Annotated in this window: 54 protein-coding genes and 9 tRNA genes (2 of these 63 cut by a window edge); 22 read left to right on the forward strand and 41 right to left on the reverse strand. The window is 49.9% G+C overall.

Annotation, left to right across the window (positions count from 1 at the left end):
• Both ACY2RQ_RS13735 and ACY2RQ_RS13740 read right to left on the reverse strand, forming a co-directional pair.
• Positions 1–842, reverse strand: the 5' portion of a protein-coding gene (locus ACY2RQ_RS13735; RefSeq protein WP_490113558.1) for a DUF6160 family protein. The gene continues 535 nt to the left of window position 1, outside the view; only the first 842 of its 1,377 coding nucleotides appear in the window; it begins with the start codon at positions 840–842; its stop codon lies off the left edge, out of view.
• Between the two features lie 54 nt (positions 843–896).
• Positions 897–1,712, reverse strand: a complete 816-nt coding sequence (locus ACY2RQ_RS13740; RefSeq protein WP_490113559.1) for a DUF6160 family protein — start codon at positions 1,710–1,712, stop codon at positions 897–899.
• Positions 1,713–2,227: 515 nt separating this feature from the next.
• On the opposite strand from ACY2RQ_RS13740, the gene pabB reads away from it, so the two are divergent.
• Positions 2,228–3,667, forward strand: coding sequence for an aminodeoxychorismate synthase component I (gene pabB, locus ACY2RQ_RS13745; protein ID WP_490113560.1), 1,440 nt, complete (start codon positions 2,228–2,230; stop codon positions 3,665–3,667).
• Between the two features lie 176 nt (positions 3,668–3,843).
• Here the strand turns inward: pabB and ACY2RQ_RS13750 are convergent, their stop codons facing one another.
• From ACY2RQ_RS13750 to ACY2RQ_RS13765, 4 genes are all read right to left on the reverse strand, one after another.
• Positions 3,844–4,050, reverse strand: a complete 207-nt coding sequence (locus ACY2RQ_RS13750) for a cold-shock protein (protein WP_490113561.1) — start codon at positions 4,048–4,050, stop codon at positions 3,844–3,846.
• Positions 4,051–4,390: 340 nt separating this feature from the next.
• On the reverse strand, positions 4,391–4,597 hold the full coding sequence (locus tag ACY2RQ_RS13755) for a cold-shock protein (protein WP_490113562.1): 207 nt from the start codon (positions 4,595–4,597) through the stop codon (positions 4,391–4,393).
• 684 nt (positions 4,598–5,281) lie between these two features.
• Positions 5,282–5,488 carry a cold-shock protein gene (locus ACY2RQ_RS13760; RefSeq protein WP_490113563.1) on the reverse strand — a complete coding sequence of 69 codons (207 nt, stop codon included), beginning with the start codon at positions 5,486–5,488 and terminating at the stop codon, positions 5,282–5,284.
• 613 nt (positions 5,489–6,101) lie between these two features.
• A tRNA-Ser gene (locus ACY2RQ_RS13765) sits at positions 6,102–6,192 on the reverse strand.
• 161 nt (positions 6,193–6,353) lie between these two features.
• On the opposite strand from ACY2RQ_RS13765, the gene ACY2RQ_RS13770 reads away from it, so the two are divergent.
• The 7 genes from ACY2RQ_RS13770 to ACY2RQ_RS13800 all read left to right on the forward strand — a co-directional run bounded on the left by ACY2RQ_RS13770 (position 6,354) and on the right by ACY2RQ_RS13800 (position 9,898).
• On the forward strand, positions 6,354–7,031 hold the full coding sequence (locus ACY2RQ_RS13770) for a Bax inhibitor-1/YccA family protein (protein ID WP_490113564.1): 678 nt from the start codon (positions 6,354–6,356) through the stop codon (positions 7,029–7,031).
• 116 nt (positions 7,032–7,147) lie between these two features.
• On the forward strand, positions 7,148–7,540 hold the full coding sequence (tusD, locus tag ACY2RQ_RS13775) for a sulfurtransferase complex subunit TusD (RefSeq protein WP_490113565.1): 393 nt from the start codon (positions 7,148–7,150) through the stop codon (positions 7,538–7,540).
• Positions 7,541–7,545: 5 nt separating this feature from the next.
• Positions 7,546–7,902 carry a sulfurtransferase complex subunit TusC gene (gene tusC / locus ACY2RQ_RS13780; protein ID WP_490113566.1) on the forward strand — a complete coding sequence of 119 codons (357 nt, stop codon included), beginning with the start codon at positions 7,546–7,548 and terminating at the stop codon, positions 7,900–7,902.
• Positions 7,902–8,207, forward strand: coding sequence for a sulfurtransferase complex subunit TusB (tusB, locus tag ACY2RQ_RS13785; protein ID WP_490113567.1), 306 nt, complete (start codon positions 7,902–7,904; stop codon positions 8,205–8,207). The genes tusC and tusB overlap by 1 nt, the downstream gene beginning before the upstream one ends.
• A gap of 32 nt (positions 8,208–8,239) precedes the next feature.
• Positions 8,240–8,560, forward strand: coding sequence for a TusE/DsrC/DsvC family sulfur relay protein (locus tag ACY2RQ_RS13790; protein ID WP_490113568.1), 321 nt, complete (start codon positions 8,240–8,242; stop codon positions 8,558–8,560).
• Between the two features lie 142 nt (positions 8,561–8,702).
• On the forward strand, positions 8,703–9,245 hold the full coding sequence (locus ACY2RQ_RS13795) for a thymidine kinase (protein ID WP_490113569.1): 543 nt from the start codon (positions 8,703–8,705) through the stop codon (positions 9,243–9,245).
• Positions 9,242–9,898: a deoxynucleoside kinase gene (locus ACY2RQ_RS13800; protein ID WP_490113570.1), complete on the forward strand. Its 657-nt coding sequence runs from the start codon at positions 9,242–9,244 to the stop codon at positions 9,896–9,898. The genes ACY2RQ_RS13795 and ACY2RQ_RS13800 overlap by 4 nt, the downstream gene beginning before the upstream one ends.
• On the opposite strand, the gene cysG is transcribed toward ACY2RQ_RS13800, so the two are convergent.
• Both cysG and ACY2RQ_RS13810 read right to left on the reverse strand, forming a co-directional pair.
• A complete protein-coding gene (gene cysG, locus ACY2RQ_RS13805) occupies positions 9,874–11,298 on the reverse strand; it encodes a siroheme synthase CysG (RefSeq protein ID WP_490113571.1) in 1,425 nt (474 codons plus the stop codon). The two genes, ACY2RQ_RS13800 and cysG, sit on opposite strands and share 25 nt — an antisense overlap.
• A gap of 87 nt (positions 11,299–11,385) precedes the next feature.
• Positions 11,386–13,404, reverse strand: coding sequence for a hypothetical protein (locus tag ACY2RQ_RS13810; RefSeq protein ID WP_490113572.1), 2,019 nt, complete (start codon positions 13,402–13,404; stop codon positions 11,386–11,388).
• A 256-nt stretch (positions 13,405–13,660) separates the two neighbouring features.
• On the opposite strand from ACY2RQ_RS13810, the gene ACY2RQ_RS13815 reads away from it, so the two are divergent.
• Positions 13,661–15,883, forward strand: a complete 2,223-nt coding sequence (locus tag ACY2RQ_RS13815; RefSeq protein ID WP_490113573.1) for a protein-tyrosine phosphatase family protein — start codon at positions 13,661–13,663, stop codon at positions 15,881–15,883.
• A gap of 71 nt (positions 15,884–15,954) precedes the next feature.
• Here the strand turns inward: ACY2RQ_RS13815 and serS are convergent, their stop codons facing one another.
• Positions 15,955–17,247 carry a serine--tRNA ligase gene (gene serS / locus ACY2RQ_RS13820; protein ID WP_490113574.1) on the reverse strand — a complete coding sequence of 431 codons (1,293 nt, stop codon included), beginning with the start codon at positions 17,245–17,247 and terminating at the stop codon, positions 15,955–15,957.
• A gap of 331 nt (positions 17,248–17,578) precedes the next feature.
• Between serS and crcB the strand changes: the two genes are divergently transcribed.
• From crcB to ACY2RQ_RS13835, 3 genes are all read left to right on the forward strand, one after another.
• Positions 17,579–17,971, forward strand: a complete 393-nt coding sequence (crcB, locus tag ACY2RQ_RS13825) for a fluoride efflux transporter CrcB (protein WP_490113575.1) — start codon at positions 17,579–17,581, stop codon at positions 17,969–17,971.
• A gap of 10 nt (positions 17,972–17,981) precedes the next feature.
• Positions 17,982–18,296: a DUF190 domain-containing protein gene (locus ACY2RQ_RS13830; RefSeq protein ID WP_490113576.1), complete on the forward strand. Its 315-nt coding sequence runs from the start codon at positions 17,982–17,984 to the stop codon at positions 18,294–18,296.
• A gap of 340 nt (positions 18,297–18,636) precedes the next feature.
• Entirely contained in the window at positions 18,637–19,017 is a 381-nt protein-coding gene (locus tag ACY2RQ_RS13835) for a hypothetical protein (RefSeq protein ID WP_490113577.1), read from the forward strand.
• 29 nt (positions 19,018–19,046) lie between these two features.
• Here the strand turns inward: ACY2RQ_RS13835 and ACY2RQ_RS13840 are convergent, their stop codons facing one another.
• The 6 genes from ACY2RQ_RS13840 to ACY2RQ_RS13865 form a co-directional block, all read right to left on the reverse strand.
• Positions 19,047–20,390, reverse strand: coding sequence for a replication-associated recombination protein A (locus ACY2RQ_RS13840; RefSeq protein WP_490113578.1), 1,344 nt, complete (start codon positions 20,388–20,390; stop codon positions 19,047–19,049).
• Complete coding sequence (gene lolA, locus ACY2RQ_RS13845; RefSeq protein WP_490113579.1) at positions 20,390–21,139, reverse strand: outer membrane lipoprotein periplasmic chaperone LolA; 750 nt, start codon at positions 21,137–21,139, stop codon at positions 20,390–20,392. Before lolA ends, ACY2RQ_RS13840 begins: the two co-directional genes overlap by 1 nt.
• Positions 21,140–21,163: 24 nt before the next feature.
• Positions 21,164–23,554 (reverse strand): DNA translocase FtsK, encoded by a 2,391-nt coding sequence (locus tag ACY2RQ_RS13850; RefSeq protein ID WP_490113580.1) that lies wholly within the window; start codon positions 23,552–23,554, stop codon positions 21,164–21,166.
• 191 nt (positions 23,555–23,745) lie between these two features.
• Positions 23,746–24,450, reverse strand: a complete 705-nt coding sequence (locus ACY2RQ_RS13855; RefSeq protein WP_490113581.1) for a hypothetical protein — start codon at positions 24,448–24,450, stop codon at positions 23,746–23,748.
• Between the two features lie 115 nt (positions 24,451–24,565).
• Positions 24,566–25,375 (reverse strand): ABC transporter permease, encoded by an 810-nt coding sequence (locus ACY2RQ_RS13860; protein ID WP_490113582.1) that lies wholly within the window; start codon positions 25,373–25,375, stop codon positions 24,566–24,568.
• On the reverse strand, positions 25,359–26,015 hold the full coding sequence (locus ACY2RQ_RS13865) for an ABC transporter ATP-binding protein (RefSeq protein WP_490113583.1): 657 nt from the start codon (positions 26,013–26,015) through the stop codon (positions 25,359–25,361). Before ACY2RQ_RS13865 ends, ACY2RQ_RS13860 begins: the two co-directional genes overlap by 17 nt.
• 101 nt (positions 26,016–26,116) lie before the next feature.
• Between ACY2RQ_RS13865 and ACY2RQ_RS13870 the strand changes: the two genes are divergently transcribed.
• Both ACY2RQ_RS13870 and ACY2RQ_RS13875 read left to right on the forward strand, forming a co-directional pair.
• On the forward strand, positions 26,117–26,431 hold the full coding sequence (locus ACY2RQ_RS13870) for a PadR family transcriptional regulator (protein WP_490113584.1): 315 nt from the start codon (positions 26,117–26,119) through the stop codon (positions 26,429–26,431).
• A gap of 110 nt (positions 26,432–26,541) precedes the next feature.
• Entirely contained in the window at positions 26,542–27,486 is a 945-nt protein-coding gene (locus ACY2RQ_RS13875; protein ID WP_490113585.1) for a response regulator, read from the forward strand.
• 403 nt (positions 27,487–27,889) lie between these two features.
• Here the strand turns inward: ACY2RQ_RS13875 and ACY2RQ_RS13880 are convergent, their stop codons facing one another.
• Entirely contained in the window at positions 27,890–28,411 is a 522-nt protein-coding gene (locus tag ACY2RQ_RS13880; RefSeq protein ID WP_490113586.1) for a hypothetical protein, read from the reverse strand.
• A 239-nt stretch (positions 28,412–28,650) separates the two neighbouring features.
• On the opposite strand from ACY2RQ_RS13880, the gene ACY2RQ_RS13885 reads away from it, so the two are divergent.
• Positions 28,651–29,121 carry a hypothetical protein gene (locus tag ACY2RQ_RS13885; protein ID WP_490113587.1) on the forward strand — a complete coding sequence of 157 codons (471 nt, stop codon included), beginning with the start codon at positions 28,651–28,653 and terminating at the stop codon, positions 29,119–29,121.
• A 178-nt stretch (positions 29,122–29,299) separates the two neighbouring features.
• On the opposite strand, the gene ACY2RQ_RS13890 is transcribed toward ACY2RQ_RS13885, so the two are convergent.
• Positions 29,300–29,437, reverse strand: coding sequence for a hypothetical protein (locus ACY2RQ_RS13890; RefSeq protein WP_490113588.1), 138 nt, complete (start codon positions 29,435–29,437; stop codon positions 29,300–29,302).
• Between the two features lie 214 nt (positions 29,438–29,651).
• Between ACY2RQ_RS13890 and ACY2RQ_RS13895 the strand changes: the two genes are divergently transcribed.
• Together ACY2RQ_RS13895 and ACY2RQ_RS13900 are read left to right on the forward strand one after the other, a co-directional pair.
• The gene (locus ACY2RQ_RS13895; protein ID WP_490113589.1) at positions 29,652–29,984 is read left to right on the forward strand and encodes a hypothetical protein; all 333 of its coding nucleotides are present in this window, start codon (positions 29,652–29,654) and stop codon (positions 29,982–29,984) included.
• Positions 29,985–30,338: 354 nt separating this feature from the next.
• Complete coding sequence (locus ACY2RQ_RS13900; protein WP_490113590.1) at positions 30,339–31,040, forward strand: hypothetical protein; 702 nt, start codon at positions 30,339–30,341, stop codon at positions 31,038–31,040.
• A 245-nt stretch (positions 31,041–31,285) separates the two neighbouring features.
• On the opposite strand, the gene ACY2RQ_RS13905 is transcribed toward ACY2RQ_RS13900, so the two are convergent.
• From ACY2RQ_RS13905 to ACY2RQ_RS13960, 12 genes are all read right to left on the reverse strand, one after another.
• A complete protein-coding gene (locus ACY2RQ_RS13905; protein ID WP_490113591.1) occupies positions 31,286–32,236 on the reverse strand; it encodes an SET domain-containing protein-lysine N-methyltransferase in 951 nt (316 codons plus the stop codon).
• 182 nt (positions 32,237–32,418) lie between these two features.
• The gene (locus ACY2RQ_RS13910; protein WP_490113592.1) at positions 32,419–34,434 is read right to left on the reverse strand and encodes a SurA N-terminal domain-containing protein; all 2,016 of its coding nucleotides are present in this window, start codon (positions 34,432–34,434) and stop codon (positions 32,419–32,421) included.
• A gap of 159 nt (positions 34,435–34,593) precedes the next feature.
• Positions 34,594–34,866: an HU family DNA-binding protein gene (locus ACY2RQ_RS13915; protein WP_490113593.1), complete on the reverse strand. Its 273-nt coding sequence runs from the start codon at positions 34,864–34,866 to the stop codon at positions 34,594–34,596.
• Positions 34,867–35,123: 257 nt separating this feature from the next.
• Positions 35,124–37,529 (reverse strand): endopeptidase La, encoded by a 2,406-nt coding sequence (lon, locus tag ACY2RQ_RS13920; RefSeq protein ID WP_490113594.1) that lies wholly within the window; start codon positions 37,527–37,529, stop codon positions 35,124–35,126.
• A gap of 282 nt (positions 37,530–37,811) precedes the next feature.
• Positions 37,812–39,101 carry an ATP-dependent Clp protease ATP-binding subunit ClpX gene (clpX, locus tag ACY2RQ_RS13925; protein ID WP_490113595.1) on the reverse strand — a complete coding sequence of 430 codons (1,290 nt, stop codon included), beginning with the start codon at positions 39,099–39,101 and terminating at the stop codon, positions 37,812–37,814.
• A gap of 333 nt (positions 39,102–39,434) precedes the next feature.
• On the reverse strand, positions 39,435–40,082 hold the full coding sequence (gene clpP / locus ACY2RQ_RS13930) for an ATP-dependent Clp endopeptidase proteolytic subunit ClpP (protein WP_490113596.1): 648 nt from the start codon (positions 40,080–40,082) through the stop codon (positions 39,435–39,437).
• Positions 40,083–40,164: 82 nt separating this feature from the next.
• Entirely contained in the window at positions 40,165–41,520 is a 1,356-nt protein-coding gene (gene tig, locus ACY2RQ_RS13935) for a trigger factor (protein ID WP_490113597.1), read from the reverse strand.
• Between the two features lie 293 nt (positions 41,521–41,813).
• Positions 41,814–41,898 (reverse strand) — tRNA-Leu (locus ACY2RQ_RS13940).
• Positions 41,899–41,945: 47 nt separating this feature from the next.
• Positions 41,946–42,021, reverse strand: a tRNA-His gene (locus ACY2RQ_RS13945).
• A 44-nt stretch (positions 42,022–42,065) separates the two neighbouring features.
• A tRNA-His gene (locus ACY2RQ_RS13950) sits at positions 42,066–42,141 on the reverse strand.
• 163 nt (positions 42,142–42,304) lie between these two features.
• Positions 42,305–42,381, reverse strand: a tRNA-Arg gene (locus ACY2RQ_RS13955).
• 26 nt (positions 42,382–42,407) lie between these two features.
• Positions 42,408–42,484 (reverse strand) — tRNA-Pro (locus ACY2RQ_RS13960).
• Positions 42,485–42,830: 346 nt separating this feature from the next.
• Here ACY2RQ_RS13960 and ACY2RQ_RS13965 point away from each other — a divergent pair.
• On the forward strand, positions 42,831–44,618 hold the full coding sequence (locus ACY2RQ_RS13965) for a serine/threonine-protein kinase (protein WP_490113598.1): 1,788 nt from the start codon (positions 42,831–42,833) through the stop codon (positions 44,616–44,618).
• Positions 44,619–44,708: 90 nt separating this feature from the next.
• The gene (locus ACY2RQ_RS13970) at positions 44,709–46,415 is read left to right on the forward strand and encodes a serine/threonine-protein kinase (protein WP_490113599.1); all 1,707 of its coding nucleotides are present in this window, start codon (positions 44,709–44,711) and stop codon (positions 46,413–46,415) included.
• A 47-nt stretch (positions 46,416–46,462) separates the two neighbouring features.
• Here the strand turns inward: ACY2RQ_RS13970 and cysS are convergent, their stop codons facing one another.
• The 3 genes from cysS to ACY2RQ_RS13985 all read right to left on the reverse strand — a co-directional run bounded on the left by cysS (position 46,463) and on the right by ACY2RQ_RS13985 (position 49,822).
• Positions 46,463–47,845, reverse strand: coding sequence for a cysteine--tRNA ligase (gene cysS, locus ACY2RQ_RS13975; protein WP_490113600.1), 1,383 nt, complete (start codon positions 47,843–47,845; stop codon positions 46,463–46,465).
• 44 nt (positions 47,846–47,889) lie between these two features.
• Positions 47,890–49,599: a glutamine--tRNA ligase/YqeY domain fusion protein gene (locus tag ACY2RQ_RS13980; protein ID WP_490113601.1), complete on the reverse strand. Its 1,710-nt coding sequence runs from the start codon at positions 49,597–49,599 to the stop codon at positions 47,890–47,892.
• Positions 49,600–49,699: 100 nt separating this feature from the next.
• Positions 49,700–49,822: a hypothetical protein gene (locus ACY2RQ_RS13985; protein ID WP_490113602.1), complete on the reverse strand. Its 123-nt coding sequence runs from the start codon at positions 49,820–49,822 to the stop codon at positions 49,700–49,702.
• A gap of 198 nt (positions 49,823–50,020) precedes the next feature.
• Between ACY2RQ_RS13985 and yjjX the strand changes: the two genes are divergently transcribed.
• Positions 50,021–50,551 (forward strand): inosine/xanthosine triphosphatase, encoded by a 531-nt coding sequence (gene yjjX / locus ACY2RQ_RS13990; protein ID WP_490113603.1) that lies wholly within the window; start codon positions 50,021–50,023, stop codon positions 50,549–50,551.
• 244 nt (positions 50,552–50,795) lie between these two features.
• Positions 50,796–51,269, forward strand: coding sequence for a hypothetical protein (locus ACY2RQ_RS13995; RefSeq protein ID WP_490113604.1), 474 nt, complete (start codon positions 50,796–50,798; stop codon positions 51,267–51,269).
• Positions 51,270–51,284: 15 nt separating this feature from the next.
• Here ACY2RQ_RS13995 and ACY2RQ_RS14000 read toward each other — a convergent pair.
• The 7 genes from ACY2RQ_RS14000 to bamJ form a co-directional block, all read right to left on the reverse strand.
• Positions 51,285–51,371, reverse strand: a tRNA-Leu gene (locus ACY2RQ_RS14000).
• 38 nt (positions 51,372–51,409) lie between these two features.
• Positions 51,410–51,483: transfer RNA gene (locus ACY2RQ_RS14005), tRNA-Cys, on the reverse strand.
• A 39-nt stretch (positions 51,484–51,522) separates the two neighbouring features.
• Positions 51,523–51,598 (reverse strand) — tRNA-Gly (locus ACY2RQ_RS14010).
• 111 nt (positions 51,599–51,709) lie between these two features.
• Positions 51,710–52,282 carry a CDP-diacylglycerol--glycerol-3-phosphate 3-phosphatidyltransferase gene (gene pgsA, locus ACY2RQ_RS14015; RefSeq protein ID WP_490113605.1) on the reverse strand — a complete coding sequence of 191 codons (573 nt, stop codon included), beginning with the start codon at positions 52,280–52,282 and terminating at the stop codon, positions 51,710–51,712.
• Between the two features lie 183 nt (positions 52,283–52,465).
• Positions 52,466–54,301 (reverse strand): excinuclease ABC subunit UvrC, encoded by a 1,836-nt coding sequence (uvrC, locus tag ACY2RQ_RS14020; RefSeq protein WP_490113606.1) that lies wholly within the window; start codon positions 54,299–54,301, stop codon positions 52,466–52,468.
• Positions 54,302–54,492: 191 nt separating this feature from the next.
• On the reverse strand, positions 54,493–55,143 hold the full coding sequence (locus ACY2RQ_RS14025; protein ID WP_490113607.1) for a response regulator: 651 nt from the start codon (positions 55,141–55,143) through the stop codon (positions 54,493–54,495).
• A 216-nt stretch (positions 55,144–55,359) separates the two neighbouring features.
• Entirely contained in the window at positions 55,360–55,974 is a 615-nt protein-coding gene (gene bamJ / locus ACY2RQ_RS14030) for a BamJ family beta-barrel-assembly machinery protein (RefSeq protein ID WP_490113608.1), read from the reverse strand.
• Positions 55,975–56,270: 296 nt separating this feature from the next.
• On the opposite strand from bamJ, the gene ACY2RQ_RS14035 reads away from it, so the two are divergent.
• Entirely contained in the window at positions 56,271–56,555 is a 285-nt protein-coding gene (locus ACY2RQ_RS14035) for a hypothetical protein (protein WP_490113609.1), read from the forward strand.
• A 27-nt stretch (positions 56,556–56,582) separates the two neighbouring features.
• Here ACY2RQ_RS14035 and ACY2RQ_RS14040 read toward each other — a convergent pair whose 3' ends face one another.
• Both ACY2RQ_RS14040 and ACY2RQ_RS14045 read right to left on the reverse strand, forming a co-directional pair.
• A complete protein-coding gene (locus ACY2RQ_RS14040) occupies positions 56,583–57,461 on the reverse strand; it encodes a cation diffusion facilitator family transporter (RefSeq protein WP_490113610.1) in 879 nt (292 codons plus the stop codon).
• A gap of 37 nt (positions 57,462–57,498) precedes the next feature.
• Positions 57,499–57,671, reverse strand: the end of a protein-coding gene (locus tag ACY2RQ_RS14045; RefSeq protein ID WP_490113611.1) for a cobalamin-binding protein. The gene runs 700 nt beyond the window's last position; 173 of the gene's 873 nt are visible here — the last part of the coding sequence; the start codon falls outside the window, past its right edge; it ends in the stop codon at positions 57,499–57,501.

Genomic DNA, 57,671 nt, shown 5'->3' on the forward strand with positions numbered 1-57,671 from the left:
GCAATACGGATACCACTGGAAATATCAGGAGTAAAAAGATAAAGAGGGGAAGATCCCACATTAACGCCCTGTATGGCCAGCCCACCAAGGCGACCGGTGTCAATTTCTCCATTCCCCAGAAGAATACCGCCAATAGTGATGCTGCCACCGGAAATATCCGGCAACTGCAGTGCAATAGCAGACGCTTGTCCAAAGGGGTTATTTTCACCACTGACAGTGTCTATCGTCATACCTGTCAGGTTCAGTGATGAGATATCAATATTGTTGAAACTCAGAGTGCCGCCATCACTGTCTGTGTCGCGGTAAGCAAAACGCTTCAAGGCAATATCAAGGGAACCATCAATACCCAGGCTGCTATTGTCTGCACGGTTATAAAGATAAAAGTCGGTGCTTTTAACAGAGAAATCATCCAGCTCCAGAGCGCCAAGGCTTGGTGCATCAGGGCTACCCAGGCTGATAGAGCCGACAGAAAGATCCAGCAAAGTATCACTGACAGAAACTTTCAGAATATTCCCTTCTGCGTTTGCAGCAAAAGGTGTTCCCACTACAGCAGCAGGCGTGATCTCTTCCAGTTCAACGGTCTGTTTCAGGCGTCCACCATCATGGCCAATCAGCCAGTTACTGGTCCACAGGGTACCGCCACCAACATCAGCGGGATCAGCAGGATTTTTTATATCGGTATAGGAAACACTGTTAATTGTGGCACGCAGCTCCAGATCAATAGCAATATCGGCCTGGGCTGAAATTGTACGGGCTTCATCGTCAGACAAGCGCTGCATATCAGCAGAAGCGGCAAGTGATAATGAAGAGATCGCAAGAGCACAGCTGACTTGAAATTTCATCCGCCCTCCCAGAATTCAAAAAGGGCATTCCTTTGAATGCCCTTACGGAGGCGCTTAGTGCGCAGAGAGAGTAATGGTGGTACCCGCCATATTAATACCGCTAATGCCGACACCGCCAATACTGGTCAGAGCACCGGAGGCATTACCCATTCTAACTTCCGCAATATTCAGGTTGCCTTGGATGCTGGGCAGTCCAATTACAGCCTGGTTATTAGCGTTCACGGAAACAGATGTACCATTCAGGCTAACGGCTTTGTTGCCAGAGGGATTGCCATTGTCAAATGTCACATTACCCAGCTGGAGTTGTCCGCCGTTAGTGGCACCATTGGTATCAACCGTGATGCTGCTGGCTTTAAATTCCAGTGCTGTATCAATCACCAGACCGCCGCCGCTCTTGGCATAAATAAAGGTGTCAGATGTACCGCTTGCGCCCAGTGAGTCATTAAGAACAACACCGCTCATGGTCACTCCAGCCAGTGTATCCGTGCCGAGTTTGATGGTACCGGGAGCCAGAGTGGTGAAGGTTGTTTTGCCTTTATTCTGTACACGGATAGCTGAGACACCACTCCCCCCTGAAGCACTGCCACCGGCATAGTTGCCGAGTACATCAACAGCAATATTCAGAGCTCCGTCCGTGTCAATGGCCAGCCCCTCAATACTTAAAGAGCCTGCGGTACTGCTGCCGCCTATACCATCAGTATCGGTATACACAACTTTGCCAACAGTAACATTCAGGTCCATACCGATATCGACACCAGCCTGGCCGGTATAGCCAGACATCTCTTCAGAACCCAGTTCTTCCATCGCCATAGCGCCGGAAGTCATTGCCGCCAGCGCAATGGCCAGTGGCAGTTTTTGAATAGCTTTCATTATTATTATCTCCACTTGTTCAGGCTTGCGCCCTTCCCAAAGGTTTTCGTCCGCTACGCGGTGTTAGACCGGAACAGCAGAGATACTGCTACTCCAGCTTTCAACCGGTTGTTAAATTCCCTTCCCCAACAACCGGAATGAAACGGGTGACCAGAAAGTCTTACCAGAGCGTCCAGGCGAAGAGACCAACCAGGGCTATGGCAAGAATGGGATTAAAGCTGCCTGACAGTGGGGCAGAATGCTCTGAAGCAGTTGGGTGACCAGAAATGTAATGGGGCATTGCGTTTTCCGCTTATTGTTATTATTTATCGGCCTGCTTTATTTGCGGGCTTCACTTCTTTCTGCAAGGCTCTCAAATTGTGCCGAACAGGTTTTTATTATGCCCGTTTTTCGGGAATCTTGTCTATATCCCCACATATGCACGGAGCAACCGTCTATTTTTGTATCCGTGCACTTTTCCCGGAGCACAACGACCAGTACAATTCCGCCAGACTTTTTATACGGCGTGTCTGTCTGTGCCACACCTACCTTACTTACCTAATCCCTGTGACTGGCTTGAGCGCCTGCGCCCCCTGGGTTATGCCCTGTTACTGGACAGCTCGGCAAACATTCACACCCATTCCGGGCAGGACAAGCCTCTTTCCGGCTCCGGACGCTACGATATCATTACCGCGGCACCAGAACTTGTCACTATCGTCCGTGACTGCACCACAATCGTCTATGACCCAGATGACAACACCACTATAGAATCTGGCCAGTCTCCGTTCAGTACTCTGGAGTCCCAGCTAGAAGGGCTGGAGTGCAGCCATATGACTCATCTTCCCTTTTCCGGGGGGCTGGCCGGTTACTGGGGGTATGAGTTGAACAGCCTGCTGGAGCCTGGCCGAATCTCACATCGCAGCCATTCTGTAAACGATAATAAAGATAAACAGCTGCCGGATATGGTGGTCGGCCTCTATCTCTGGGCGATTATCACCGATCACCATAAGCAGGACTGTGAGATTTTCTTTCACCCTTCCCTGCCGGAGAAAAAGAAAAAGGCCATTCACCAGCAACTCAATCAGGCTTTGGCGGAGAAAGAGAACAGTTTCCGGCTTGAACAGAACTTCAAGCCCGTCCTTTCCCGCAAGGGCTATAATCATGCTTTTGAGCAGATCCAGAACTGGATTCTGTCCGGCGATTGCTATCAGGTTAACCTGACCCAACGACTCTCCGCCGATTACCAGGGTGATCCCTGGCAGGCATATCAGCAATTAAGGGAGTTGAGCCCAACGCCCTTCTCTGCGTATCTGGACTTTCCCCAGCTGAAAATCCTCAGCCACTCTCCTGAGCGTTTATTGAGTTCTGAGCACGGCCAGATAGAAACCAAACCCATTAAAGGCACACGCCCCCGGGGTAAAACGCCGGCGGAAGACCGTATACTGGCCCATGAACTGTTATCCAGCCCTAAAGACCGGGCGGAAAACCTGATGATTGTGGACCTGCTCCGTAATGATCTGGGCCGCAACAGTCAGCCGGGGAGTATTCGCGTGCCGGTATTATTTGGGCTGGAGAGTTACGCCAATGTGCACCATATGGTCAGCACTATTACTGGCACCCTGGCGGAAGGTCGAACGAATATTGATTTGTTAAGAGATGCCTTCCCCGGTGGCTCAGTAACCGGTGCCCCGAAAATCCGTGCGATGGAAATTATTCGGGAACTGGAGCCTGTGGCGAGAACGGTTTACTGTGGTTCTATCGGTTATATCAGCACCAATGGCCGAATGGATACCAATATTCCCATTCGTACGCTGGTGGCCGATGGTAAACAAATCCATACCTGGGGTGGCGGCGCGATTGTTGCGGACTCTGACTGTGATAGTGAATATGAGGAATCACTGACCAAGGTTCTCAATCTGGTGAATGGACTTGAGCAACAGTTTCTTGAAAGAAAAAAAACCGAAACCCCGGTCTAAACCAGACTAACCCGGATGCTTCATAAACATACTTCTACCCTATTTATATCAAGCGCCTGGGCGGAACCGGCCTTGTTCCATGAAATATCCGGGTTAGGATTTTCGGCACAAAAAAGGCGATTCCCAAGAGGAATCGCCTTTTTGTCCAGATCATGAGACCCGAAGTTCAGTCTGACTCAGATAACTTCGATATCTTCAGCCTGGGGACCTTTCTGGCCCTGGGTCACAGTGAAGCGAACCTGCTGACCTTCAGCCAGGGAACGGAAACCGTCACCTTTGATCTGACGGAAGTGGGCAAAGACATCAGGACCGCTCTCCTGTGCAATGAAGCCGAAACCTTTCTCGTCGTTAAACCACTTAACTGTACCGGTAGTAGTAGACATAGTGTCACCCTGTTTCTAAAAAATAATGAAGCCTCGCAAGAGGCAGTTTTGCTAAAAGTTCCGTTATTTTTTATGAAGAACAAAACGAGCTACTACACCCGAAACATGAAATCTGTACATAAAGAATAAAACACACTTATAACATGTCGACATTGTATAGCAGTCGTACACTCAGGTCATGAATATTTTGCTTGAAACCGTAGAAAATCCGTAAATATGATTATTTTTTCCACCTAAAGCAAACTTAAGGGGAAAAACATAGAGAAAAGCGGCACCCTACCCTTGGTAAGGTGCTGCCTTTCTTCTTCTATCAACTTCCTGCGAAAGCAGAGAGCCTGCTTTAGATAATTTCGATATCTTCAGCCTGGGGGCCTTTCTGGCCCTGGGTCACAGTGAAGCGAACCTGCTGGCCTTCAACCAGGGAACGGAAACCATCACCCTTGATCTGACGGAAGTGGGCAAAAACGTCAGGACCGTTGTCCTGAGCGATAAAACCAAAGCCTTTCTCGTCGTTAAACCACTTAACTGTACCGGTAGTAGAAGACATAATGTCACCCTGCTTTTCAAAAATAATGAAGCCTTATAAAGGCGGTTATGCTAGAAGTTTCGTTATTTTTTATGAAGAACAGAACGAGCTTATACGCCCGATACATGTCAATTTATACATAAAGAATAAAACACACTTTTAACGGAGCTGAATTGTATAGCAGTAAATCTCCAAGGTCACCGCAATTTATTCATTTTCTGTAACTGATCCACCATATAAGGCAGGATTTAATACGATAAGAGAGGGATCTTCAAAGTTTAATAGAAAATAAAAGGTAATGGGCGGTTGCATCACCCACACAAGCTATAATGCACTATACGAACCTAGCGCTACTGAAAGCGCTACCAAAGAACCTGTCCGTCAAATAACTTCAATCTCTTCTGCCTGTGGACCTTTCTGACCCTGGATCAAAAAAGCAATCAAACCCGGAACGCAGGATCTTCGCATAAACATCAAACATACTTTTCACGAGCCGCCGCAATCAATAAAGCCTTTGCAGGCCAGCTGATTTTAACCAGAGTTTTTTGAAAGTACCGGTACAGTCATCGGGAAATCTGGAAAAACTGTCACGCCCCGTTTCCTTTTCAGGCAAGAAAAAAGGTGACACTCGCAGGTATCACCTTATCTGCATCTATCTTTACAGGGAGAACCTGCAAAGAAAAGGCGTTATCAAAGCCAAAAGCCTTAGATAATTTCGATATCTTCAGCCTGGGGGCCTTTCTGGCCCTGGGTCACAGTGAAGCGAACCTGCTGACCTTCAGTCAGGGAACGGAAACCTTCACCCTTGATCTGACGAAAATGGGCAAAGACGTCAGGACCGTTGTCCTGAGCGATGAAACCAAAGCCTTTTTCGTCGTTGAACCACTTAACGGTACCGGTAGTAGTAGACATATTGCCACCCTTATCTGTCAAAAATAATGAAGCCTTGCAGGCAAGACGGTTGGGTAAAAAGAGACGCTATTATTTATGAAGAGCAGGACGAGCTACTACGCCCGAAACACACAATCTTTGCATAAACATCAAACACACTTTTAACGTGCCGCCACTCTATATCATTAGCCCTTACAGGCCTTGAATATTTTACCCGGAACTTCCGGAAAATACTCTATAAAAAAGATCTGAAAATTTCCACAAAGTTCACTGAACCGGCACGGCTTTAACATTTCTATCCATACCATCATGCCTTGATTCCCTCCCAGCCAAATCAGCCCATTCACCTTATAACAATAACCAACAGTCACCATTTCCCTGAAAAAGTAGACTTATCAGACCATTTTTAGATAGAAATCAAAATTTTGAGAAAGAAAAGAAATAATCAGAATCAGAAAAGAAAACTCTTCAGGAATGCAATCAGCCCGGAGCGGATACAAAAAAACAACAAGACAAAGTGAGATAAAGTGAGACAAAAAGGGACACTTATCCCATGGAATTATCGAGAAAACATACATAAAAAAGCCCCGAAACCTTGCAGTATCGGGGCCTTCATGCTGTCAAACAGCTTATGTGGCGGAGGGATAGGGATTTGAACCCTAGGTAGGCTATTAACCTACGCCGGTTTTCAAGACCGGTGCTTTCAACCACTCAGCCATCCCTCCGTGGGTACCTGGCGAGGCGCTTGCCCATGTGCCGAGGACGATGTGCATAATACTGAAATTTTCCTTTCAGTCAACGTTGTGTGGCTTGATTTGCGTTTTTAGCTCAGTATGCTTAACAGATAACCAATTCTTAGTAGGAAAGCCCTCAGGGAGAATATCACATGGCTCAATCACCCTCACCCTATGTACGCGAACAGGCGGCTCAGCCTGGACTGAGCGTCAGCACCCATAAAATACTTCGCAACACCTATGCCCTCTTGGGCATGACCCTGGTATTCAGCGCCGCAATGGCTGCTGTCACTATGGCACTGGGTATCAGCCAGATGGCAGCCTTGGGCATGAGCCTGGGTGGTCTGGTGATGCTTTTTGTAGTCAATCGCCTGGCAGACAGTGCCAAAGGATTAATAGCAGTTTTCATTTTCACAGGCCTTTTGGGCGGAGCCCTCGGGCCTATGCTCAACTTCTATATGCAGCTGTCTAATGGTCCTGCCCTTATTATGCAGGCATTAGGTGGTACGGCATTAGTGTTCTTCTCCCTCTCTGCCTATGTACTGACCACCAAGAAGGACTTCTCCTTTATGGGTGGTTTCCTGATGGTAGGTATGATTGTTGCGATCATTGCCAGCATTGCTCTGCTCTTCTTCCATGCCCCTGCTGCACAGATGGCCCTCTCTGCAGGTATCGTATTGCTGATGTCCGGCTTTATTCTGTTTGACACCAGCCGCATCATCCATGGTGGTGAAACCAATTATATTCGTGCCACTGTGTCCCTGTATCTGGATATTTATAATTTATTTATCCATCTTCTAGCCCTTCTTGGTATGGGTGGTGACGACTGATCGACAAGAAATTTTCTTCTCGTCTGAAAAAACCCGCTCCGGCGGGTTTTTTCATGGCCGTTTTTCCACCGCCCCCGCCATGCTAAGATTCCCCCACATTAATAAACACCCCTGTTATGAACTACACACTGGTTATTCATGGCGCGCCGGCTTCCAGCCAGTCCTGCCAGACAGCTCTTAATTTTGCCCGGGCGGCTATCAGCCGCGGGCACACCATTGGCCGTACATTCTTCTTTCGGGATGCTGTTCATACAGGCTCCAGCCTGACCGTTGCCCCCCAGGGTGAAGTAGACCTGCATAAAGACTGGAAAGAGTTGGGGGAACAACATGATATCGATCTGGTTCTCTGCATCTCCGCAGCCCTTAAACGCGGCCTTCTGGATACAGCAGAAGCCAAACGTTACGACAAACCTGCCCACAATATTAGCAGCCCTTTTACTGTCTCCGGCCTGGGCCAGCTCGTAGATGGCACCGTATCCGCTGATCGAGTAATCACCTTTGGAGACTGAGATTAATGACCAAATTTTGCATTATCAGCACCCATCCCCCCTTTGGTGGCACTACAGTACGGGATGGTCTGGAAACCCTGATGGTTGCTGCCACCTATAATATGGACGGCACTTTACTTACCCTTGGAGATGGCATCCTGCAACTTCTGAGCAATCAGGAACCAGAGGACCTGCCCCAGAAAAACACCGGCTCAATGATGCAGGCTCTGGAAATGTATGGCATTGAAAATATTGTTGTCTGCCGGGAAGATATGGAAGAACGTGGGCTGACAGAACAGGATTTCCTGCTCCCCCCCAAGATTATCTCCCATAAAGATGTGCCAGTCCTGCTGCAGGCACAGGATCGGGTTCTGAATTTCTGATGAGTACAACACTGCATACCGTAAACAAAACCGCCAGCCACCCAGCTGCAACCATGGCCCGCATAGCCCTTGGGGATGGTGACGCTCTGCTTTTTATAGAAGACGGCGTTAATCTGTTGATAATCAACAGCCAGAGCGCAGAACAGCTGGCCAGCCTCTGTAGCAGCCATAACATTTTTTGTCTGGAAGCGGATGCCAAGGCCCGGGGCTTGTTCAACCGACTGCCGGAGTGGGTCAACCTGGTGAACGACGCAGGTTTTGTTGAACTCACTGAACAGCATGACAGAGTGCTCAGCTGGTTCTGATCACCTTCTATAAAAACATGAAGCATATTCACGTGAACAATAGCGACATTTCCCTTGATAACAACGGTTATCTTATCAATCTGGACGACTGGAACCAGCAAACAGCCAAAACCCTCGCCCAAAATGAAAACATCACCCTGACCGAGAGTCACTGGGAAATCATCAACCTGGCCCGGGAGTTCTATCAAACCTATGAACTCGCTCCCAGCCAGAGGCCGTTGGTCAAATACGTCAAACAGAAACTCGGTGAAGACAAGGGTCGCAGCATTTACCTGATGAAACTGTTTCCCGGCAGTCCCGCCAAAATCATCGCACGTATCGCCGGCCTGCCACGGCCAACCAATTGTTTTTAATCAACGGGTTCAGGTCGACAACGCTAAATATCCGTCGTCTATTGAATTGCAAGAGTTTATCTACTTATTGTCGGAAAAAGGCCGTCCCCCTATAGTGCGCGCCTTTCCCGAGCCGACGCAGCCGCCAGGAAAAAATTATTTGATGAGCCCTGTCACTTTTATTTACGGCCCTATGAAATCCGGCAAGACCGCCCGTCTTATCGGCGATTTCTATGCTCTTTCCGAAAACCATGACGTTCTGGTTATCCGCCCGGCCCTGGATACCCGTTCACCCGATGATAAAGTAAAAAGTCGGAATGGTAGTGAGCTGCCCTGCTTTGTCTTTGATTCAGCCGATATTCTGCTGAATAAGGTTAACAAACAGAAGCCTCATTATATTTTGGTGGATGAAGCCCAGTTTCTGCCTGAAGACACCATCCTTCAGCTGATCAGACTCTCCCTCTCCGGCGCTCATATACGGTTTTACGGGCTGATGACAGACTTCCGTGGCACCACTTTTTCCGCATCGGAAACCATTGCCCGCTATGCCCAGAAACTGGACCCGATTTTCGCCGATTGCGTCTGCGGCCAGCCAGCTCAGTTCACCCGTTTCACCGGGCAGAGCCATGGCCGTACCATTATTGTTGGCCACGAAGATCACTATTTTCCTGTATGCACCGCCTGCTTCCTGGAGACACACCCATGAACAAAACACAAACAAATCATTTTGTGGCCGTGGAAGCCAATATCGCTGCGGGGAAATCTACTCTTCTGCCTCAGCTGGCCAGAGAGATGAATTGGGAAGCTTTGAAAGAACCGGTTGACGACCCTCGTTTCACAGAGCTGCTGGAAGACTTCACTAGCCATCCCCACGACTCCAACCGTCGTATCCGTTTCCAGAAGTACATTACCGCCCGCCGGGCCGAGCTGGTAAAGGGGCTGGATACCAGCAAGAACTACCTGATTGAACGGTCTCTCTACTCTGACCTGATCTTCTCCCAGGCCAACTTCCTTTCCATGGAACAACCCAACGGCATGTACATGGATTATTACTACGATATCAAGCGCCGTCTACAGGATTATCCCCGCATAAGCGCTGTCGTATATCTGCGGACAACCCCGGAAGTCGCCTTTAACCGCTTAACATCCCGGGCTCGCAAGGCGGAAGACGGTACGCCCCTGTCTTATATCCAGGATCTGCATCACTTCCATGAAGCCTGTCTGCCCCAGATCTGCCGGGAAATGGAAACTCCTCTGCTGACCCTGGAATGGGATAACTTCGGCTGCCAGAAAGCTGTTGCCTGTCAGATTGAAGACATCATCTCCCGGAAAACTCAGGACGATCGTTCCGCTGCCTGATCCCCTTCTTCAGAATTTTGCTGAGGTTGGAACCAGTTCAACTGGCTTCGCAATGACACCACGCTGCCGACAATAATCAATGTCGGCGGCTTAATCTCTTCGTTCTTTACCAGTTCAGCCATGGTTTCCAGAGTGCCACTCCAGACTTTCTGGTTCTGGGTTGTGCCCTGTTGGACCAGAGCAATTGGCGTATTCGCCGCACGGCCATGCTCAATGAGTTTCTGGCAGATCACCGGTAAGCCCATCAGGCCCATGTAAAACACCAGAGTCTGGGTGCTGTTGGCCATATCCTGCCAGCTCAGGTTGATGGAACCATCTTTCAAGTGGCCGGCAACAAAGCGCACAGACTGGGCATGATCCCGGTGGGTCAGGGGAATACCAGCATAACTGGCGCAACCGGAAGCGGCGGTAATACCGGGTACAACCTGGAACGGAATACCCTCTGCTGCCAGGGTTTCGATCTCCTCCCCTCCCCGGCCAAAAATAAACGGATCGCCCCCTTTCAGGCGCACAACCCGTCGCCCTTCTTTGGCTAAACGGGCCAACAGCTGGTTAATTTCATCCTGGGGAATCGCATGATTGTTACGACGCTTACCTACATAGATTCTGTCCGCGTCTCTGCGACAGAGTTCCAGTACTTCAGGGGAAACCAGGCGATCATACAGCACCACATCCGCCTGTTGCATAAGTCTCAAAGCCTTGAAAGTCAGCAAATCAGGATCACCGGGGCCACCACCGACAAGATAGACCTCCCCAACCCCCTGCTCCTGGTGGCTCTCCAGAGTTTGCTCAAAAATTTTCTGGGCCTGTTCCATATTGCCACTTAAAGCCGCTTCGGCAGCTGAGCCACACAGAGCCTTTTCCCAAAAATAACGCCTGTCATTCATACTCTGGAAACGACTTTTTACCCGGTCACGAAACTTCCCGGCCAGTTCCGCCAGACGCCCATAACCCTGGGGAATATGACTCTCCAGGCGGGTACGCAATAACCGGACAAGAACAGGGGCTGCTCCTCCACTGGAGAGGGCAATAACAATCGGGGAACGATCAATGATGGCCGGCATCACCGCGCTGCCAAGGCGGGCATTATCAACAACATTGATAAACAGATTGCGCTGACGGGCATCATCAGCGACTGCGGTATTCATACTCTCCCTGTCTGTAGCCGCTATAACAAGCTGAACATCGTTACAGTCTTCAGCCTGATATTCCCTGCGTACAACATCATACTCCTGTCCTGCAAGCAACTCCGCAAGCTCCTGCTTAATCTCCGGGGCTACCAGCCGGATATGGGCTCCTGCGGCTAAAAGCAGGCGAACTTTGCGCAGGGCGACATCACCACCACCAACAACCAGAACATTCTTCTTCTTTAAATCCAGAAACAGGGGTAAGTAGTCCATACAACGCCACAGACATATGTGAATTCCGGCTACTCTACCCTTGCGCCCCGATCAAAACCAGCCTCACAAGCAGTATCAAGACAGGTATCAGTTCTTCAGCCACTCCCTGAGCCTCTGCCAGAGTCCCATATCAGCAACAGAAACAGGCCCATTGACGTCTTTTATAGAGGCACTTTCATAAGCAGAACTTTCCACCGCCGTTTCATCGGTATATCCGGTCTGATAACCTTTCCCTGAAAAAAGTTTAAACAAGCCATCCCCTTTTTCCTGCTCTTTTGACAACCTCTTCTCTGGGCCACCATCAGCCGGTATTTTATCCGCTTTATAGACAATATCAGGGTCAATATATTTACCTGTGCCAAGAACACGCCCCGGAGTCTGGAAGAGCTTAAACTCATCCAGTTTTACATTCACGGGGCTATCCTTCAGCTTCTGCCAGGCCTTGGGACAGTTGAAGTACACAGGTACATTAACACCGTAGGTATAGGCTGCCCCTGGCGGACTCAAATTCTCAATCTGAAAGGCAAAAGGCTGGTCACCATCCCTGACTCTTACCACCTCACCCTGGTGGAGTATCGGGTAACGGGCATTAACAGCAGCCTGCATAAGCTCCGCAAGCTGATCCTGATCCCTGGGCACGCCCTGCAACACCTTCAAAACCAGATTCTGGGTTGGTCTTAACCGCACCGGTTGCAGGCTGATATTCTGGTCAGCCTTTATATTCAACCTGTTCATCACATGACGGGGCAGCAGAATTCTGTTTCCTTCAATATCTGCGGCTTCCTGTGAAGCCACCCAGGCTTTGCGACCATCTTTTCCAGTCAGTTCAAACTGCCAGGGCAGACTAACCCCCTCCCGTACAAGTTCCTCAAACAGTTTCTCCGAAATCACGACACGATTACTGTCCCGAAGACGCTTGCGCAGTCCCCGCTCATTGGGCACTTCTCCAGCCAGCAGGGTTCTGGGAGTTCCCCTGATTTCCCGAGAGGTCATAGCTGCCAGCCCCAGGGCACCGGCCTTGCCTGAAAGAATCAACCTCAGGCGCCGGGCTTCCGGGGTCCTGGCCGTCAGGTACTCCGGCCGGAAATCAACAAGTATTGAACCCAGGTTAACAAGGGATTGGGCCAAAGCCGTCCAGAACCGGGGAATCCTGTAAAGAGTACCATCCACTGCAGGGGACTCACCGGCACGGTACAGTTTCAGATTTCTCAGTCCACCAGCATCAGATTTCCCTTCAAAAATTACCGAAGCCTTTTCTTTCGCCACAACCGTCGACCAGGAGCCATCATCGGTACGGTCAATTACCAAAGGTTTGAGAGCCAGAGCATCCGGCAGTTCAACACTTCGTCCGGATCGGAGTATAGACAGCAAATAATCCAGCACTTCAGGCTGAAACAGACTGATGGAGTCTATTGAGCTGGAGTCACCCGGCAACTCCAGCCACCCCCCCTGCTGCCGGGAAATAAACCGTCCTCCCGGATTTATCCAGAACCACTGCCCCTGCCGGTTACGACGTCCAAACTTCAGCCCTGCGCCACCATGATCTCGGAAAGGAACCACTTCCACTCTTTCAACAGACTGGGCTTCCATCTCCTTATGAATAGCCAGCAGAGTACGGGTGATAGGCTCATCTCCTGAGATCAGAGGTTCAGAGGCCGCAATGGGGTTGCGAAGAATTGACAGCACAGTTCCAGAAGCCACTTCGCTAAGGGTGAACAACAGTCGATGATCAACACCGGGAAGCCCCGTGACAACAAAAACCGGCTTAACCTGACCGGGCAAAAGCCCCAGACTGTCAATAGCCGATGACAGGTACCAGGCGCTGCCCAGCCCTCCAACAGCCCGTCCCAGCCAATGCCAACCATCTGGAGCGTGTTCCATCAGCCAGCCACTTCCAGGAAGACGTTGGTAATAGATGCCCGGCACTCGGCTCATCATCTTGGCACCTGCGATCATTCCCAGGTTCAAGGCAAGGAAAGCAGGAGAAAAACCTTCAAGAAACACAGAGTACCGGCCGCCCCTCAGCCAGCTGCCTTCTGGAGTGGTGGCCACCCAGTCTGCGTGAAGCGCAGGGGAAAACCCAATTACCCCCCACAGACAGATCATAATTGTTATTTTTCTGAATACAGCCATCATTGTTGTAAACGCAGCCCTAGATCCCCCTCATAAGGGGAAAGTAGTTTAGAACAGAAAATGATATATGCCCGTCCACGTGTCAGATCTTTGCCTTTTTGACCTGCCATCCACAACCTCTGCCAACGCCTGCCGCAATCACAGCTCCCCGAAACCTTGAAATAAAGGCCCTCCCTCCATCTCTACCTAAACTTTGAAAGGTCAGGAAGCGAGGTAAAAGGGAAGAATTATGGGCAGGGTCAACAGTGAAAATCTTCAGCTGAATGCTCAGATTCGGGAGCAGTTTGAGAAGTCCCTCACTGACTCCAGGGACGGCGACGGAAAGGTTGTCCGCCTCAAAGTTCATGATGGCCAATTCCAGGTTTTGGTGGACAAAGGAGCCACCGGTGGTTTTAAAGGCCGCATAGTCAACAAAGCGGAAGTCCAGCAAAAAGGAGCCCATAATCAGGCCACAGCAGCTGTATGGCTGAAAGCGTTCTCTGAGCAGGGAACATCGGGTCAGGGTATCTCAAACGAATTTGTTGACAAGGCCCTGAGCGACAGAACAGTCGTGAGTAGAGAGGACGCTCTGGGCATGCTGATGAAAGGCAAGCAGATAGATGTTACCCGATCTCTTCCCCACAGCAGCCTCACTGATATCACCAGACATGCTTCCCACTATCAAAAAGCCGGGTCTGCCGGTGTTGAGATTCTCAAACAGCACCTCAATGAGGTGAAAGCGGCAGGCGAACTCAACGATGATGGTCTGGCAGCTCTTGCCAAAGCCAGCAGTGATGGTTCCCTTGATGACGTCCCCGGCGTACGTGATGCCATTGCTGAAGCTTGGAAGCAAGGTGTTTCCGAAAAGGTACAGGCCGGCAATACATCTGCGACACAGACACTAATGGAAGCCTCCTCATCTCTGCAGGACATCGCAGATTTACGGCGCACCCTTCGAGCTGGAGGTATAAAGGCACATGCCACGGACGCATATAACGCGATCCTGGCCCGAGAAGCGTCTCTCACGGGCATTCAAACAGCTCAGGCGGCTTTTGAAAGCGGTAATCCCCAGAGCCTGGAGGCAATAGGCCGATCGATTGATCAGCAGAAGTTTTCCAGTCGACCGCAACAGGACAAAGCCCTGAAATCCATGGCCCACCAAGCCGCAAATGATTTTTTGAGTTCCAAAAGAGAGGCACTGTCCCGGCAGGCAACCCAAACAGGTCAAAAGATCGCCCAGGCAGCCCTGGATACCGGAAAACCTAATACTCTCGGCATGATTCCAAAACTCGTATCCCAGCAAACATTCTCAGCAAATCCTGAACTGAATGCCGCTCTGCAGAATGAAGCCTCTCAAGTTGCCAAACAGTACCTTGATGCTCGTCTGCCAAAAGCAGAATCAGCACCTCAGGTGCAAGCAGCCCCTCAGGCAAAACCTATTGAAGATATCAACCTGCTCGCTGATTACTATGCTATGGGAAAACAGTCGCCAGCCGACAGTGACCGTTTTCATCAGCAGTTCTCTGAGGGAGTTTTACAGCTTATTCAGGATCGTATCGTTTCACGGAAAGATCTGGAAGACGCAATTCGTGATATCAATAAATATGGGGACCCTGTAGGGGATCCAGCCGGGCTTAATGAGCTGGCAACAAAATTACTGCTCGGGGCAAAACCCGGATCTGATAATGAAACTCGCTTTGCGAAACTGAAGCAACAAACGGCAGAGAGGAAAGGTCAGTGGCCTGATATCAAGGTTAAACATGCCCGATTCTCAAATATCCCCTGCCCATCTGCCAGTAATGTCCCGGTACAAACCTCTACAGAAGGTGCAGAAAAAGGCCAGATACACGCGAACTATGTTCCTGTTTCCATCACCGGAAAAACATCCATTGCTACCCAGTATCCCCTCAGCTCAGAAGCCTCAAGGGGCATGTTCTGGCGCATGGCTATTCAACAGCAGACAGATACCATCGTTGACCTGACACAACGGGGAGAAAATAAAATTGAGAATTACTATCCAACCGAACTGAATGCCCCTGTCACCTACGACGGTGTTAAAGTCACCCTGACCAGTACAGAGGGGGAGTACAACAGCTATATGGTAGAGGACACCCGCACCGGGGAGACAAAAGGTGTTCTCAGAAAACACGTCCAGAACTGGGTTGATCACAAGGCACCAGATGTTCAGGTTTTGTCCGATATCGCATCATTCCTCTGTTACCCCCAGTATTCTAGCCAGTCCGTGCACTGCAGAGCCGGTCTGGGACGGACAATGACTGCCTATGTTGCGGCAGAGCTTTTAAATATTATGCGCACCCAGGGCATTCCCGAATCTCAGATAGACGATACCATTGATGCCCTTATTCTAAAGATGCGTGAAGCCAGGGGGCCTGCCGCCGTTCAGGAACCCAGCCAACGCAAAGTTCTGGTAGACCTGGTTCAATACTGGAATAAAGAAGGCGTACCAACTTAACAAGGTGGAGTATGAAATCAAAAAAAAGCCCTGCTTGTCTTCAAAAGCAGGGCTTTTTTACAGATATTCGATTATTCGATAATCGTCAGACCACCCATATAGGTCTGTAGAACCTCCGGGATATGAATCCGGCCCAGCTCATCCTGATAATTCTCTATAACAGCAACCATCGCACGACCCACAGCCAGACCAGAACCATTCAGAGTGTGTACCAGTTCCGGCCTGCCGGTTTCCGGATTACGGAAACGAGCATGCATACGACGGGCCTGGAAATCCAGGCAGTTGGAGATAGAGGAAATCTCACGGAACGTCTGCTGCCCTGGTAGCCACACTTCCAGGTCATAGGTTTTAGTTGCCCCAAAGCCCAGATCGCCGCCGCACAGCTGTACAACACGGTATGGCAGTTCCAGCTTCTGCAGAATGGCTTCCGCATTGGCGGTCATCTCTTCCAGAGCCTCGAAGGAGGTATCCGGGTGAACAATACGCACCATTTCCACCTTGTCGAACTGATGTTGACGGATCATACCCTTGGTATCACGGCCATAGCTGCCCGCTTCACTGCGGAAGCAGGGAGTATGTCCGGTCAATTTTACTGGCAGCTGCTCTGCATCCAAAATAGACTCCCGCACCAGATTAGTCAGAGTTACCTCGGAGGTGGGAATCAGGTAATGAGCCTGTTCCTGCTCTTTCGCTGTGGTTTTGAACAGGTCTTCCTCAAACTTGGGCAGCTGGCCGGTACCCTGGAGTACATGGCCATGAACCAGATAAGGGGTGTAACACTCCTGGTAACCGTGTTCACCGGTCTGTATATCCAGCATAAACTGCGCCAGGGCCCGGTGCAGGCGGGCCATTTTGTTGCGCATCACCACAAAACGGGAACCGGACAGCTTAGCGCCGGCATCAAAGTCCAGGCCATACTGCTCCCCAAGATCGACATGGTCTTTCGGTTCAAAGCTGAACTGCTTCGGCGTGCCCCATGTGCGCATTTCCAGATTATCTTCATCGCTGTCACCTTCCGGCACAGAGGCATCGGGAAGGTTGGGCAGGCCCAGCATAATGTCGTTCAGAGAGCCCAGAATGGTCTGCTCCCGGCCTTCGAATTCAACCAACTGACTGTCGATAGAGGACAATTGTTCAGCGACCTTTGCCTTGGCTTCATCAACGGACATGCCCTGACCAATCAACTGGCCAACCTTCTTGGATGCTTTTTTCTTCTCAGCCCGCAGTTCCTGCGCGCGGGTCTGAACGGATTTACGCTCTGCCTCCAGGGATTTGATCTGTTCAACATCGAGTTCAAACTTCTTCTTTTTCAGAAGTTCCGCAACCGCTTCCGGGTTTTCTCGAACGTATTTGGGGTCCAGCATAGGAATCCGTAAACCTTAACTATTAACAATCACCGGTAATCACAACCATAGGATTTTCAGACGATGGTTGATTCTACGGGTAACCGGGAATGGTAACGCTCATTCCCTTGTACACAAACTGACCGGGAAAAAGCATGAATGGCGCCATAATAAAAGACAGAACGATATTGGCAATATACAGCGGCTATCTTTCTTCCTTTTATTTCCTGCCTTGTCCCTTCAGGAAATAACCATTTTCAGGGTGCCTTGATGCCCATTGTACAAAGCGTTATCTTTGTAAACATCTGTTTTTTTGCTGTGAATTCAGTTTTTTATACCTGCCGGGTCTATCATGCTTTCTTCTTTTCTCGCAATTAGTGCCGGTGCTGCTCTGGGTGCCAATGCCCGCTGGCTGCTGGGACTGGCGCTCAACCCCATGTTTGTGTCGGTCCCCTTTGGCACACTGGCTGCTAACTGGCTGGGCAGCTATCTGACAGGGCTGGCGCTGGCCATCTTTAATATCTCGGGACTGGTCAGCCCGGAATTACGCCTGTTTATTATCACCGGTTTTCTCGGGGCGCTGACAACCTTCTCCAGTTTTTCTGCGGAAATGATCAGTCTGTTACAGGAGGGGCGCTTTGGTTGGGCGACAGCCGGTATTCTTCTCCATGTTCTTGGCTCATTGTTAATGACAATTCTAGGCATGCTGACAATTCACCTTCTGCGCCAGTGGGGCGCACAGTAACGGAGTCTTTATGAACGGTTTTCAGCTCACATTCTACACCCGGGAAAATGAACAGCACGGTCGCCAGCCTGTGTACCAGTGGTTGCTGGAAACGGCCAGAAAACACAATATGCATGGCGCGACTGTCAGTAAAGCCTGCGAAGGTTTTGGCGCTGACCATAAAATCCATGCCGCACACTTTTTTGACCTGGCTGACGAACCAGTGATTGTTACCATGATTCTCACAAACGAGGAAAAGGACACGCTGTTTCAGCTTATTGAGAAAGAAAAACTTCACATTTTTTACAGCGAATGCCCTGTTTACTTTGGCGTAACCGGAAAATAATCAGCCCCAAAATGGGTATTTCACAACAGGGGACACTGCAAATAAAGCGCCCCCTATCCAGCTGGTTTCCTTCTGTACCGCCTCCACCTCTTGGACAACCCAAAGCATCCGGCTTATAGCCGCCTATAAGGAGAACAGAACGACAGACTTCAAATATTGGCCTGAGTCAAACAGATGAACTCAATGGAAAGTTTATGTTAGTACAATAATTAAAAGAGAAAGAGGCTGGGAAGGGGGAATCAGTCCGCTGCTACAGGGCTAAAAAACAAACATAAAAAACAGTAACAACTACAATGGGACTATCTTTCACTGACCTTTCACTGACTCAGTCCGAGGCATTATGTTTGATCATAACGGCCATGCCGGGAAAAATACTGTGCCCCTTGCTCTTCTGTTTGGTCTTATGGCTTGCTTATCCGACGGAGCTATAGCCCAGTTCACAGGCGCATGTTGTTACTGCTATACCGGTACAGTAGAATACAATGGAGCCTATGCCTGCTGCTCTAAGGATGGATGGTCAAAGCCACTCTGGGTGCAGGAAGCCGACATTATGAGAGATCCTGACCGTCAGACATGTTCCAAATACGCCAATGGAGCCTGGCTGAGCGGGGGCTGTCCCTTCGGAAAAGCCGCTGCCAGCAATTTTTACCGGCCCAGCGAGTGGGACAAAGATACCTGTGTCACGATGGTTGCTCCCAACCAGCGCTGTCAATGCCCATAATCCGGGGCAATATTTCTCGTGTAATCAAATTATCGACGACGATTGTCTGAGGCTATATCAAGTGACTCAAGCCACCGTAGTTTTTCCCCGATTTTCCGCTCCAGTCCACGGTCAGAAGGCTGATAGTACTTTCCCTGCTCCATAGCATCGGGAAAATAACATTCACCGGCCGCATAGGCATTTTCTTCATCATGGGCATATCGATACCCTGCACTATACCCAAGATTCTCCATCAATTTGGTGGGGGCATTTCGAAGATGCATGGGCACTTCATGGGAAGGATGGCTGCGTACATCATTAAAGGCGGCTTTCATAGCCCGATAGACGGCATTGCTCTTGGGGGCGCTGGCGCAGTAAACCGTAGCATGGGCAATAGCGAGATAACCTTCCGGCGCGCCCAAACGCTCAAAAGCCTGCCAGGCATTCAGGGCGATTTCCAGGGCGCGTGGATCGGCATTACCTATATCTTCACTGGCAATAGCCACCAGACGACGGACAACATATAAAGGATCAGCCCCACCATCAATAATCCGGGCCATCCAGTACAGGGCACCATCTGGGCTGGAGCCTCGGACAGACTTATGGAAAGCGGATATCTGGTCGTACCATGTTTCACCATGGTTATCGAAACGACGCAGGTTTTCTACCAGTACCCCTTCAAGAATATCCTTGGTAATGCAGCTATCCGAAGCCAGGTCAGATGCCACTTCCAGAAGATTGAGTACCCGGCGGGCATCACCATCAGCGGCCTGAACAATAATATTCCGAACATCGTCACCCACCTTAAGATTCAGCTCCCCCAAACCACTCTCTTTATCCGTTAAGGCATGGTCGAGTACATTTCTTAAAGTGGCATTGTCGAGGGACTTCAGCACATACACCCTGGCCCGGGACAAGAGAGCGTTGTTTAACTCAAAGCTGGGGTTTTCCGTGGTCGCTCCCACAAAGATCACAGTGCCATCTTCAATATGGGGGAGGAACGCATCCTGCTGGGCTTTATTAAACCTGTGCACCTCATCGATAAACAGGATTGTGCGGCGACCGGACTGTTCCCGATCCATCTTTGCCCGCTCAACCGCTGCACGAATATCCTTTACCCCGGCAAGTACTGCAGACAGACTTTCAAAACGGGCATCACAGACATTAGCTACCAGCCGTGCCAGGGTTGTTTTCCCAACCCCGGGCGGCCCCCACAGAATCATGGAGTGAGGTGTTCCCTGGGCCAGGGCAACCCGCAGAGGCTTGCCTTCACCCAGAATATGTTCCTGACCGAGATAATCATTCAGAGTTCGTGGCCGCATACGGGCCGCGAGAGGCTCATAGGCCTCCTGGTGTTTTCCAAGAGAAGCTCCGAACAGGGAATCAGTGGTCATCAGCGTACAGACTTCATCGCGGCGGATGTCTGATTAATAACATCCACACCGGGGGGAACATAGAGTTCAAAGGCTTTGTCTTTCACCGGGCCATTGGTTTTTACTTTGGTAAAGGTGATCCGGGTGCGGGAACCCAGAGCATCCACCATCACCATCTCCCGCAGAACCTTCTTACGGAAAGCCAGTTGTAACTCCAGGAATGGGCTGTCTTTGCCTTTTGGCACCAGGGTGAAAAAGTGTCCACCATCCACTTTCGACATGGTTACGGTAAAATCCTGCAGAACCCGGGTGGTATCCCCACTGAGCAGCAAGGCTGGTGTTGCGCTGGTGCGCACATCCAGATCCTGCAGGGTTACCTGTTCCATATCTTTATCGTAATAACTGACCCTGCTGCCGTCGGAGACAACATCCTGGGGAAAGGGTTCAATAACATGCCACCGAAACAGATTCGGGCGCTTCAGCACCATATCACCACGGCTTGCCTGAAGTTTGCGCCCGCTGTCGTCTAGCGTCACTTGTTCAAAATCGGCACTCAGGGTATTAATACCCTTGAACAGGCTGGACAGTTCCCGGGCGGCCTCCCGCTCTTTTAAACCGGTAACCTGAACTGAGGATTTCTGTGTACTCTTTTCTTTAGTCACTGCCACTGTAGTTGCCTCCGCTACAGCGGCTACACAGGTCAAACCGAGGTTACAGGCAAGCAGGCCCGCAAGCAGTGTTGTGTGTCTGTAAGCTGGTTTCTTTACCATTCTGTCTGTCTTTCAATATATCGGTTATCGAATCGGTGCAGGGGCTATGACTTCCCGGTTACCATTGCTGCCTGCCGGGCTGATAACACCAGCACGTTCCATGGCCTCAATGATATTGGCCGAACGGTTATAGCCAATCTTCAGCTTACGCTGCACAGAGGAAATAGAGGCTTTACGGGTTTCAGTTACAAAAGCGACAGCTTCATCGTACAAAGGATCCTGCTCAGCATCGCCACTCTCGCCAGCCTCACCGCCACCCTCTTCAGAGCCACCGCTGAGAACCTCCTCAATATAATTGGGTTCTCCCCGTTTCTTCCAGTCCGCCACAACCCGGTGAACTTCATCATCACTGACAAAAGCGCCGTGCACGCGCACCGGCAGGCTGGTACCCGGAGGCAGATAGAGCATATCACCATGGCCCAGCAACTGTTCCGCCCCCCCCTGATCCAGGATGGTACGAGAATCAATTTTTGAAGAAACCTGGAAACTGATACGGGTAGGCACGTTAGCTTTGATCAGGCCGGTAATCACGTCCACAGAAGGACGCTGGGTCGCAAGAATCAGGTGAATGCCCGCCGCCCTTGCCTTCTGGGCAATCCGGGCAATCAGTTCCTCTACTTTTTTGCCGACGATCATCATCATGTCAGCAAACTCATCTATCACCACCACGATAAACGGCAGTGTTTCAAGCTCTGGTGGCGTATCTTCCGGAGAGACGGGCTGATAGAGCGGGTCGAGGACAGGCTCTCCCGCTTTTCCCGCATCCTTAATCTTTCGGTTAAATCCGGCCACATTCCGCACCCCCATGGCCGCCATCAGCTTGTAGCGGCGCTCCATCTCCGCCACACACCAGCGCAGACCGTTAGCCGCTTCCTTCATGTCAGTAATCACCGGACACAGCAGATGGGGAATGCCGTCATACACCGACAGTTCCAGCATCTTGGGGTCAACCATAATCAGCCGCACATCTTCCGGGGAAGCCTTGTACAGCATGCTGAGAATCATGGCATTCACGCCTACAGACTTACCGGAACCAGTAGTACCGGCCACTAGCAGATGGGGCATCCTGGCCAGGTTGGCCACAACCGGCTGACCGGCAATATCATGGCCCAGGGCCAGAGTCAGGGCTGAGTCCGCCCCATCAAAGGTCTGGGAAGCAATCAGCTCACTGAAATAGACTGTTTCCCGGTCTTCATTGGGAATTTCAACACCTACAACAGATTTCCCGGGAATCACTTCCACCACCCGCACACTGATCACCGCCAGTGAGCGGGCCAGGTCTTTAGCCAGATTGGTAATTTTGCTGACCTTCACCCCGGCCGCAGGCTGTATCTCAAAACGGGTAATCACCGGCCCCGGATGCACAGCGACAACTTCGGCTTCCACACCAAAGTCTTTCAGCTTAAATTCCAGCAGCCGGGACATTCCCTCCAGAGATTCCGGTGAAAAGCCTTTCTTCCGGGATTTATCCGGCAAATCCAAAAGCCCCAGTGCAGGTTTTTCACCCTCAGGAATATCTGAACCAAACAGGGGCTGCTGTTTTTCCTTAATAACCCGTGAACTGACTGGAGGGGCTTTAGGAGGCGGAGCAATTTTCGGCGGTTCCCGGCGTTGCTGCCGCTCTTTCTCCTGTTTCAGCATTAACTCGCGGTCTTTGCGCTCTTTCCTCTCAGCCTTCAGCTCCCGACGTTTCTCCTGCCAGGCCGTGAAATCCAAACGTTGTTCTTTGATGATTTCAATGGCTCTTAACACCAGATAACCGGTGCCATCCATCAGAGCGAACCAGGACAGATCGGTAAACAGAGTGATACCAAACAACAGCAGGGCCAGAAGTACCAGGGTAGAACCATGGAAGCTAAGCAAAGGCTCCAGAAGCTCTACGGTCTGAAGACCAATAATACCGCCCTCAGTGAAAGGCATATCCGAAATATTGGAACCATGTAAAGTGATCAGTGCGCCACCACAGACCAGACAGAGAATCAGTCCGGTAAAACGAAGGGTAACCAGGGCACCGCTCCAGGGTTGGGGGTCATAACGTTCCCGGAACACTTTCCAGCCCTGGAAACAGAACAAAAAAGGAAAAAGAAAAGCGAGAAAGCCAAACAAATTCAGGAAAACATCGGCAAACCAGGCACCGGCACGACCACCCATGTTATTAATATCCGTCACCGGGCCAATATGGGTCCAGCCGGGATCACCGGGGTTATAACTGACCAGGGACATGGCGAGATACAGCCCCAGCACAAGAAAAACCATCATCAGGCCTTCCCTCAGGCGTAAAGCCAATGCGCTCTGGATATCCTCCTGGACACTCTCGTTAGAACCCGTTCTGGCTGTGCTTTTGTTTGCGCTTCTGGAACCCTTTGCAGAACTGTTCTTCGGGCTGTCCCCGGACTGTGCTTTCCTTTTGATCACCCTGCCCTGCCGCATCCATGAATGTTTACCATAGGTAACTGTATTGTATGGCTTTTCCGCTGCGAGTACATACTTTCCGTTATACGAATCTTGTGATCAGCGCTTTCTGCATATCTCTTCAGGTGCCAGAAAAGAGTTAGGGCAAGTCAGTCGGGCACTGGACTTCAGAGCAGGTTAAACTGCCCACACGATCAGAAGAAGAACCCTGAAAGGAAGTCCTCGACGCTCGCCGTTGGATTATTATTCAGCCATTCATCTACAGCACCTGGGTCTTCGAAACAGTATACCTTTAACTCGGCAGCAACTTTCTGCCTACGAAACTCACTCTCAGTGAGCGTTATAATATTTCTGTCGTCAAGACGACAATGAGGGCAGTTTTTTTTCTGATTCAGACACATTTTCAAACAGTGCTCATGAATGGGCTGTTTGCAGCAGCTTAGCCTTCTAACTTCGCCTTCATCTGTACCGAGGCAGATCAAACAGTCTTCTCCTGATACAGCAGTGTTTCCTGTACATTCTGCTTGAGTAAAATGGGATATATCAGCAGAAATATAATCTGATGAAACTGTTGTTTGATGAGCACAGACACAGTGGCTTTTATCTTCACAACATGTTGTGCACATTAAGTCTTCGAGTGATTGCCAGCACTTCAGACAATCACCTTTAACTGGTAATCTTTTGCGGGTGTCAAGCAGGCTTGCTACCGTACATTTCCTGCAAAGCAAATGACCACAAGGTCTGGGACAATCATTTCTGACCCAGTCTTCAAAACAATATATGCACTTAACTATACGAACTTCTTTCTGTTGAAACTGGGCTTGATTCTGGCCTGCCAAGCCCTGTTGGCTGGAACTCACATAACGTGGGTTCATAGCTACGTTCAAAGACGCATCCATAACAATGATCCATGGTTTCTGATACTTCAATAGAAAACAAGCGAGCCATAAAGTTTCATTCTGGACAGAATCAATGACAAGTCAGTCAATATTAACAACACTGATCGCAAATGAGTCACCGGGAATATTGGGCTTCTGCGAAAATCCGCTGATCCAGCACGCCAAAGCGATTAAAAGCCACTTTAAGGCTGAGCTTAAGATTCAGGGAGATAGCCATCATCATGGAGAGGAAAATACCCACCATAATGGCGATCTGGTATTTGGCCGCCGTTAACGGCACTGCCCCCCCAAGAATCTGGCCTGTCATCATCCCCGGCAGGGAGACAATTCCCACCGTGGCTATACTGCCCAGCACGGGAGACAGAGATGAACGCATGGCTTTATGGAAGAAAGGCTGGACAGCCTCCCAAACCGTAGCCCCCAGCAACAAATCAGAGAGATAGACCTGCTCACGGCTTTTCAGATTGGAATAGAACGTATCCAGAGCCCGGATATTTCCCTGAAGGCAGTTGCCCAGCAACATCCCCCCCAAAGGAATAAGGTAGCGTGCATCGTAAAACGGCTCAGGTTGAATAAGCATCAACAGGAATAACCCGACAACCAGCACCATGGCCAGCATCAGGCTGATCTGTGTCACCAGAAACAGACGCTTGACCGACAGCCCGGCCCTGCGCACAACACTGACATTGGCCACAGTAATCATCACAACCAGCCATGTAAGATTCAGCCAGAGGTTGTTCAAATCAAAAAGAAATTTCAGATAGAGGCCAACCAGCAGCATCTGCACAGTCATACGAACGACGCTGGTGACCATATCCTTACCAATATCCATCAAACCCCAGCGCCAGAGGCAATAACCGGGCACGGCCAGCAGGCTGATAAAGCCCAGTAACCGAAACAGTTCAATATCAACCACACCGGACATAAGGTGTCTCCCTGATTATCTGACCTTTGTTCATGGAAATCACCCGGTCGCAGTGTTGAATCCAGCGCTGGTCATGGGAGACAGATACCACTGTCAGCCCACGGTTCAGTATTTCATTAACAACAGCTTTGGCAGACTTATCATCCAGCGCCGATGTAGGCTCATCCACAAAAATCACTTTATGCTGTAACAGAAGCACCCGGATAATATTCATCCGCTGTCGCTGGCCGCCGGACAGAACGTCCGGATCAGAAGAGAGTAAATTCTCTTCCAGCCCCAGCCTGTCCACTAATTCCAACATCTTATGTTCAGGAAAGGGCCTGCTCTTAAAAGCGGAAAATTGAAATGGTCTTTCCAGGCTTTCCCGTACAGTACTGCCCTCCATCTCTGCTTCCTGGCCGATAAATCCTGATTGCGTCCTTATACTCTGCACCGATTGTGCAGTGACCGACTGCCCAGAAAACTTATATTCACCTTTCTGCCAGGAAACAGCGCCCAGCAGCAGCTTCAACAGTGTGCTTTTCCCACACCCTGAAGGACCTGTCAGAACCACAGATTCCTCTTTCCTGATAGTCAGGGAAATATCCTTCAAGACATCGGTATTACTTATGCGGGCACTCACATGTTCAAGGGAAATCATCACGTTCCACCCTGCTCGTTTCTGATTGACACACAACCATTACGTCAATAACCTTTTATATTATCGCAATCCAATATCGAAATACGATAACGACAGAAAGAGTGAAAGACAAGATTATTAACCGCCTGTATTCAGGCTTCATCCAGATTCATATCCTGCGCCACGCCAGCAGGGGAACGCTGTATGGTTCATGGCTGATAGAGCACCTGAAAAACCACGGCTACAACCTCAGCCCGGGAACTCTGTACCCCATGCTCAGGCGTATGACAGAAGATCAGCTACTCACTGTGCATGAAAAAAACGTAAATGGCCGTATTCGCAAAATCTATCAGTCGACTCCGCTGGGGCAAGAGGTTCTGGAAGCTGCAGAACTCAAACTCAAAGAGCTGACAAAGAATCGTTTTTATAAGAACTGATGCGATTAATCCCCACATCGTGTTCTTCTTCACATTTTTTAATAGACGGCATTTCCCTGTTATTCCCATCCCGTTATAACAGTAGCAACCCCTTTAACCTGACTTTTTCTATGACCACGATTACCCAGGCCCTTGTTGTTGATGACTCTAAATCCGCACGTTACTCCCTGAAGAAAACCCTTCAGAAACAAGGTATCAAGTCCTACTTTGCCGAATCCGCCGGCGACGCCCTGAACATGCTGGAAACCCGGACGCCAGACGTAATTTTTATGGATCATCTAATGCCGGGCATGGACGGTTTTGAAGCCACACGGGTGATTAAAGCCAACCCTGCTACTTCCCATATACCAGTGGTTATGTGCACTTCCCAGGAAGGCTCCACCTATGAAGATGAAGCCAGGGCTAATGGCGCTGTCGCCATATTGTCAAAACCAACTCCGGAAGAGCAGCTAAACAGTGTTCTGACCCGGCTTTCCAACCTGGACCCTGATGAAAAAAAAGCATTAGAAACAACACCAATACTTTCAGAACATCAGTTTAAAACCCTTCTGGACAAATATCGGCCAGAGCTGCTCGCAGACCTTCAAGTATCGGCAAAAAAAAACCTTGACCAATCTCTGTCATTACAGGCTGAAAAATTAAAGCAGGAACTGGAAGCTGGCTTTGGTACAACAGCAAAAGAGCAGGCCGACCAAACTGAGTCACAACTGAACAACCACATCACTAAATTAAGACAGGAGTTGATTACAACCCTTACGGGGCAGCTGACCACGCTGCTCGGCAAACAAATTAAAATCACTTTGCAGGATGAACTGGCAGGCAAAGACGACTCTGACCGTGAACACCCCCTGTTTGAACGCATAAACAGACAGATCAAAGAAAATGTTAATCATCTGCTAAACCGCGAAATCCAGGGAATTATGGCCCGCCATGAGCAACAGCTGATTGATTCCTGCCGCCGGGAAATCGCCAAAGAGGGTACCAGATCCCAGGTTATTTCCATCGCATCTCTTGCTATCGGGCTGGTTGCCCTGACTCTCAGCATTATGTCCTGACATAATACTGAGAGTAACTGTAATAGCGCCCTTCTCGGTAAGATTAGCGCCGTCAACAAAGGCTTGAAGAAAAAACCGGGACAGATCTATTTAAGCTACAAATGGGTCTGTCCTGGCTTCTACAGGCTGGCTCTGTTCGCAATAAATATTGGTAGCATGAGCTACACTTCTGTTCATCGGTTTCTGTCGTATATGGAACCATCGTCGTGCAGCAGACACAATTTGAAGCGTTTCTGAAATCTCTCAACACATTATCCCCTGAACAGCTGACCTGTTTGCACAACACCTTGCCGCCATGCCCGAAGGGGCCAGAAAGTGCGAGCCAGTTAGATCAGGAGGCATCGCATTGGCTTAACCCACATTTATTGTGAACAGAGCCCCTGCATCAGGTGCGCAGAAGGCGTCAACTGGATTTACTTGTATGTCTTTCTATTAGATGTTTGTATCTTTCTTTTTCTTCTTCTATTGATCTTTCCAACTCTGATATTTTCTCTCTAAGTATTGATGCTTCGGCCTTTAAATTTAATATTTCTGACTCCATCTGTATTTTTTTAATTGCTTCAGCTTCTCTTATATAAGTTTGGTTGGATTTATTTTTCATTTTTCTTCGGTATTCTTTAATAGCAACCAACTCATTTTCTGTTAATTTTTTTTCCCGGCATATCATCTTTAATTTTTCAAATCGCATTAATTCAATGTCTGAATCTGATATGTCAAGCTTTTCAATAAAAGCAGGGCGAAATGTAAGAGTTTGAGGCGACGTATGCTTGTGAACTGTTCTCTCTTTATTACTCCCGGATGGAGAAGAGACTGGAGATTCAGATTTGTCAGAGGTTCTTTTTATTACTATTACTGTCTCTACTCCAGGTGTAGCATGAGTTGTTACTTCTGTACCTTTAATTGGTAACACTGGATTTAAATTCATTTGTTAATGTCCATAATATTGTTGCCTAGCTTAAAATTGAAATTATTATAACAATAATAATTATTATTGTCTTTATAACAACTAAGTTAGCAAGGCGGACATAACTGGTGATATAACGCCTGCATCAGGTGCGCCGCAGGCGTCACCTGGATTATTATGCCTACTTGCTTATTCGTTAGTTGACTGTTGTGTTCAGATAGTAACCTATTGGAAATTCTTAAAGTATGCAGGTTCAATCTATGAATCAAGTTGGATTTTCTTATGGGCATGCCTTTTCATATTATCCGGAACAAATAACTTATTTTACTAGTGTTAAGTTTTTGGGGGTAAGACTTATAGATGAGAACAAAATACTATTAACAGTTTATGGAGGCTCAAGCTCTATTCCTGTGAGTTTGTATGATAGAGTTATCAATAAATATGAACCTGACTATGAACTTTGTCTTCACCGGCAAGAAAATGCCGATTATATCCATAATCATTTTCAAATAAAAAACTCCCATTTTGGGCGATCTCTTCAGTCAATTTTTAATGAAACAGCATGGGCGATTTCACACAAGCATCAACTTTTAGGTGCTCTTAATTATTTATCCTGCAATAATGAGCCTGGCCTTTATTTTTATGATGGCAGTTTAATTAAAAGAGAATCACCTGAAGGAAATAACTCTATACATGGCCCTTTGGACATTTATGAACGGGCTGTGAGTTAATTTCTGGGCCTAACAGTTCATATGTATGAACTATATGTCGTCTAACCTGCTACACGAGATATTGAAGTTCAACAATCCCCCCTTTCAAAAAAAATTTTTATAGCGCACATAATATTTTCTGTAGTCGAATTTATCTCTATCTCAATCGCTCTTCAAGAGCGCTGTTCAAGAGCGCTGTTCAGCAGCCTTCGACGACCATATCCTGCCAGGCGAAGGTGGGATTCAGACCTTTGTTCAGAAAGTGTTTGATGGCATCAAGAGGAGCCAGATCAAATACGGCGCTGGCTTCAAAGAAATTGTGGATTCTGGTCAGCATGGTTTTTTCCACCGGCACCGGCCTGTGCGGTGCGTCTTTTTCTATATGGCTTGTCTGGCACCACTAACAGGCTGGTCAGCCTGGATGACATCAACGGAACCCTCGCCTTCTGGATGACTCAAAACTGTGTAAGATGCCGCCCCTGTTTTGTTGGTCATTGTTTGTTCAGTCAGTGCGGGGAGGCTTGACCAGAATCCAAACAGGAACCCCGCTTATGCAGCGCAAGAATGGTTTGTTTTTTATGAAAGGGCTTTCATGTGTCCGGCAATGTTGTGTCGCTTTGTTGCTGGCGGTTTATAGCTGGGCAGCGGTGGGGCAAACTCCTGAGCCGCCTTTTACGGCCTATCCGCAGAATGTGACTGTTCCATGTTGTGAGCCGGGGGTATTCACGTGTAATGGCTCATTTGCAGTTAGCGTGGGGTGGGAATTTACATTTAATAATAACACGCAATTTGTAACCGCAGATAATAACCCTCTCAGCACAAATCTGAATATCAATGATAATTTAGGTACTAGCGCTTCCAGTACATTAACCGTAACTCAATAACGTGATGATTTTCAGGGGGGTAAGGTTCGATGTGCATTTCTGCCGGACGTCACACAGGGTTTTTTTTATAGCTCCTTTGCTTTTCTGACAATTCTTCCGGGTATTGGCAGAGTACAGAATCTTCGGTTTAACACAGGTTTCCAACGTCTATTATGGGATAAGCCACAAACCTTTAACATCACGTCTAACGGGGTTCACTACGATGTCTTTATAAAAGATACCTTTGATAATCGAACAATTTCGAAGATCCAAGCCACGTCAGAACAATCTACTGCCGTGACCAATGTTCCAGGCTGCCGGAATTACCTTGCACAAGTCAATGCGACCGCTACGCAAAACGGCGAGTTCGTTAACATGTCGTCACCCGCTGAGGTTACAACAAGAAGTCCCGGAGTTTACTACACCCTGGAGGACCTGAAAGCCCCTGATGCCGGAGACAATACCTTCATCGTGCCTCTGCGTTTGGATGGATCGGATCGTGCCTGCCCCCAACGGCTCACCGTCGATTATGAAACGGGCAATTATAGTCTGGGTTTCGATGAATTTGCCGAGGACGTGGTTGGCGGCAACCTCCAGCCGATGGGGAGTGTCGAGCTGCCGGTGAACATTACCCTGCAGGCCGGGAAAACAATATATAACGTGAGAGCCAGCATTCTGAATGAAGCGGATGGTGTGGAGGACTCGACATTCGCGGTCTTTACCATTGAACCCCAGCCTTCCCCAACGGTGTCGTCTTCTGATGGGGCCTTATCCACTGGCACAGAGCAGACAACTACCACAGAGACCACAGAGACCGGGGACAACACCGTTACCATCACGGTGTCCCGCAGCCAAGGCAGAGGCACCCACACGCGGACGATTACCCTCACCCCCACCAGCACACCGACAGCAGAGGAACCTGTGGATAACGCAGGGGCAATAGCCGGTGGCGTGATTGGCAGCGTAGCCACCGGGGTTATATTTGCAGGCATAACATTCGCGGTTGGCTATGCCTACTATAAGCACAAGCGCCGTACCTCCGGTTCTGGGGATATCGAGATGCAGGCCACCCACTGATGAGCAGGGATAGCACTGAGCAGGAATAGTTAAGCGAGAAACGGGCGACTGTGGGCCGGGGTTATTTCAACAAATACCCCGGCCTTTTTTGTTTGAACGGCTCTCTGGCCTTTCAATAAACCCATCAGTCTTCCGAACAGCGTCGCTTTCTGCACGGTTTCGACGGCCTGCTGGTCGGGGATGTCTAACGCTTATGTGTGGCTATTCGTGAGCAGGTGCACGAATAGCCATTTACCAAGATTTAATTAATAACCCAGCCAGTAGAAACGCCCGTAATCAACCAACACCTCCTCCCCTTTAGCAATTGACCTATGATTGACCACAAAGATATAGGGCCAGCTGTTGTAGGTCATCAGAACAAAAAAGGCATTTGCTGAACGCCCTGGCTCCCCGGGGCGATAGGTAGTATTGGCATTAATACATACAGTCACATTGCCATAGCCATAACCACACAGATCAAGGCGAATATTTTCCAGTGAGCAATCTACGGCGTAACGACCCACATTACTGCCATGGATGTTCTGTTCTTCTGTCAGATCATGCCCATGGCAATACTTCCCCACATAAGGTCCCAACACGGTGAAAGGCTCAATGTCCCGGGCCGCAGCTACGCCACTTTGCCCCCGTAACCCTTCCCGGGGGTCACTTTCAGACAAAAAAATATGGGACAGGCTCTTTTCCAGAGCCTTAGCTCTTTCACTCGGAGACATAGTGAGCCAGTATTCAACAATGCCAGCCCAGGTAGAGGTATTGGCCAGTGCCCGGTACACACCTGGCAATCGAATACCCGCCGGCAACTCCACCTTATCCTGATAGTGTCCGGACGGCTTCAGGCGTTTATAAAGCCATTTCGCCTCTTCACCAAACTGATGCAGGGCTGCCCTGTTATCCCAGTAGCGGTTTAAAATCCTAACAGCCGACGCTTTACGCTTGCGCAGCCCGGATTCTTGCTCTTTCAATGGGGGCTTCAGTACAGGCTCAAAAGAGCCAGGAACGGGAACCACGGGAACTCCATAAAGACATATACGCTGTTCCCAATTCGGCTGTTCTTTCTGCCCAGAGCGGTTCTGTTCAAGGTGGGAACGGACATTCTGTAACTTACGGTTATCAGACTTCCCACCGGCTTCAGTGAACACAGAAGATGGCATACTTGAGGATGTAGCGCCCGTGCCGGGAATTTTGGAACTCCCTGTCATAATTTTCTTCCCTGCCTGCACTCTTTTGATAACACCATCTATCAACAATAGTTCTCTATCCGTTGAGATAGAAAGATCCCCCCGGCAGCATCGGTGCCCCTCGAAAGAATCAGTTATTCAACAGGCATAAAAAAACCGCCAAATGGCGGTTTTTTTATGGGGCGATTTACAATGGCAATCGATTAGCTTTTGTCCTTGGCCGGGAAGGTGATTTCGGCTTTCTCACGTAGATTCCTCAGATATTCTTGATAAAGCTGGCGACCGGCACGCATGGCTATGGTCGCACCCATCATACGGGCCTGATCACCTCCAACAGTTTCCGTGCCCTGGGTGACCTTGCTGATCATAATCACAGCCTGATCGCCATTGGGCAGAACAGCAGTACCAAAGCTGGCTTTGCCATCAACCGGGTGTGGCATACGGAAAGCTTCCGCCAGCACCTGGGTCGGAGTTTCCCGGGAATAGCGCAGAGCAGCTTTCTGTTCAAACCAGGCCACCTTGTTGTCAGTGGCGACAGTTGCAGCATCAGCGCCTCCAGACAGCTCACTGACCAACTTGTCGGCACGCTCTTTCAGCACTTCTGCGCCCTGCTTGTTGCGCAGAGTCATTTCGATTTCACCAGTCACATCAGCCAGCGCCTCACGTGCGGGCTTCCTGTGCTCCTTAACGTGAAGAACCAGAACCCGGTCTTCATCCAGCTCAACCAGGTCACTGTTGGCACCAAGGTTAATCACATCATCACTAAAAGCCGCGGCAATCACACCAGCATTAGCGGTAACACCCTCACCGCCATTGCGACCAAACAGGCCGGTTTCCTGAATCTCCAGCCCAATCTCTTCAGCGGGCTGGGTCAGGTCAGAAGCTTCAAAGCTGATATCCGCCAGCTTCTGAGACTTATCAACAAATATAGGATCAACAGCCTGCTCACGCAGTTCGCGGATAATGGTGGGACGCATCTGTTCCAGGGTTGGGATACGGGCTTCCGCAGCACCATCACGGCGAATCAGCACAACACCGAACTCGGTCTTAACCGGAACGGAAATTTCACCAGGCCCCAGGGAGACCAGGGTGTCATCAAATTCATCGCCGAAGAAACCGGTCTCAACAACCCCCAGGCTACCGCCCTTCTGGGCAGACTCAGAATCATCGGAGAATTCCTTGGCAAGGGTTGCGAAGTCAGCGCCCTCATCCAGCTGTTTGCGCAGTTTCACCGCTTCCGCCAGCGTCGCGGCCTGATCACGGGAATCGGAAGTTTCCAGCAGGATCATGGACGCTGAAGTCTGGTCAGCGGCCTGGGCCTTAAGTTCAGCCACATTGGCGTCATAACGGGCCAGAATATCGTCTTCACTGACATCAACATCTTCACGTAACCTGGCCTTATCCAGCACAATGTAACGAACACTCACCTGCTCTGGCCGCATAAAACGAGTTGCTTCAGCATCATAGTAGGCCTGAATATCCGCCTCGGTAACAACGGCGGCTTTGCGGGCTTCTTCTGCATTGAGCAGCACCCAGGATACATCACGGGTCTGGCTCTGCAGATTGATCAGGGCCTGCAGTTCATGAGCAGTGGCAAATTCAGACGCAGCGATACCAGCCTGCAGCTGGGTAGCTACCATCTGCTGGCGCAGCACATTACGGAATTGGGACGGTGTCATACCCAGGGTGCGGATGTACTGTTTCAGGCGCTCAGGCCCATAGCGGCCATCAACCTGAAACTCAGGGGCTGTACGGATGACCTGATCAACTAATTGATCGGATATTACCATATTATTCTTTTCAACTTGCTGGCTCAGCAGGGCTTTCTGGATCAAAGACTCCAGAGAAGACTGCTGAAGCATACGGTCATCCAGCATGGACGGATCGAAGTTGTTCCCCGCCTGCTGAAAAATCATCCGGCGCTGCTGATTCATAGCTTCCATCAGTTGTCGCTGGGTGATTTTCTCACCGTCAACACTGGCAACCTCCGGATTACTGGAATCGGGCCTCAGGCTCTCCAGCCCGAAAATAGCAAATGTAAAGGCGATAAAGGCCACAATCGCCTTCGCGACCCAGCCCTGCGCCTTATCCCTCATGTCCTGCAGCATAGTGACCTCTGCAACTTCCTCAGAAAATCCATGACCTTTCAGCTGCCGACCTGAGTCCAGACAGGCTGCGCTTTCGGGCAAAATAAACAGATCCGCAAGGATAACAGACACTCCCGTAAGAATCTGCCTTTCCCGCACATTAAGTGTAAAGTGTACCGAAATCAGGGCCGAATAGGGTTTTCTCTTTGCCCCCGATATAAGAAGGGCGTATCCGTAGACACGCCCTTCCGGGTAACTGGTGTTACGCTGTCCGACCAGGCCGGAAAAGTATCAGTTCACGGCCTCTTTCAAAGCCTTACCTGCCTTGAAGCTGGGAACACGGGAGGCCGGAATTTCAATCGGCGCGCCGGTCTGGGGGTTGCGACCGGTACGGGCAGCACGATCTTTTACGTCAAAGGTGCCGAAGCCGACCAAGGCAACCGGGTCACCGCCCTTCAGAGAGCCGGTGATAGAGTCAATCAGGGCATCCAGTGCCCGACCGGCAGAGGCTTTCGGGATATCTGCAGATTCAGCAATTGCATCAATAAGTTCGGATTTATTCACTCTATTCCCCTTTCGATCAAAGATCGCCTTAATGTGTTGAACCGGGAAGAATACCTGTAAAACAAATATCCCGTCAGTCGTCCTGAACAACGGTAAAGTACAAAAGCTACCAATGTGGCCTTATCAGAAAGCGATGTCCAACAGGGCTTTATTAATAACGGTGTGGAATGATTTTTTATACCAACTGCTTTCTATGACTGTCAAGAATACCGCGCAAATAAAGGGCCGACGAACGAAAAAACGTTCGCCAGTTACCATTAATGGGTATTAATCCCAGCTTCGGCAGAGTCGTCTTCCTTAACAACAATATCTGTGTCAACCAGAGGCTTGGGGACATACTGCAGAGCGACCTCAAGGACCTGATCAATCCACTTCACTGGTCGTATATCAAGATCCTGCTTGATGTTCTCCGGTATTTCCTTGAGATCACGGGCATTTTCATCGGGAATCAGCACCGTGCGAATACCACCACGGTGAGCCGCCAGCAGTTTTTCTTTCAAACCGCCAATAGCCAGCACCTGCCCCCGCAGGGTAATCTCACCGGTCATAGCCACGGAAGCACGTACGGGAATACCCGTCAACACCGAGACCAGAGCCGTACACATAGCGATACCGGCGCTCGGACCATCCTTGGGTGTTGCACCTTCCGGAACATGGATGTGCAGATCATACTTCTCATGAAAATCGGGAGAAATACCCAGTACCCGTGAACGACTACGGACGACTGTCATAGCCGCCTGGATAGACTCCTGCATCACATCACCAAGAGAACCGGTCTTGGTGACCTTGCCCTTGCCGGGAACAGAAACAGTTTCTATGGTCAGCAGCTCACCACCTACGGATGTCCAGGCCAGACCTGTCACTTGCCCTACCTGATCCTGTTCTTCCGCAAGGCCATAGTTGAACTTGCGCACACCGGAATAATGCTCCAGATCTTCAGGCTGTACCGCATCGGTCACATCTTTACGGCCCAAGGCTTTCTCTTTGACAACCCGACGACAAATTTTCGCTATTTCACGTTCCAGTCCACGGACACCGGCTTCCCGGGTGTAATAACGCACCAGATCACGAATCGCTTTTCTGCTGATATCCAGTTCATTTTGTTTCAGGCCGTTACGCTTCTGCTGCTTGGGCACGAGGTAGCGCTGGGATATATTGATCTTCTCATCCTCGGTGTAACCGGGAATGCGGATCACTTCCATACGATCCAGCAGCGGTGCCGGAATATTCATGGAGTTTGAGGTGCAGACAAACATTACGTCCGACAGATCATAGTCCACTTCCAGGTAGTGGTCGTTGAAAGCGCTGTTCTGCTCCGGGTCCAGCACTTCCAGCAGTGCAGACGCAGGATCACCGCGCATATCAATACCCATCTTGTCGATCTCATCCAGCAGGAACAGCGGATTCTTTACACCGGTCTTGGACATTTTCTGGATCAGCTTGCCGGGCATGGAACCGATATATGTACGACGGTGGCCACGGATTTCCGCTTCATCACGCACCCCCCCCAGGGCCATACGGACAAACTTCCGGTTTGTGGCACGGGCCAGGGATTCTCCCAGGGAGGTTTTACCTACACCAGGAGGACCAACAAGGCAGAGCACAGGACCTTTCAGCTTACGTACACGCTGCTGAATAGCGAGATATTCAAGGATACGCTCTTTAACTTCTTCCAGCCCATAGTGATCCTGATCCAGGATCTGTTCCGCACGCTTCAGGTCATGGCGAACCTTGCTGCGCTTCTTCCAGGGTACATTGATCATCCAGTCAATATAACCACGGACAACTGTAGCCTCGGCGGACATAGGCGACATCTGCTTGAGCTTCTTCAGCTCAGCCATAGCCTTTTCCTGGGCCTCTTTCGGCATCTCAGCCTTTTCAATGGCCCCTTTCAGGGTCTCCAGCTCATCCTGTTCTTCATCCAGGGTACCCAGTTCTTTCTGGATAGCCTTCATCTGTTCATTGAGATAGTACTCCCGCTGGCTGCGCTCCATCTGTTTCTTGACACGACCACGGACACGCTTTTCCACCTGAAGCAGATCTATTTCTGTTTCCATCAGATTGATCAGGTACTCAAGACGTTCAACCAGATCAACAATCTCAAGAATCTTCTGCTTCTCTTCTATATTCAGAACCATGTGGGAAGCAATACTGTCGGCCAGGCGGGCAGGCTCACTGACTTCAGACAGTGAGCTGAGCACCTCGGAAGGCACCTTCTTGCTCAACTGAACATACTGCTCAAACTGACTGTAAAGGGATTGGGTAAGAACTTCGCCACGACGTTCCTCGACTTCATCTTCCTTGAGAACATCAACCACTGCCGTACAGTGTTTGTCGTGGACGTGCATGGAGCACATCAGCGCCCGCTGGCTGCCTTCAACCAGCACTTTGACGGTACCATCAGGAAGCTTCAACAACTGAAGAATATTGGCGACGGTGCCCAGCTGGTAAAGGTCATCGGTAGCAGGATCATCGTCCTGGGCGTTCCGTTGGGCTACCAGGAAAATGCGGCGATCAGATTCCATCGCCAGATCAAGAGCCTGTATAGATTTATCACGGCCAACAAACAGGGGGATAACCATATGAGGGTAAACAACCACGTCCCTCAAAGGTAACAGCGGCAATTCAATCCGTTCGCGCTGGCGAGTATCTTGTTGTTCCATGTACAGCCCTCTCTTGTTGTACTTCCCAGCCGATAAACTGGCCGGCGGCGCTCTACTGACCCTGTCGTCAAGAGCCTGACTCTAAGATGAGGGTTCAAGTCGCAAAATACAAGAACAAACAGAATCAAACCTATCAGACCGAAACATTCCCTTCAGGTTCCTGCAAGACGGTCAGGGAAAATAACGGAGACAGACGGGGTCAGCAGACAAAAAAAAGAAAACAGGCCGGTCAGTGACCGGCCTGACGATTACCTCGGCAGCTATATAAATAACAATGGAAGATTACTCTTCCGGCAAAGCCCGGGGCGGCTCCACATTTTCATACATCAGCAGCGGCGCGGACTCGCCACGGATAACACTGGCGTCAACCACAACCTTAGTGATAGTCCTGTCAGAAGGTACGTCATACATGGTATCCAGCAGGACATTCTCCAGAATGGAGCGCAGACCACGGGCACCGGTTTTCCGCTCCATAGCCTGGCGCGCCACTTCTTTCAGGGCGTCCTGACGGAAATCAACCTCAACATCTTCCATTTCCAGCAGGCGGCTGTACTGCTTGGTCAGGGCATTCTTGGGCTCGGTCAGAATACGTACCAGTGCCTCATCATCCAGCTCTTCCAGAGTGGCGACAACCGGCAAACGACCAACAAACTCGGGAATCAGGCCAAACTTAACCAGATCTTCCGGCTCAACCGTCTTGAAGGTCTCACCAATACTCTTACCGCTGTCTTTGCTTTTCACTTCCGCGGTAAAACCGATGCCGCCCTTATCAGTACGATCGCGAATAACCTTCTCCAGACCGGCAAATGCGCCGCCGCAGATAAACAGGATATTAGAGGTATCCACCTGCAGGAATTCCTGCTGAGGATGCTTACGCCCCCCTTGAGGAGGGACTGAAGCGACTGTACCTTCAATCAGTTTCAGCAGCGCCTGCTGTACACCTTCCCCGGATACATCACGGGTGATGGAGGGGTTGTCAGCCTTGCGGGAAATCTTGTCGATCTCATCGATGTAAACAATACCCATCTGGGCCTTCTCGACATCGTAATCACATTTCTGCAGCAGCTTCTGGATAATGTTCTCCACATCCTCACCGACATAACCGGCTTCGGTCAGGGTGGTCGCGTCTGCGATGGTGAAAGGGACATTCAGCAGCCGGGCCAGCGTCTCCGCCAGCAGGGTTTTACCTGAACCGGTAGGGCCGATCAGCAGGATATTGCTCTTGCCGAGCTCAACATCTTCTTTCTTGCGGTTGTCACCGGCTTGAAGTCGCTTGTAATGGTTGTAAACTGCAACGGAGAGTACTTTCTTGGCACGGGCCTGGCCAATTACATACTCATCGAGGATATTCTTGATTTCCCTCGGCACAGGCAGCTTCTCGCTGGTACCTTCCGGTACATTATCCTGCACTTCCTCGCGAATGATGTCGTTACATAAATCTACACATTCGTCACAGATGAAGACCGAGGGACCGGCAATGAGCTTGCGCACTTCATGCTGGCTCTTGCCGCAGAAGGAGCAGTAAAGCAGCTTGCCGCCGTCTTCGCCCTTTCCATTTGTTTGGTCGGTCATTCGCTAATACCCTGTTTTCGCGGGACAACTCAAGATAAGGACGCAGCTTTTTTAATACCTTTTAGGAAGGGGTGCCACGTTTATTCCTGAGAATGTTTACTTTTCTATAGAGACAAGATGCTGCTTTTACAGCAATTTTTCAAGTTTAACCTTGTATCCGGATTCGCCCCTGAAGTCCGATTCCCAAGGTAACTGACAGCACACCTGGAATTCACCCAAAAGCCGACACCTGATATTCGCCAGATTTGGAGAGATTCGGAGAATAGCCCCGATTCCCGGTATAAGTAAAAGAAAATCTGCCCGACACCGCCTTCGGGCAGATTTCAGCCACAGTTACTTCTCTTCACTGTCACTCTGGGCGCGACGATCCATAACCTTGTCAACCAGGCCATATTTCACAGCATCTTCAGCGGCCAGGAAGTTATCCCGGTCAGTATCCTGCTCAACTACCTCAAGAGGTTGTCCCGTGTGGTGGGCCAGTACCTTGTTAAGCTTATCCTTGATGGTCAGGATCTCGCGGGCATGGATTTCAATATCCGACGCCTGACCCTGGAAGCCACCAAGGGGCTGGTGAATCATCACCCGGGAATGGGGCAGACAGAAACGTTTGCCGTTCTCACCCGCTGCCAGCAAAAGAGCACCCATACTGGCGGCCTGACCAATGCAGTAGGTGCAGACATTTGGCTTGATAAACTGCATGGTGTCGTAAATAGCCATACCGGCTGTTACGGAACCACCCGGCGAGTTGATGTAGAGGTGAATGTCTTTGTCCGGATTCTCTGCTTCGAGGAACAGCATTTGGGCGACGACCAGATTAGCCATATGGTCTTCAACCTGACCAACCAGAAATATCACCCGTTCCTTGAGCAAACGAGAATAGATATCATAGGAACGCTCACCGCGTGCAGTCTGTTCAACGACCATCGGCACCAGTCCATTGGCGGTAATGTCGGAAGCACGGTAATCGATAAATTGGGACATGTCCTTGAATGGCTCCTTGTCAGTCTGGGATGCCGCTTGGCGACATCCCGTTCAGGGGCCGTGGGAATAACAAAAGCCCGGATCAGGCTTCAGCTGCTTCCTCTTCGACACCCTCTTCGTTTTTGGCCGGGGCCGGCTTGATAGCTTCTTCGTAACCACAGGCTTTTTCAGTCACCTGGGCTGCTTCCAGAATAGTATCTACCACCTGTTCTTCGAGTACAACATACTGAACCTGACTCAGCTGCTGCTCGTTACCATAGTACCAGTCAATAACCTGCTGAGGCTCCTGGTACGCAGAAGCGATCTCTTCAATCATGGCACGAACACGATCCTCATCGGCCTTCAGCTCTTTCGCCTTAACAATTTCTCCGACGATCAGGCCCAGACGAACACGCTTCTCAGCTTCATCCTTGAACATTTCACCGGGCAGACTGCCGGCGTCCAGACCCTGCATACCCTGACTGGCAAAACGCTGTACAGCCTGCTCCTTCAGACGCTCAATCTCCTGATCGATCAGGGCACCGGGCAATTCAACAGTGTGAATATCCAGCAGACCGTCCATCACCTGATTCTTAACCTTGTTCTTAACCGCCTGGGTCAGCTCACGGTTCATGTTCCTGGAGACTTCCGCACGGAAGGCATCCAGATCACCATCTTTAACGCCATAGCGCTCAAAGAACTCGGCATCCAGCTCGGGCAGTACAGACTTCTGCACCTTCTTCACAGTGATAGCAAAGACAGCGTCCTTACCCTTCAGGTTTTCGGCCTGATAGTCTTCAGGGAAGGTCACGTTGACGTCTTTCTCTTCACCGGCCTTCATGCCGGCGATGCCGTCTTCAAAACCAGGGATCATGCGACCGGAACCCAGCACCAGGGGCTGCTCTTCAGCTGAACCGCCGTCAAAGGCTTCGCCCTCTACGGTGCCCTTGAAATCAATGGTTACCTGGTCACCGGTTTCAGCGGCAGCGCCTTCTTCCGCATCTTCAAAGGTCTTGCTCTGTTCACGCAGGGTTTCCAGCATGGTGCTGATATCTTCATCAGAAACTTCAGCCACAGGCTTTTCTACGGAAATTTTGGAGAGGTCGCCCAGTTCAATGTCGGGATAAACTTCCAGGACAGCAACAAAGACCAGATCGCTGCCTTCTTCAAAGGTTTGGGGTTCGATTTTAGGAGCGCCTGCGGGGTGCAGTTCTTCCTTGATAACAGCTTCCATGTAGGAAGACTGCATCACCTCACCCAGGACTTCCTGGCGTACACTCTGACCATAGCGCTTTTTAACCACCTTAGTCGGCACCTTACCCGGACGGAAACCGTCCAGCTTAACCTGCTTACCCATATCCTTCAGACGGTCGTCGACCTTGGAGTCTACGGTTTCGGCAGGTACCGTGATGGTTAAACGGCGCTCGAGGCCGGAAGTCGTTTCAAGTGAGACTTGCATGGTTAATCCTCATAAACCAAATGTTGCAACGAGCATCTGCTTCAGAAACAGACCCGCTTTTTGCGGACCCTAGTACAGAAAAGTGCAACAGGGTATCAGATTCCCAAGCCGCACAGAACAGGGCAATAGACCATACTGCTCAGTTTGCATAGTGATTTTCAACCGATTCCCCTGCAATACCCACGGCACGGAGGGTTTGAACTGGTTGTTTTTTGTGTAACACAAACCAAAAGGCCAGTTTTAACGTACGAAAAAAGGGGATAAGCACGCTTATCCCCTTGCATTCAATTGTATGGTGCGGATGGAGAGACTCGAACTCTCACGCCTCTCGGCACTGGTACCTAAAACCAGCGTGTCTACCAATTCCACCACATCCGCATAGCCAGAAATAAAAAAAGGACTCTTCCAACAATCTTTCTTGAAAATGGGGTGGATGAAGGGGATCGAACCCTCGACCACAGGAGTCACAATCCTGGGCTCTACCAACTGAGCTACATCCACCATAACAAAACTTTTGAATGCACTTCTTTAATCGTAAAGAAAGGTGGGGTGGACGAAGGGGATCGAACCCTCGACCACAGGAGTCACAATCCTGGGCTCTACCAACTGAGCTACGTCCACCACAATTTCTTACACCGAACCCTAACAGATCCGACAGGCCGGCATATTACCTAAACAGCCAAAACTTACAAGCACCCTGCCAGGAAGAACCCGAAAAAGCATAGAACACTCTTATCTTTACAGATAAGAGGAAAACTTAAATATCAGGAAATGCATCCGGAAATGGCACGCCCGGCAGGATTCGAACCTGCGACCGATGGCTTAGAAGGCCATTGCTCTATCCAGCTGAGCTACGGGCGCCCGAAAACCTGACAAGGACTCAAAAATGGTCGGGGTAGAGAGATTCGAACTCCCGACATCCTGCTCCCAAAGCAGGCGCGCTACCAGACTGCGCTATACCCCGATTCATTAACTGCTCACCCTTTCAACCCTTCCGAATAATATTCTTCAACTTCGAAACCTGTGTTTTCCGTTGAAGATCAGTTGGTTGGCAGCGAACGAGACGCATTATTCAGTTATCTCACTGTGTTGTCAAGCTGTGTTGTCAAGCTGTGTTGATTCAAACAATGATAGTCAAAACCACCATCTCTAGCGAAACGAAGTTATCCAACAATTCTCGCTTATCTTTTCTATAAAAAACAACTAACGCCAGCGGTAAACGAGCGGCCTGAAAAATCAGACCGCCTCCCTTTCCCATAATTTCTTCTACTTTTATGGACTCACGAAAAAACCATAGAACAGACCAAAACGTGAAAATCGCACATCCTGTTTACATACTTTTTCTAGGGGCGCTGCTTTCCTCAAGCACATACTGTCAGGGCGCAACCTGTCTTGTTGTCGCAAGAAAAGACAAGCCAGACAGGGAAATACAGATTCACCAAACATTCCTTGAGCAATGCTGGTCCAGAATCAATGTCTACATATTCAGCGATGATGAAGAGGCGGAAAAAGCAGCTCCTGACCTTATTCCCGACCATATAAACTGGCTCCCCTGGCACACAAACCAAGGAAACACAATTTCCACGGGGCAGTCCCGGGACAAAACCACCTCCTATGCAGCATGGGTCATAAAGAACTGCAATTCCGCAGCTTCCCCGGCTTTCACTCCTCTGGAGATGGGCCACCTGGCAGGCAGGATCATCAGCGCCATGCCAGGAGATCTCCCGACCACACAAAGGCAATGCACAAATCTGGAGAAAACGGACTTTGGAGGCAATGATCTTATTATTTCCATTGCGGAACAGGAAGGAGGCATAGCCCACTTCTTCCTTCTTCAACAAAACTCTGCCGGGCAGCCCCATGGCTTCACCCTGTCAACCACTCCTTCAAAAGTAAGCACGGATGAACTTGCAGGACAGCTGGCAGCTCTGACACTTTCATCTCAACCAGCCTCACCGCAACCTGTCTCATCACAGCAAGCCCATGGATACCCCTCACATCATACAACCCCACCTGTAGCTACACCCAGACCGCGACCCAGAACAGTACTTTCAGGAGCGCACGCAACAATAAAAAAAGCCTCTCGCACCGGGGGCGCTATTGAAAAAGGATTCTTCCCGCCAGATGAAAATATGATTGTTCCCATTGAAGCCCTGAGCCTTGCAAAGGTTAGAAAGACCGCCTCGCAGCATCTGCAAACGGAATCAGCCCTTGTTGAAACCGGGGAACAAGAGGATCGCAACAATGTTCTGATTATGAGAGACAAAATCACTGGACGAAGCTACGTCGTCAAAACAGCCAGCCTCCCATCCTCCTTGCATCTGAATGACAACCCTTTCGTGCAAACCCTGATCCGTGAAATTCTGGCTCTTGAGCTATTAAAGCACCCCAACATTATCCAGAGCTTCGGTTATTTCCACAGCCAGCAGGGTGGAACCCCCAAGCTTGGCCTGGTGCTTGAACATATGAAAAACGGTGACCTTGTTAACCTAGTTGAGCAGTTGATAGAGCTGGGCAAACGGTTGAGCGAAGACGATGCGAGATTTATTATTTACCAACTGGCTCAGGCCGTGGCTCATATCCACTCAAAGGGCTTTGCCCACAGGGATATCAAGCCAGAGAACGTCCTGATCCGGTATTCACTGAATCCTTTTAAAATACACAGTATAAAACTGGGAGATTTTGGTTTTATTACTTACAAGCACAGGGACTTCCCAGTTCTTTCCAGCAAAGGTTCTCCAGACTATGCAGCCCCAGAACTGTTCACCCAAAGCACCAGACCCATTGATATCATGGCTACCGATATCTGGGGTCTGGGCGCACTGATGTTTTCACTTCTTCTGCAGGAAAGCCCATATCCGGACTACGATTCTGACATCCCCGAACAACTAAAGGCATTGGTTCAACAAAGACGGTTTAACCGGGAAAACCTACCGGAAATAGGTACACGCAGAGCATCTCGAAAACTACGCGCACAATTTATATCGGAAGCGGCCATTCAATTGATTGAACAGTGCAACCAGCAGTATCCGGAAGACCGTATCAGCAGCCAGGAAATATTACTCCACTCCTGGCTCCACAGAAGACCCAAACAGTAAAGGCAGCCTTTTCCGACCGCCGATATTCATCTATTTTGCAGGAGCGCACGCAACAGATAGAGCCACGATAAAAACCAGGGGCTGTTCACCATGACAAAAAACAGGCCTGCAGGCTTCTTTATATATTTAGTCTGGGTGGCAATTCTTACTGCAATGCCCGTTTCGGGAGCGCAGTTTCTGCTGATGCTGACAACAGAGGGCATCAGCGAGTTTCCATCCCAGCTGATCTCAACCACCCTGTTAGAGCAACCCTGGCGCACCCTTACATTTGTTCCGGTCGATGAGCACTTTAAAATAAACCCCGGGCATACATTCAAAAAAATACTGCCTGAAGATGTCCAGGAACTTTTTATTACACCAGAGAACTCCCTTTTCCGTGCCCTGGCTTCTCCCCATAATAACGAAACCTACCTTTTGTGGCTGCAGGATATCCCGATCACCAGCTCACAGGATGCCCGGTCTCTTTCTTCTATTTCTGCCGAACTCTTTATATTGATTTTCAATTCACCAGAACAAACATCAAACCTGACATCACCCCATACCCTTAACCTGACCCCTGCCCCCTATGACCAAGTCGTTTTGCAGACAGGCAAGGACGAATCATCACCACAATTTATTTTGTCGGAATACCTTTTCTCCGGGCAACAGGGTTTTGTTCTGCAACCTGCGGCCAATACCAGCTGGCAGCCCATTCCTGACACAAACCAATATGCCTGGCTTAATAACACAACCGCAGATTCTGGCAAACCACAAACCTTTCCTGGAAAGACTGCCCGAAAGGACGAAGAGCAAACGGCAAATGAAGCCCCAGTGAAAATACAGCCCAGCTACCCTTTTCCCCTGGAAGACCGGGAATACCTGTCGCCAGAAAATTTTGACCGCATTAATCTGCCCAGGACTGATGATATTCGGCAATGGCGACAGATAAAAAAAACAGGAGGCGCTTTTGGCGGCATAACGATCATCAAAGACCCGTCCGATGCCACTAATCAACGTGCGGTAAAGGCTGCAATAAAAACCACAGACCCAAACTGGCTCATAGATTTTTCTGCACTATGCCGCGAAACCTGCATACTCTCAGTTCTTCACAATCCCCATATCGTCAAAGCCCTGGGCTACGCCCTGTCATATACGGAAGACAATTCCACCAGACTGCGTCTGGCCCTGGAAGTTGTGCCGGGATTTTCCCTGCAGCAACTATTACAAAGCCCAAAGACCAGGAGTCACTTTGATGAACAGACAGCAGCAGAAACCATCGCCCAGGCTCTTGAAGGACTTGACTATATGCATAGTCTGAATTTTGTTCATCGGGATCTGAAGCCCGACAATATAATGGTTGAGCTCAAAGGGAAACAGCCTGTCAATGTGGTTTTAGTAGACTTTGGTTTTTCCGGTTATTGCACGCCAGAGAAACCAAATACAAAGCCTTGTGGAAACCCCATATACAGTGCTCCTGAAATTCTCCAACTACCGAGAGCAGGAGGGACTGCCTACGATGGGAAGAAAGCGGATATCTGGAGCCTGGGTGCTGTAGCGCTGGTCGCCCAGACACATGAAAATCCATATCCGGGAACACTTATCGACATAACCAGAAAGCGCAGGGCAAAACCTACCAGGGTTGATGAGATTGGCAGCCCTGCAGAGAAGCAGAGATTTTTGCAGCGATGCAACCCGTCAGAGAACGCTATAGAGTTTATTGACCTCTGCTGCGACCCTGTTCCGGAGCGACGGCCACCAGCCTCAGACTTGATCCAGCATCCATGGCCAATGAGTTCCCCCTGGCGACCGCGCAAATAAAAATGGCACCGGTAAGGGTGCCATTTTCATAGCCAGCATAAACTGTCTTAACGCTCAATACGCCAGGTTGTTCCTTCACGGGAGTCCTGAAGGATAACGCCTTTCTCCGCCAGTTCTTCCCGCACACGGTCCGCCTCCGCAAAGTCCTTGGCCTTCTTGGCCGCCTTACGTTTGGCAATCATCTTTTCAATCCAGGCTTCATCCACATCACTGCCGGATTTCAGGAAGGACTCGGGATTATCCTGCAAAATACCCAGCACGCCACCCAGCTTCACCAGCAGCGCCGCCAGAGGCAGAGCTGCCTGTTCATTCTCAACACGCTCGGTATTGAGCTTACGCACCAGCTCAAACAGGGCGGCCAGAGCTTCCGGAGTATTAAAATCATCGTCCATGGCTTTAAAGAAGCGCTGCTCAAACTCAGAGTTTTCAGCAGCTTCCACACCCGACAAATCCAGGCCCTTAAAGGCAGTGTACAGACGCTCCAGGCGCACACCCGCTTCCTTCAGAGACTCCTCGGAATAATTGGTATGGCTGCGATAGTGGCTGGAAATCAGCAGATAGCGCACGACTTCCGCCGGATAGTTTTCCAGCACCTCTTTCACGGTAAAGAAGTTACCCAGAGATTTGGACATCTTTTCCTTTCCCATGCGCAGGGCTCCGGAATGCAGCCAGTAACGGGCAAACTCGACACCGTTTGCGGCTTCCGACTGGGCAATTTCGTTCTCATGGTGCGGGAACGGCAGGTCAGGACCACCGCCATGAATATCGAATGTATCGCCCAGGCAGCTTTTGCACATCACCGAGCACTCAATATGCCAACCGGGGCGGCCTTTGCCCCAGGGCGATTCCCAGCTGGGCTCGCCCTCTTTGGCACCTTTCCAGAGCACGAAGTCCAGGGCGTCTTCCTTGGCTTCGTCCACGGCGATACGGGCACCGGACTCCAGCTCTTCCAGCACCTTGCCGGACAGCTTGCCGTAACCTTCAAACCTGCGAACCCGATAGTAGACATCGCCATTGCCGGGAGCATAGGCGTAGCCCTTATCAATCAAGCCGCCGATCATCTCCAGCATTCCGTCGATATGCTGGGTGGCACGAGGCTCTTCGTCCGGCTTCTGAATCCCCAGAGCGGCAGCATCTTCGTCCATGGAGTCGATCATGCGTTTGGTCAGTTCGGTGTAGTCTTCACCATTCTCAGCCGCACGATGAATGATCTTGTCATCGATATCGGTGATATTGCGCACGTAAGTCAGGTTGTAACCCCTGGCACGCAGATACCGGGCCACTACGTCAAAGGCCACCATGGTGCTGGCATGGCCAAGATGGCTGTGGTCGTACACTGTATTCCCACAGACGTACATACGGACGTTGTTGCCATCCAGCGGCTTAAACTCTTCCTTTTTACGGGACAGGCTATTGTAAATCTGTAACACGTAGAATGCCCTTTAATTCGTTTCCGGCTCTAACTTGCCTGTTTTCAATTGCCTGCTTTGGCGGCCGCTTTTGAAGACCAAGTGTCTTTCAGGCCGATAGTCAGGTTAAAAACCGGGCTGTCGCTGCTGTGATCATAACGATCAGCAACAAAGTATCCTTCACGCTCAAACTGGAAACCCTGTTCCGGTGCGGCTGTGGTCAGAGACGGCTCTACCCAGGCTTCGGTCACTTTCAGAGAGTCCGGATTGATATGGCTGATAAAATCTTCATCACCACGGTCTGGTGCTTCATGATTGAACAGCCGGTCATAGATACGCAGTTCAGCCTTCTTGCCATAAGTGGCGGATACCCAGTGAATCACCCCACGGGGACGAATACCTTCTGGCGGATTTTCACCCACGGTACCCGGCACATAGCTGCAGCGGATTTCAGTAATCTCGCCACTGTCGTCCTTCACCGTGTCTTCATGCTTGATTACGTAGGTACCCCGCAGACGGATGTACTCTCCAGTCACCAGGCGCTTGAACTTCTTGCGGGACAGACTGTTGTCCTCATTAAAGTCTTCACGGTCGATGAACAGCTCTCGGGTAAACGGCAGAGCACGCTCGCCCATCTCCGGCTTGTTCGGGTGAACCGGTACAGCCATCTCCTGCACATCACCCTCCGGCAGGTTGGTGATCACCACTTTCAGCGGATTCAACACTGCCATGGCGCGACCGGCATTGGTGTTCAGGTCATCACGGATCGCATGCTCCAGCATGGAGAAATCGGCTATACCATCGGTGCGGCTGACACCCACCATCTCCGCAAACCTGCGAATGGAGGCCGGAGTGTAACCACGACGACGCATACCGGACACAGTAGGCATACGGGGATCATCCCAGCCGGACACCAGCCGTTCGTCCACCAGCCGCTTAAGTTTACGTTTGGAGGTCACCACATAGTTCAGGTTGGTGCGGGCAAACTCATACTGAGTCGGTTTGGCCGGTACTGGCAGGTTTTCCAGGAACCATTCGTACAGGGGGCGGTGATCCTGGAATTCCAGGGTGCAGATGGAGTGAGTCACACCCTCAATAGCGTCTTCCTGGCCATGGGCGAAATCATAGCTGGGATAGATGCACCACTTATCACCTGTCTGATGGTGGGCCATTTTGCGAATCCGGTAGAGCACCGGGTCACGCATATTCATATTCGGGCTCTGCAGGTCAATCCTGGCCCGCAGGCTGGCCTGACCTTCTTCATAGTCACCGGTGCGCATTTTTTTGAATTCCGCCAGGTTTTCTTCCACGCTCTTGCTGCGGTCAGGACTGGCTACACCGGGCTTGTTAAAGTTACCCCGGTTTTCACGCATGGTTTCCGCATCCTGGTGATCCACATAGGCTTTGCCTTCACGAATCAGGTGCAAAGCCCACTCGTAGAACTGATCAAAATAGCTGGAGGCATAACGCACATTTCCGGACCAGTTAAAGCCCAGCCATTTGACATCCTCTTTAATCGCATCCACATACACCTGCTCTTCCTTCTCCGGATTGGTATCGTCAAAACGCAGATTGCACTCGCCATTAAAGGTTTCCGCCAGGCCAAAGTTCAGGCAAATAGATGTAGCATGGCCGATATGAAGAAAACCATTGGGTTCCGGGGGAAAACGGGTAACAATTTTATTGTCAGCAACCCGGCCTTCGGCCAGGTCTTTTTCGATAATCTGTTCCAGAAAATTTCTGGGAGTCGTATTAGATTTCTCAGTATTACTCATGATTCAGGAAAACTGTCTGGTAGAGAAATGACCGGCACTTTGCCGCCCCTGCATTTATTCTAGCTCTGGCTCAAGGTTTACTTCGGACCAGAACCCGAGGTCAGCTCTGTTGCTGAACCGGTTGCTGCTCCGGCTGGTTTACGCTTCTACAGCCGGATACACCTATAACCACCACACTCGTAAATACAGCCGCCAGCGGGCTGACCAGCGCCTTGCGCTTCATAAAAACAGATTCCTTGTGACTGCTTGTAACCAGGAAATCTGAAGGGTTTCAGACCTGAAAAGCAGGGAAGAGAGATAAAATCAAGGGGGCAAGATTACCATTTTCCCCGGAACAGGTACAATTGCAGACAGTACGCTTTCCCCCACAATATCCACCCTGAAAGCCTGTTACACCGGCCTTCAGCCAAAAAGAATATCCATGAAACAGATTATTGTTGCCTCAACCAATCCCGCAAAACTGGCCGCTGTTGAAAGTGCTTTTGTCGAGGCCTTTGCTGAACCGATAGAGATTTCTGGTATTTCCGTCAGCAGCGGAGTAGCCGACCAACCCCTTACTGACCAGGAAACCCTGGCCGGTGCCCGCAACCGTGCTGCCAACGCCCGCATAGAAAAACCGGATGCCGATTACTGGGTAGGACTGGAAGCCGGTATTGAAGGCAATCACACCTTTGCCTGGATGGTGGTCCAGAATAAAAACCGTGCAGGAGAAGCCCGCTCCGCCAGCCTGCCCCTTCCTCCAAAGGTTCTGGATGGTATTTTTGAAGGCAAGGAACTGGGGGATGTTATGGACGAACAATTCGGCACATCCAACACCAAGCAGAAAGGCGGTGCTATCGGCCTGCTGACCAGCAGCCTGTTGACCCGCTCTTCTGTTTATCATCAGGCTTTGATTCTGGCATTGATTCCCTTTCTCAATCCGGAACGCTTTCCCTCACGGGAACAAAATTAAACCAGGAAAACACCTCTCTTTTGACCCGCATCATGGGGGCAGGACTCTTCTGCCTCTACGTACAGGGAAACAGATAACCCTATTCACCTGGGTGATGTCCGCCCACTTTCTACTGTCCCTCTGGTTTCGACATAAACTGTCAGAAGCCGATTAAAATCCCTGAAGAATGGGTTACCCGATCACCAATACCCAACAGTGGCAGCCTGCCTCCGCAACATCATTCTACACCACAGAACAGAACCCCATGTTCTATAGGTATTTACTACCAGCACAGTCCTTCATTCTAGGAGCAGAACTATCTACCGCCCATGATATATACGCTCCCAAAAACACACAGTTTCCCTGCCGAATTGAAGCTTATAAAGAACTGGGAGTACTATACGAACAAGAGATCAATCAGGAGCCGGAAGCGCGACTCCTGAATATAGAACGGGTTATAGACGACAGGAAAAACCAGCTGCGAGAATCTCTGACAGAGTTTGAACAAATCCAGCAGTTACTACAAAGCTACCAAAGAATACGACAGCAATTTTCAAAGCTTCAGGAGGATTTAGAGCAGGAAGACGTCGATGCATTACCGCAGGAACTGCGGGGATTAGAACAGGATATAGAGGAGCTGGATAAGAAAATTAATCAGGTTCAACAGACAATTCAGCGAATAATGGCAAGAACCCGTTTTTTTATCCAGGAATTCATGTTCTATAAAAACAGGGAATAAATGCAGGAATCAAGATGGTGCCCGGAGCCGGAATCGAACCGGCACGATATTTCTATCGACGGATTTTAAGTCCGTTGTGTCTACCAATTTCACCACCCGGGCTACACAAAAATATCGCAGCGGTGGCACTGCGATGAATCTGGAGGCGAGTACCGGAGTCGAACCGGTCTAAATGGAGTTGCAGTCCACTGCATAACCGCTTTGCTAACTCGCCTTTAAACTGTTCTGTATAAACGATCTTATACAGTAAATTTGGAGCGGGAAACGAGATTCGAACTCGCGACCCCAACCTTGGCAAGGTTGTGCTCTACCAACTGAGCTATTCCCGCAACTGTTTTTAACGTGCTTTCAGTGCTGGCTTATCAATGTGCCGCCCTGGAAGATGCGAGCTATTCTATGTAACTGCGCTTATATGTCAATACGCTGATATATAAAGAGTTTTATTTTTCTGCCCGATCATCTTTAAAAGGTGTCAGGTCTGGCCAGGCTGCCTTCAGATAGACAAACATAGACCACAGAGTCAACACCGCAGCGATATTCAGGAGAATCAGACCCGCCATACCTACCACCCCCTCCCCCAGCTCCCGGGCCAGCAGCAACAGAGTAATAGAACCCATCTGTGCAGTCGTTTTCAGCTTGCCAATAAAGTTGACAGCCACGCTTGTACGCTTGCCCAGTTCCGCCATCCATTCCCGCAGGGCGGAAATTACAATTTCCCGGCTGATAATAATCAGTCCGGGCAAAGTCATCATGGGGCTGTCGAATTTCTCAATCAAAATGGCCAGGGCTACGGCCACCATCACCTTGTCCGCCACCGGATCCAGAAATGCACCAAAAGGCGTGGTCTGGTTCAGTTTGCGGGCCAGATAACCATCAAACCAGTCGGTAAACGAAGCCACCATAAAAATAGTAGCGGCCACTATATAGGTCCATTGGAAAGGGAGATAATGGACAACCACAATCACCGGGATCAGCAGCAGACGAAGAAGGGTTAAAGTATTCGGTATATTCATGATTTACGACTTAAATCCTTGATCCCGGGCCAGGAGTCTGCCCGTATCTGTAAGTCTATCAGCTCACAGAGTGTGATGTCATAGCATAATTGCCGGCAACCAGGTTCATAGGAGACTGCACTTGCAGGCATTTAAACAACCATTACATTAAGAGCCTGTTCATAATCTTATCGTGAACGGGTTCTAAGAAAAATTGTCCCGAATCTGCATGGCCAGCTGCCGGCTGATTCCTTGTACTTTGGTCAGCTCATCCACCGAAGCTTCTTTTACACTTTTCAAGCTACCAAAAAATGACAACAGAGCCGCCCTGCGTTTAGAACCGACGCCGGGAATATCTTCCAACTCAGAGCGGCTGCGTTTTTTGTCACGACGCTGGCGATGCCCGGTAATAGCAAACCGGTGGGATTCATCCCGCACCTGTTGCACCAGATGCAGGCCCGCAAGGGAAGCATCCAGGGCATACTCTTTGCCGGAATGGCCATCAATCAGCACTTCAAGCCCCGGTTTGCGTGTTTCCCCTTTGGCAACCCCATATACCGCCATATGGGCAAGCTGCAGACTGTTCAGCACCTCTTTGGCTTTATTTAACTGGCCCACACCACCATCAATCAGCACAAGATCAGGCAGCACACTGCCTTCCTGGAGCGCTCTGGAATATCTGCGCTCAACCGCCTGAGCAATGGCTGCATAATCATCACCGGGCGTGATATCCCGAATATTAAAGCGCCGGTAATCACTCTTGCTCGCCCCTTCATGGCCAAACACCACACATGAGGCGACTGTGCCCTCACCCATGGTATGACTGATATCGAAACATTCGATACGTTCAGGCAGTTCATCCAGTGAGAGCGCCTGCTGTAAAGAGAGAAAACGCTCATAGATATTGCGACGGTCAGCCAAATGGGAAAGCAGGGTCTGCCGGGCATTGCGCTCCGCCATATCCAGCCAGCTTTTCCGTTCCCCACGGACCCGGCTGCGCAGTGTCACCGTTTTACCAGATACGGAACGAATGGCATCGGTTAATGCCTCGTACCCGGAAACAACCATGGGCAGAATAATATCCCGGGGGAAATCTCGACTTTGAGACAAGCTGATATAAAACTGACCCAAAAAACTCTCCAGATTGTCTGCCGGATTGGCATCCAAAGGAAAATTCGGGAAAAAGGGCCGTGTACCCAACACCCGACCCTGGCGGATAAACATCACCAGCACACAGCAACCCCCAGGTTCTTGCACCATGCCGAACACATCTGCGTCCCCGGAATCTACCGCGATTACTTGCTTTTCCTGAACCTTGCGCAGGTGGTTAACACTGTCTCTGTAGTTTGCCGCCTCTTCAAATTCCAGATGCTTTGATGCCGCCTCCATACGGCGAATAAGGTCATAAATCAGTTCCTGACTTTTACCGTCGAGAAAATCCACGGAATCCTGTACATCCTGCTGGTACTCTTCACTCTCCACCAGATTCACACAGGGGCCTTTACAACGGTTAATCTGGTACTGCAGACAGGGGCGGGTTCGATTACGGAAGTAGCTGTCTTCACACTGTCGCACCCGAAACACTTTCTGCAACAGCACCAGGCTTTCCCGGGCAGCCCCGGAACTGGGATAAGGGCCAAAATAACGCCCTTTTTTACGGCGAGTGCCCCGGTGCAATGCCAGCCGGGGCCAGGGGCCGTCCGAAAGGAAAATATAGGGGTAGGACTTATCGTCACGAAGCAGGATATTGTAGGGGGGCCGGTTTGCCTTAATCAGGTTCTGCTCAAGGATCAGAGCCTCACCTTCACTGCTGGTGACAATGGTTTCAATCCCGGCAATTTTCGCCACCATGGCCGAGGTTTTCGAACTGCGCCCCTGGGGGCGAAAGTAGCTGGCTAGTCGTTTTTTCAGGGACTTGGCTTTACCCACATAAAGGGTTTGCCCATCACTCCCCAGCATCTGGTAAACACCCGGCTTATCGGATGCTGTAGCAAGAAAGGCTTTATGGTCAAAGGTACTGCCTGAGGCTGGTAACGACATAGAGAAAAAGGCCAAGTAAAAACTATTGAGAGAGTACTCCGATAGCTGTAATCATAAAACCTCAACAGGTTCTAATACGGACATTCATAGTCTATCGGAACCACCCATAATCAACAGATAGAAAAAAGGTGCCTTTTCAGGCACCTTTTTCAAACAGTCATGGAATCAACTCCGGCAGCGATTGATATTATTTAATCAACAATATCAACCAGACCATGCTGAACAGCCAGCCGGGTTAAACCCACATCCCCTTTTACTCCCAGTTTTTCAAAAATCCGGTAGCGGTAGGTATTCACTGTTTTGGTTTCAATACCCATATGGGCGGCAATATCAGACACCTTGTAACAATCAATCACCATATTGGCCACCTGAAACTCCTGGGGAGAAAGAGCCTCAAAAGGATTGGCGGCATTTTCATTAGATACCGACTGAACCGCCATCTCCTGAGCCACCGCCGTACAGATATAACGCTGTCCGGCATAGACGGCTTTGATAGCCTGAATCATCTCCTTGTAATCCCCACCCTTGGTGAGATAGCCTCGAGCACCAGCCTCAAGAATCTTGCGGGAATGCACTGCGTCCTCAAGGCTCGAAAGAGCAATAATTCTGGTTTCCGGACGGGACGCATTTAAGCGACGGGTCGCCTCCAGTCCACCCATACCCGGCATCCGGATGTCCATCAGCACAATATCCACCTCCTGCGCACGACAGATACCCTGCACTTCTTCGCCGGAACAGGCTTCCCCCACTACTTCGATACCTTCAACATCAGTCAGCATGCGAGCCAGACCGCAACGAACAAGCTTATGGTCGTCAGCTATTAATATTTTTATCCGGGACACAGTCTACTCCCGACCATTACGTTGTCATTAATTAGCGGCATCCTGCCTGTAAAGATTTTGTATATCTGTATACACACTATCAAACCACACTCCGTACGCATAGGTTCAGAGTGTAATTTCATACATCTGTGCTTTAAGAAGAAATAACAGCGTTAAATAAAAGAGAACAAAGTAAAAGACAGGTTGATTAACCTGCCTTTTTTTCAGCCACAAATATCAGGAAACAACAGCTAGAACTTCTACTTCAAACACCAGCACGGAGAAAGGAGGAATAGAACCCGCGCCGTTTTCGCCATAAGCCAGATTATGGGGAATAAACAGCTTGAATTTATCACCCACGACCATCAGCTGCAGCGCTTCAACCCAACCAGGAATAACACCAGTTACCGGGAATTCTGCGGGCTGGTTACGTGCTAATGAGCTGTCAAAAACAGTACCGTCAATCAGGGTACCGTGGTAATGAACACGTACAGTGTTCTCTTTGGAAACCTTATCACCGTCGCCTTTTGTCAGCACTTCGTACTGCAGGCCGGATTCGGTCACAGCCACGCCTTCACGACCGGCATTACCTTCCAGGAAAGCCTTACCGGAGGCGATAACATCCGCAGAACGGGTTTCAGCCGCTTCCTGCATCTTCTTGGTCACAACCTGGAAAGCTTCATTGATAGCTTCAGGGTCTACAGCCATTTCCAGGTCATTCAGGTAATCCGCCAGCCCCTGCTGTACCGCAGCAATATCCAGACCTTCAAAAATCTGGCGAGCCAGCTGCTCACCCATCTGCCAACCCACACCGTAGCTGGCCTTCTGTTCCATGGATTCGTATTGAGACATGAACTGCACTGTTCCCATTGGTTAAAGCGCAGCAGTCTGCGTGAAACCCCCTGCAAATACAAGCTGGTAAGCCAGCTGGAGGCGATTCCCCGGCCCGGTTAATACTGGCTCGCCTATGGTTTTCATGCAGACTGGGCTAAGGCGTGGCAGCAATTCTTTTAATGGGACTATTAAACATCTTGGCGGCCCCTGGTTAAATAGGTTCTCGCATGTTTTCAATAATGGAGAGGCTTTTGTGGCGAATAATCAGATTCGCTTATGTTCATTTGTCTCACTTCTTTCTAAAGAAAAAGGATTTGGATATCAAAGATGATGAGGCTGAATCTGTTTTCTTTGATGTGGGAAGTGTGGTGATAGGTGAGCAGCATATTAAGCTAAAGAAAGCCGTGTTAGATGAACCTGCACCAGAATCAGGAAAAGATTTCCACCCGGAAATCAAGTTTGAGCTCTCAGGAACTATGACTAAAACACCAAAGGAAATGCTTTATGAGTGGGAAACTTTCTTTGGAGAAGAGAAAAATCATACAATATCCACGTCTGCCGTCATGTTGGGAAAAGATATTCATGGCTACTTTGAATAATAGGTCTTTTGAAACGCCCTCCGACTCTCAGTTAGGATCAAGATGGATAGTAATATCCGCATCAGGCATAAGTTTCAGCAGCTGACCCTGGGCTTTTTTACCCAGACTATGGGCTTCTTCCAGGGTCAGCTTGCCGTCCAGATCAAGATCCAGCTGGATAATCGGCTTAATCCCGGACATACGGGTTCGCAGGTTATGGAGGTCAATCACCCCGTCAATGGACAGCACCTGTTCCCGGATTTTCTGCTCCTGCTTATGATCCAGAGCCTTGTCCATCAGCATCTGGATCGCATTCCAGGCCACACTGCCCACGCTGAAGATCATATAAACCGCAATACCAATACCGATAATCGGATCTGCCAGTGCATAACCGGCAGCGACAATCACCAGAGCTATAACAACTCCCAGATTGGTCAACAGATCCATACGGTAATGCATGGAGTCTGTCTCAATGGCCAGGGAACCGGTCATACGTACGACATAATTCTGGTACATCACCAGAGCCAGAGTCACAATCATGGAGAAAGCCATCACCGCCAGAGCAATCTGGCCATTATCAATCACAACACCGGAACGCAGGTTATCCACGGCATGGAGAATCAGGAACAGACCGGAACCGGAAATAAATGCAGACTGGGCCAGGGCTGCCAGCTGCTCAGCCTTGCCATGACCAAAATGGTGGTCATCATCTGCGGGCTTAAGAGCAATAGAGATGGCCACCAGATTAATCACCGAAGCAAAAGCATCCAGCAAAGAGTCCATTAAAGTGGCCAGGATACTGACCGATCCGGTCATCCCCCAGGCCAGCAGCTTGGCGAAAATCAGGATAATCGCTACACCCACCGAAGCCCGGGATGCCCGGCGTAAAAGAGTTGCCTTCTGTTGTTCTGTTAACTGCTTTTTCATTTATCCACTCCCTGTGGCCAGTCTGCAGAATCCTTATTCACCTTATTCGGCTACGGACCTTTTGCGCAAGTTTACAAAATTCCCAGGCTCCCTGGAGAATTCTCGGGGTTTGCCTGAGAATCAGGCTGCCATCGATGGTGTATACATCTTTATTGCGCACGGCAGGAATGGTGGAAAACTTCTCCCACTCTTTATACAGAATTTCGCTGC

Source organism: Parendozoicomonas sp. 209JJ7-1 (assembly GCF_058147085.1).

Coding starts and splice junctions, on each gene's coding strand:
- ACY2RQ_RS13740 (WP_490113559.1), bottom strand. CDS start 1,712: ATGAAAGCTATTCAAAAACTGCCACTGGCCATTGCGCTGGCGGCAATG.
- ACY2RQ_RS13750 (WP_490113561.1), bottom strand. CDS start 4,050: ATGTCTACTACTACCGGTACAGTTAAGTGGTTTAACGACGAGAAAGGT.
- ACY2RQ_RS13755 (WP_490113562.1), bottom strand. CDS start 4,597: ATGTCTTCTACTACCGGTACAGTTAAGTGGTTTAACGACGAGAAAGGC.
- ACY2RQ_RS13760 (WP_490113563.1), bottom strand. CDS start 5,488: ATGTCTACTACTACCGGTACCGTTAAGTGGTTCAACGACGAAAAAGGC.
- ACY2RQ_RS13770 (WP_490113564.1), top strand. CDS start 6,354: ATGGCTCAATCACCCTCACCCTATGTACGCGAACAGGCGGCTCAGCCT.
- tusD (WP_490113565.1), top strand. CDS start 7,148: ATGAACTACACACTGGTTATTCATGGCGCGCCGGCTTCCAGCCAGTCC.
- tusC (WP_490113566.1), top strand. CDS start 7,546: ATGACCAAATTTTGCATTATCAGCACCCATCCCCCCTTTGGTGGCACT.
- tusB (WP_490113567.1), top strand. CDS start 7,902: ATGAGTACAACACTGCATACCGTAAACAAAACCGCCAGCCACCCAGCT.
- ACY2RQ_RS13795 (WP_490113569.1), top strand. CDS start 8,703: ATGAGCCCTGTCACTTTTATTTACGGCCCTATGAAATCCGGCAAGACC.
- ACY2RQ_RS13800 (WP_490113570.1), top strand. CDS start 9,242: ATGAACAAAACACAAACAAATCATTTTGTGGCCGTGGAAGCCAATATC.
- cysG (WP_490113571.1), bottom strand. CDS start 11,298: ATGGACTACTTACCCCTGTTTCTGGATTTAAAGAAGAAGAATGTTCTG.
- ACY2RQ_RS13810 (WP_490113572.1), bottom strand. CDS start 13,404: ATGATCTGTCTGTGGGGGGTAATTGGGTTTTCCCCTGCGCTTCACGCA.
- ACY2RQ_RS13815 (WP_490113573.1), top strand. CDS start 13,661: ATGGGCAGGGTCAACAGTGAAAATCTTCAGCTGAATGCTCAGATTCGG.
- serS (WP_490113574.1), bottom strand. CDS start 17,247: ATGCTGGACCCCAAATACGTTCGAGAAAACCCGGAAGCGGTTGCGGAA.
- crcB (WP_490113575.1), top strand. CDS start 17,579: ATGCTTTCTTCTTTTCTCGCAATTAGTGCCGGTGCTGCTCTGGGTGCC.
- ACY2RQ_RS13830 (WP_490113576.1), top strand. CDS start 17,982: ATGAACGGTTTTCAGCTCACATTCTACACCCGGGAAAATGAACAGCAC.
- ACY2RQ_RS13835 (WP_490113577.1), top strand. CDS start 18,637: ATGTTTGATCATAACGGCCATGCCGGGAAAAATACTGTGCCCCTTGCT.
- ACY2RQ_RS13840 (WP_490113578.1), bottom strand. CDS start 20,390: ATGACCACTGATTCCCTGTTCGGAGCTTCTCTTGGAAAACACCAGGAG.
- lolA (WP_490113579.1), bottom strand. CDS start 21,139: ATGGTAAAGAAACCAGCTTACAGACACACAACACTGCTTGCGGGCCTG.
- ACY2RQ_RS13855 (WP_490113581.1), bottom strand. CDS start 24,450: ATGGATGCGTCTTTGAACGTAGCTATGAACCCACGTTATGTGAGTTCC.
- ACY2RQ_RS13860 (WP_490113582.1), bottom strand. CDS start 25,375: ATGTCCGGTGTGGTTGATATTGAACTGTTTCGGTTACTGGGCTTTATC.
- ACY2RQ_RS13865 (WP_490113583.1), bottom strand. CDS start 26,015: ATGATTTCCCTTGAACATGTGAGTGCCCGCATAAGTAATACCGATGTC.
- ACY2RQ_RS13875 (WP_490113585.1), top strand. CDS start 26,542: ATGACCACGATTACCCAGGCCCTTGTTGTTGATGACTCTAAATCCGCA.
- ACY2RQ_RS13880 (WP_490113586.1), bottom strand. CDS start 28,411: ATGAATTTAAATCCAGTGTTACCAATTAAAGGTACAGAAGTAACAACT.
- ACY2RQ_RS13885 (WP_490113587.1), top strand. CDS start 28,651: ATGAATCAAGTTGGATTTTCTTATGGGCATGCCTTTTCATATTATCCG.
- ACY2RQ_RS13890 (WP_490113588.1), bottom strand. CDS start 29,437: ATGCTGACCAGAATCCACAATTTCTTTGAAGCCAGCGCCGTATTTGAT.
- ACY2RQ_RS13895 (WP_490113589.1), top strand. CDS start 29,652: ATGCAGCGCAAGAATGGTTTGTTTTTTATGAAAGGGCTTTCATGTGTC.
- ACY2RQ_RS13900 (WP_490113590.1), top strand. CDS start 30,339: ATGTCGTCACCCGCTGAGGTTACAACAAGAAGTCCCGGAGTTTACTAC.
- ACY2RQ_RS13905 (WP_490113591.1), bottom strand. CDS start 32,236: ATGACAGGGAGTTCCAAAATTCCCGGCACGGGCGCTACATCCTCAAGT.
- lon (WP_490113594.1), bottom strand. CDS start 37,529: ATGGAACAACAAGATACTCGCCAGCGCGAACGGATTGAATTGCCGCTG.
- clpX (WP_490113595.1), bottom strand. CDS start 39,101: ATGACCGACCAAACAAATGGAAAGGGCGAAGACGGCGGCAAGCTGCTT.
- clpP (WP_490113596.1), bottom strand. CDS start 40,082: ATGTCCCAATTTATCGATTACCGTGCTTCCGACATTACCGCCAATGGA.
- tig (WP_490113597.1), bottom strand. CDS start 41,520: ATGCAAGTCTCACTTGAAACGACTTCCGGCCTCGAGCGCCGTTTAACC.
- ACY2RQ_RS13970 (WP_490113599.1), top strand. CDS start 44,709: ATGACAAAAAACAGGCCTGCAGGCTTCTTTATATATTTAGTCTGGGTG.
- ACY2RQ_RS13980 (WP_490113601.1), bottom strand. CDS start 49,599: ATGAGTAATACTGAGAAATCTAATACGACTCCCAGAAATTTTCTGGAA.
- ACY2RQ_RS13985 (WP_490113602.1), bottom strand. CDS start 49,822: ATGAAGCGCAAGGCGCTGGTCAGCCCGCTGGCGGCTGTATTTACGAGT.
- yjjX (WP_490113603.1), top strand. CDS start 50,021: ATGAAACAGATTATTGTTGCCTCAACCAATCCCGCAAAACTGGCCGCT.
- ACY2RQ_RS13995 (WP_490113604.1), top strand. CDS start 50,796: ATGTTCTATAGGTATTTACTACCAGCACAGTCCTTCATTCTAGGAGCA.
- pgsA (WP_490113605.1), bottom strand. CDS start 52,282: ATGAATATACCGAATACTTTAACCCTTCTTCGTCTGCTGCTGATCCCG.
- uvrC (WP_490113606.1), bottom strand. CDS start 54,301: ATGTCGTTACCAGCCTCAGGCAGTACCTTTGACCATAAAGCCTTTCTT.
- bamJ (WP_490113608.1), bottom strand. CDS start 55,974: ATGTCTCAATACGAATCCATGGAACAGAAGGCCAGCTACGGTGTGGGT.
- ACY2RQ_RS14040 (WP_490113610.1), bottom strand. CDS start 57,461: ATGAAAAAGCAGTTAACAGAACAACAGAAGGCAACTCTTTTACGCCGG.